Origin of the sequence: Bradyrhizobium liaoningense (assembly GCF_018130785.1) — a bacterium.
Lineage (GTDB): Bacteria > Pseudomonadota > Alphaproteobacteria > Rhizobiales > Xanthobacteraceae > Bradyrhizobium > Bradyrhizobium liaoningense_A.
In genome coordinates, this window is the sequence record NZ_JAFCJT010000037.1 from 1 (window position 1) to 55620 (window position 55620).

The 55620-nt window shown below is 60.1% G+C and carries 44 protein-coding genes and 2 pseudogenes; 33 read left to right on the top strand and 13 right to left on the bottom strand.

Translation table 11 applies throughout. The features are described from left to right. Positions 1–757: 757 nt before the first annotated feature. Together JQ627_RS36805 and JQ627_RS36810 are read right to left on the bottom strand one after the other, a co-directional pair. Positions 758–940, bottom strand: a complete 183-nt coding sequence (locus JQ627_RS36805; protein ID WP_212489228.1) for a hypothetical protein — start codon at positions 938–940, stop codon at positions 758–760. Further along, entirely contained in the window at positions 937–1287 is a 351-nt protein-coding gene (locus tag JQ627_RS36810) for a hypothetical protein (RefSeq protein ID WP_212489229.1), read from the bottom strand. The genes JQ627_RS36805 and JQ627_RS36810 overlap by 4 nt, the downstream gene beginning before the upstream one ends. 591 nt (positions 1288–1878) lie before the next feature. Between JQ627_RS36810 and JQ627_RS36815 the strand changes: the two genes are divergently transcribed. Continuing rightward, positions 1879–2097, top strand: coding sequence for a hypothetical protein (locus tag JQ627_RS36815; RefSeq protein WP_212489230.1), 219 nt, complete (start codon positions 1879–1881; stop codon positions 2095–2097). A gap of 132 nt (positions 2098–2229) precedes the next feature. Here the strand turns inward: JQ627_RS36815 and JQ627_RS36820 are convergent, their stop codons facing one another. From JQ627_RS36820 to JQ627_RS36830, 3 genes are all read right to left on the bottom strand, one after another. Next, complete coding sequence (locus tag JQ627_RS36820; protein WP_212489231.1) at positions 2230–2658, bottom strand: heme-binding protein; 429 nt, start codon at positions 2656–2658, stop codon at positions 2230–2232. After that, complete coding sequence (locus JQ627_RS36825; protein WP_212489232.1) at positions 2651–5626, bottom strand: FAD-binding and (Fe-S)-binding domain-containing protein; 2976 nt, start codon at positions 5624–5626, stop codon at positions 2651–2653. The genes JQ627_RS36820 and JQ627_RS36825 overlap by 8 nt, the downstream gene beginning before the upstream one ends. 104 nt (positions 5627–5730) lie before the next feature. Continuing rightward, positions 5731–6468 (bottom strand): GntR family transcriptional regulator, encoded by a 738-nt coding sequence (locus JQ627_RS36830; RefSeq protein ID WP_212489233.1) that lies wholly within the window; start codon positions 6466–6468, stop codon positions 5731–5733. 83 nt (positions 6469–6551) lie between these two features. Between JQ627_RS36830 and JQ627_RS36835 the strand changes: the two genes are divergently transcribed. The 7 genes and pseudogenes from JQ627_RS36835 to JQ627_RS36865 all read left to right on the top strand — a co-directional run bounded on the left by JQ627_RS36835 (position 6552) and on the right by JQ627_RS36865 (position 14801). After that, positions 6552–7805, top strand: coding sequence for an alanine--glyoxylate aminotransferase family protein (locus tag JQ627_RS36835; protein ID WP_212489234.1), 1254 nt, complete (start codon positions 6552–6554; stop codon positions 7803–7805). Between the two features lie 49 nt (positions 7806–7854). Continuing rightward, positions 7855–9134, top strand: a pseudogene (locus JQ627_RS36840) (MFS transporter). Between the two features lie 126 nt (positions 9135–9260). Continuing rightward, on the top strand, positions 9261–10460 hold the full coding sequence (locus JQ627_RS36845) for an alanine--glyoxylate aminotransferase family protein (RefSeq protein ID WP_212489235.1): 1200 nt from the start codon (positions 9261–9263) through the stop codon (positions 10458–10460). Positions 10461–10518: 58 nt separating this feature from the next. Beyond that, on the top strand, positions 10519–11316 hold the full coding sequence (locus JQ627_RS36850; RefSeq protein ID WP_212489236.1) for an enoyl-CoA hydratase/isomerase family protein: 798 nt from the start codon (positions 10519–10521) through the stop codon (positions 11314–11316). Between the two features lie 275 nt (positions 11317–11591). Continuing rightward, entirely contained in the window at positions 11592–12566 is a 975-nt protein-coding gene (locus tag JQ627_RS36855; RefSeq protein WP_212489237.1) for a tripartite tricarboxylate transporter substrate binding protein, read from the top strand. Positions 12567–12731: 165 nt separating this feature from the next. Further along, complete coding sequence (locus JQ627_RS36860; protein ID WP_212489238.1) at positions 12732–13274, top strand: tripartite tricarboxylate transporter TctB family protein; 543 nt, start codon at positions 12732–12734, stop codon at positions 13272–13274. Between the two features lie 9 nt (positions 13275–13283). Further along, on the top strand, positions 13284–14801 hold the full coding sequence (locus JQ627_RS36865; RefSeq protein WP_212489239.1) for a tripartite tricarboxylate transporter permease: 1518 nt from the start codon (positions 13284–13286) through the stop codon (positions 14799–14801). 43 nt (positions 14802–14844) lie between these two features. On the opposite strand, the gene JQ627_RS36870 is transcribed toward JQ627_RS36865, so the two are convergent. The 3 genes from JQ627_RS36870 to JQ627_RS36880 all read right to left on the bottom strand — a co-directional run bounded on the left by JQ627_RS36870 (position 14845) and on the right by JQ627_RS36880 (position 18247). After that, a complete protein-coding gene (locus JQ627_RS36870) occupies positions 14845–16659 on the bottom strand; it encodes a chloride channel protein (protein WP_212489240.1) in 1815 nt (604 codons plus the stop codon). 149 nt (positions 16660–16808) lie between these two features. Continuing rightward, positions 16809–17057 carry a hypothetical protein gene (locus JQ627_RS36875; RefSeq protein WP_212489241.1) on the bottom strand — a complete coding sequence of 83 codons (249 nt, stop codon included), beginning with the start codon at positions 17055–17057 and terminating at the stop codon, positions 16809–16811. Continuing rightward, positions 17054–18247, bottom strand: coding sequence for a CaiB/BaiF CoA-transferase family protein (locus tag JQ627_RS36880; RefSeq protein WP_212489242.1), 1194 nt, complete (start codon positions 18245–18247; stop codon positions 17054–17056). The genes JQ627_RS36875 and JQ627_RS36880 overlap by 4 nt, the downstream gene beginning before the upstream one ends. 771 nt (positions 18248–19018) lie before the next feature. On the opposite strand from JQ627_RS36880, the gene JQ627_RS39445 reads away from it, so the two are divergent. From JQ627_RS39445 to JQ627_RS36895, 5 genes are all read left to right on the top strand, one after another. After that, positions 19019–19609 carry a hypothetical protein gene (locus JQ627_RS39445; RefSeq protein WP_249143701.1) on the top strand — a complete coding sequence of 197 codons (591 nt, stop codon included), beginning with the start codon at positions 19019–19021 and terminating at the stop codon, positions 19607–19609. Between the two features lie 388 nt (positions 19610–19997). After that, positions 19998–20201, top strand: coding sequence for a polysaccharide biosynthesis protein (locus tag JQ627_RS39450; protein ID WP_249143705.1), 204 nt, complete (start codon positions 19998–20000; stop codon positions 20199–20201). Continuing rightward, positions 20140–20418 carry an SGNH hydrolase domain-containing protein gene (locus tag JQ627_RS39875; RefSeq protein WP_409363840.1) on the top strand — a complete coding sequence of 93 codons (279 nt, stop codon included), beginning with the start codon at positions 20140–20142 and terminating at the stop codon, positions 20416–20418. The genes JQ627_RS39450 and JQ627_RS39875 overlap by 62 nt, the downstream gene beginning before the upstream one ends. Positions 20419–20712: 294 nt before the next feature. Further along, positions 20713–21555, top strand: coding sequence for an NAD(P)-dependent oxidoreductase (locus tag JQ627_RS36890; protein ID WP_212489243.1), 843 nt, complete (start codon positions 20713–20715; stop codon positions 21553–21555). A 79-nt stretch (positions 21556–21634) separates the two neighbouring features. Further along, a complete protein-coding gene (locus JQ627_RS36895; RefSeq protein WP_212489244.1) occupies positions 21635–22564 on the top strand; it encodes a glycosyltransferase family 2 protein in 930 nt (309 codons plus the stop codon). A 6-nt stretch (positions 22565–22570) separates the two neighbouring features. Here JQ627_RS36895 and JQ627_RS36900 read toward each other — a convergent pair whose 3' ends face one another. Then, on the bottom strand, positions 22571–23356 hold the full coding sequence (locus JQ627_RS36900; protein WP_212489245.1) for an ABC transporter ATP-binding protein: 786 nt from the start codon (positions 23354–23356) through the stop codon (positions 22571–22573). A 5-nt stretch (positions 23357–23361) separates the two neighbouring features. Next, complete coding sequence (locus tag JQ627_RS36905; protein ID WP_249143702.1) at positions 23362–24219, bottom strand: ABC transporter permease; 858 nt, start codon at positions 24217–24219, stop codon at positions 23362–23364. Positions 24220–24630: 411 nt separating this feature from the next. Here JQ627_RS36905 and rfbC (JQ627_RS36910) point away from each other — a divergent pair, with 411 nt between their 5' ends. The 17 genes from rfbC (JQ627_RS36910) (at position 24631) to JQ627_RS36990 (ending at position 46926) form a co-directional block, all read left to right on the top strand. Further along, positions 24631–25194: a dTDP-4-dehydrorhamnose 3,5-epimerase gene (gene rfbC, locus JQ627_RS36910; RefSeq protein ID WP_212489246.1), complete on the top strand. Its 564-nt coding sequence runs from the start codon at positions 24631–24633 to the stop codon at positions 25192–25194. A gap of 12 nt (positions 25195–25206) precedes the next feature. After that, complete coding sequence (rfbB, locus tag JQ627_RS36915) at positions 25207–26256, top strand: dTDP-glucose 4,6-dehydratase (protein WP_212489247.1); 1050 nt, start codon at positions 25207–25209, stop codon at positions 26254–26256. Between the two features lie 8 nt (positions 26257–26264). After that, positions 26265–27149, top strand: a complete 885-nt coding sequence (rfbD, locus tag JQ627_RS36920) for a dTDP-4-dehydrorhamnose reductase (RefSeq protein WP_212489248.1) — start codon at positions 26265–26267, stop codon at positions 27147–27149. A 14-nt stretch (positions 27150–27163) separates the two neighbouring features. Beyond that, complete coding sequence (gene rfbA / locus JQ627_RS36925) at positions 27164–28033, top strand: glucose-1-phosphate thymidylyltransferase RfbA (protein WP_212489249.1); 870 nt, start codon at positions 27164–27166, stop codon at positions 28031–28033. Between the two features lie 69 nt (positions 28034–28102). Further along, positions 28103–29134 carry a hypothetical protein gene (locus tag JQ627_RS36930; protein WP_312015853.1) on the top strand — a complete coding sequence of 344 codons (1032 nt, stop codon included), beginning with the start codon at positions 28103–28105 and terminating at the stop codon, positions 29132–29134. Between the two features lie 415 nt (positions 29135–29549). Further along, complete coding sequence (locus JQ627_RS36935) at positions 29550–30368, top strand: ABC transporter permease (protein ID WP_212489250.1); 819 nt, start codon at positions 29550–29552, stop codon at positions 30366–30368. Then, positions 30358–31722, top strand: a complete 1365-nt coding sequence (locus JQ627_RS36940) for an ABC transporter ATP-binding protein (RefSeq protein ID WP_249143703.1) — start codon at positions 30358–30360, stop codon at positions 31720–31722. Before JQ627_RS36935 ends, JQ627_RS36940 begins: the two co-directional genes overlap by 11 nt. Beyond that, a complete protein-coding gene (locus JQ627_RS36945) occupies positions 31715–37279 on the top strand; it encodes a glycosyltransferase (RefSeq protein WP_212489251.1) in 5565 nt (1854 codons plus the stop codon). The genes JQ627_RS36940 and JQ627_RS36945 overlap by 8 nt, the downstream gene beginning before the upstream one ends. Before the next feature lie 35 nt (positions 37280–37314). Next, the gene (locus JQ627_RS36950) at positions 37315–39150 is read left to right on the top strand and encodes a hypothetical protein (protein WP_212489252.1); all 1836 of its coding nucleotides are present in this window, start codon (positions 37315–37317) and stop codon (positions 39148–39150) included. Further along, a complete protein-coding gene (locus tag JQ627_RS36955) occupies positions 39147–40094 on the top strand; it encodes a glycosyltransferase family 2 protein (protein WP_212489253.1) in 948 nt (315 codons plus the stop codon). Before JQ627_RS36950 ends, JQ627_RS36955 begins: the two co-directional genes overlap by 4 nt. A gap of 259 nt (positions 40095–40353) precedes the next feature. Further along, positions 40354–41121: a glucose-1-phosphate cytidylyltransferase gene (rfbF, locus tag JQ627_RS36960; RefSeq protein WP_212489254.1), complete on the top strand. Its 768-nt coding sequence runs from the start codon at positions 40354–40356 to the stop codon at positions 41119–41121. Then, a complete protein-coding gene (gene rfbG / locus JQ627_RS36965; RefSeq protein WP_212489267.1) occupies positions 41121–42206 on the top strand; it encodes a CDP-glucose 4,6-dehydratase in 1086 nt (361 codons plus the stop codon). The genes rfbF and rfbG overlap by 1 nt, the downstream gene beginning before the upstream one ends. Further along, entirely contained in the window at positions 42203–42754 is a 552-nt protein-coding gene (gene rfbC / locus JQ627_RS36970) for a dTDP-4-dehydrorhamnose 3,5-epimerase (protein WP_212489255.1), read from the top strand. Before rfbG ends, rfbC (JQ627_RS36970) begins: the two co-directional genes overlap by 4 nt. Continuing rightward, positions 42751–43977 carry a class I SAM-dependent methyltransferase gene (locus tag JQ627_RS36975; RefSeq protein ID WP_212489256.1) on the top strand — a complete coding sequence of 409 codons (1227 nt, stop codon included), beginning with the start codon at positions 42751–42753 and terminating at the stop codon, positions 43975–43977. Before rfbC (JQ627_RS36970) ends, JQ627_RS36975 begins: the two co-directional genes overlap by 4 nt. An 8-nt stretch (positions 43978–43985) precedes the next feature. After that, complete coding sequence (locus JQ627_RS36980) at positions 43986–44828, top strand: NAD(P)-dependent oxidoreductase (protein WP_312015855.1); 843 nt, start codon at positions 43986–43988, stop codon at positions 44826–44828. Next, positions 44825–46195 (top strand): FAD-binding oxidoreductase, encoded by a 1371-nt coding sequence (locus JQ627_RS36985; protein WP_212489258.1) that lies wholly within the window; start codon positions 44825–44827, stop codon positions 46193–46195. The genes JQ627_RS36980 and JQ627_RS36985 overlap by 4 nt, the downstream gene beginning before the upstream one ends. Then, positions 46192–46926: an SDR family oxidoreductase gene (locus tag JQ627_RS36990; RefSeq protein WP_212489259.1), complete on the top strand. Its 735-nt coding sequence runs from the start codon at positions 46192–46194 to the stop codon at positions 46924–46926. Before JQ627_RS36985 ends, JQ627_RS36990 begins: the two co-directional genes overlap by 4 nt. A gap of 241 nt (positions 46927–47167) precedes the next feature. Here JQ627_RS36990 and JQ627_RS36995 read toward each other — a convergent pair. Both JQ627_RS36995 and JQ627_RS37000 read right to left on the bottom strand, forming a co-directional pair. Further along, positions 47168–48356: pseudogene (locus tag JQ627_RS36995) on the bottom strand (IS3 family transposase). A 792-nt stretch (positions 48357–49148) separates the two neighbouring features. After that, positions 49149–49307, bottom strand: coding sequence for a hypothetical protein (locus JQ627_RS37000; protein WP_212489260.1), 159 nt, complete (start codon positions 49305–49307; stop codon positions 49149–49151). A gap of 576 nt (positions 49308–49883) precedes the next feature. On the opposite strand from JQ627_RS37000, the gene JQ627_RS37005 reads away from it, so the two are divergent. Further along, a complete protein-coding gene (locus JQ627_RS37005; protein ID WP_212489261.1) occupies positions 49884–51755 on the top strand; it encodes a hypothetical protein in 1872 nt (623 codons plus the stop codon). Positions 51756–52102: 347 nt separating this feature from the next. After that, entirely contained in the window at positions 52103–52606 is a 504-nt protein-coding gene (locus JQ627_RS37010; protein WP_312015856.1) for a GtrA family protein, read from the top strand. 561 nt (positions 52607–53167) lie between these two features. On the opposite strand, the gene JQ627_RS37015 is transcribed toward JQ627_RS37010, so the two are convergent. After that, the gene (locus tag JQ627_RS37015) at positions 53168–53464 is read right to left on the bottom strand and encodes a hypothetical protein (RefSeq protein ID WP_212489262.1); all 297 of its coding nucleotides are present in this window, start codon (positions 53462–53464) and stop codon (positions 53168–53170) included. Positions 53465–53648: 184 nt separating this feature from the next. Here JQ627_RS37015 and JQ627_RS37020 point away from each other — a divergent pair. Continuing rightward, on the top strand, positions 53649–55620 hold a 1972-nt coding region (locus JQ627_RS37020; protein WP_212489263.1), incomplete at its 3' end, for a M10 family metallopeptidase C-terminal domain-containing protein.

Consider the following 55620-nt stretch of genomic DNA (forward strand, 5'->3'; position numbering starts at 1 on the left):
CCCTTGCACCCGCTCTTGGACAAGAAGGGCGAGTTGATCTTCTCGATGTGGATGCGGCCGTTGATCTGCTCGACGCCGGCGGCCAGCTCGAGGAGCTTGCGCGCCGCGGCTTCCGGGTCAGCGTAGGGACGCGCCTCTGGCGCGCAGCGTTCAGGTCTGCCTTTGTCTGTGCAGTTGCGGCACTCGCGGGCTCTCGATTTGGGGGCGGCTCATTGAGGTCTCGGGCCCACGGTGCGCCCAGATCGGGCAACAGACTTCGACGCGGCATGTTCTGAGCTGGAGCAGGCAGAGACAAGAGAGACGACAACAAGGGACATCCCCGTCCGGCCCAACATTTGAGTGATCCTGCTCATCAGGCGATCAACTTCCAGCGTGGCCTTACTGGCGCCTGCGATCAGCTCGAGTATCGAAATAGATGACCGCTGCGAATGTGGCGCCTAGAGCCAAAACGCTGACACAGCCGGTAATCAACACCACCACCATCATAGCTGGATAAGTATTTCTACGGCGTCAGGGGTGCGCAATTCACGAATGATTAGCGCATGCAACAAGGCTGGGCCCGCCATCGTGAACCGGCGGGCCTTTACTTTTCCACATCCTCGACCCGCAGCGGCTCACGCTCGTTCCGCGGCCCAAGCGATTGATAATTTTGACTCTAGCTTGCGCCGCGTTTCGATGCGGGCATGCGGCCCCAGAAAATCACCTTCGGCGACATGCGCGGCGCTGGCGTGCGCGGCGTCCTGGTCTATTGCGCGGGCTAGGGCTGTAGCCACAGCGTAACCCTCAGCGCCGATCGCTGGCCCGATGACGTACGGCTGGCGCCGCCGCCGATGATCAGCGCGAGCAAGCCGGCAAGCGCGGCGCTCGCCCAGAACGGCGACAGCTTGACGCCGGCAAGCCCGGCCAGCCGCACGATCGCCGCGATCACAGCGCCGCTCATGTGTTTTTCCCCGTGCGGCAGTCGGCGACGCGCTTGGCCTCGATCTTGTGCGCTACGAACCAGATCAGCACGCCGAGGCCGGCGGTGATGGCGAGCACGACGACACCCGCGAGCAGCCAGGCGATCGCCGCCGGCGGAACGCCGAGCCCACGCGCAGCGTCATGCTGTACTGAAGTGGATGTCGAGCATCCCGACGGCGTCGCCGGCGATCTCTTGCTGCTCGATCGCCATGAGCTTGCCAACGCTGTGGCTCGGGTACAGACGCCCGGCGCCAATTCGGCTACCGGGCTTAAGGCATCAAGAGCCAAATCCAGCGCAGGAATAGCTTTGTCGTCACAGGGAAGCATTCGGTGTTTCCCATCTCCCCTAAATAAACCGGGCCGAGAACGACGAGTGTCCCCCGGTTGAAGACAATTGCGCGTGAGGTTCAGTCTTCGCAATCTGACATCGACCTACCGCGCAACAGGCCAACCGGAATTTGTGACTGTACTTGCAATAACTTCGGAAGAACGGTTTGTGCTGGTCTGTCAATACCGGCCCGCCATAGAGCGCTTTTCCTCGGAGTTACCCGCGGGAATATGAGGATGGATGGCTCTTGGCCATGTAGCGCACCGACTTAGTGACCTCGATCCTCTGGGCGTGCAGTATCGAGTTGGCGACGCCTCGAAGGCGGCCCTGCCGAGCACGCGGATTTGCTCTTCCCCGGCATGGAGCCGGTCGAAGTTTTCAGGCCGCATCTGAAGATTGATCGTGGAGTCGATCGAAAGGCAGAGCTACCGGTCGGGAACTTTAGCCGCTCTGGCAGCCGACAGCGACGAAAAGTTACCGTGCGGGAACATTCAGGAGCAGCTGGCGCGATTCACGACAACGTGAATCCAAAACCTGTTGAGCCTTTCAGCCCTGTCGCCGACGTTCGCTCGAACGCAAGGAAACGTGCCATGAAAGTGAGGCTGTACGACGTCGTTAAAGAGCTGGAGGAGGATGGCTTCAAGCTCTCTGTGAAGACGGAGGATCGCGACGTGCACTTGGTCGTTACGAAATCCCGTATAGATGGCGGCGAGGACCTCGTTGCGCGACTAAACCTCCACAATAACATTGTGGGCCCGCACGAGGAGTGGAATTTCTGGGAGAGGGTCGGCCTTTACTCGCGCGCATAGAAGGCGGTCGGGTCGCCCTGCAGCTGAGCGGTGACTTGCTACTCATTACGTGCTTCAAACGGAGTGACATCACCCGCCGCCGAACTTTCGGCACCGACGCTCGCTTGTGCTCCGCTTCGTCGCGGTCGAGCGCTATCCAGCGTTGGCCTTCAGTCCTGCGGTCAAGATACCGGCCACGGCACAAGCCTCGTCATTGTCGGAGGTGTCGCCGGAGACGCCGACGGCGCCGAGCAGCGTTGCGCCATCCATGATCAGCACACCACCGGGGACCGGCACCAGTGCGCCCTTGGCGATAGTGTTCACGGCGTCGATGAAATAGGCCTGCTCCTGCGCGCGCTGGAACAGCGCACGCGAGCCCATGCCCATCGCGAGCGCGCCATAGGCTTTGCCGTGAGCGATCTCGTGGCGCATCAGGCTGGTGCCGTCCTGCGCCGCGGCGATCTTGAGCACGCCGCGTGCGTCCAGGATGGTGACGACCAGCGGCTTGAGCTTGAGCTCGGTGGACTTTGCGAAAGCGGCGTCGAGGATCTTGCGGGCGGTATCTAGCGTGAGGTCAGCCATGGCTGGTTTCCTTTTTAGTGTGAGAAGTGAAATTTGCTCCGGCGCGGTCGAGGCTCATCGCCAGCACGCGCGCGACGTGAAGCGCTTCGCGCTGGGCGCCGTCGTGGATCTGATGCCGGCAGGAGGTGCCGTCGGCAACGACGAGTGTATTCGGGTCCGCGCGTCGCACGGCGGGCAGCAGCGACAGCTCGGCCATCTCGATCGAGGCGTCATAGGTCTCAGTGCCGTAACCGAAGGCGCCGGCCATGCCGCAACAGCTCGACTCGATGGTCTCGACCTTCAGTCCGGGGACGAGGCGCAACACCTGTTCGACCGGCTTGAAGGCGCCAAAGGATTTTTGGTGGCAATGGCCATGCACGACGGCCTTGTCGGCGACGGTGCCGAGCGACAGTTGCAGCCGGCCGGCCTCGGCCTCGCGCACCAGGAATTCCTCGAAAGTCAGTGCGTGGGCGCCGACGGCCTTGGCATCGTTGTCCTTGCGCAGCGAAGAAAGCTCGTCGCGGAGCGTCAGCAGGCAGCTCGGCTCGAGGCCGATGATCGGCACACCGCGCGCGGCAAAGGGCGCGAACGCGGCCACCAGTCGGTCGAGCTCGGTCCTGGCTTCGTCGACGAGACCGGCTGAGAGGAAGGTGCGGCCGCAGCAGAGCGGGCGACTGCCGCTCGCAGGCTCGGGCAGATGCACGCGATAGTCGCCCGCCGTGAGGACGCGGAGCGCGGCGTCGAGATTTTCGCGCTCGTAGATGCGATTGAAAGTGTCCGTGAACAACACGACTTCGCGGCCGGTCTCCGGCCCGACCGCTTCCGCGGGCGGCACGAACACATCGCTGCGGAAGGCGGGCAGGGCGCGCTGCGCGCTGATGCCGGCAAAACGCTCGAACAGGTTTCGCAGCAGCGGGCTGCGGTTGCGCAAATTGGCGAGTGGCGCGAGGCGCGACGCAAGGGCGGCATAGCGCGGGAGATAGCCGACCAGGCGGTCGCGCAGCGTCAGGCCGCGCGATGCGGCGCGGGCGGCGAGCACCTCGATCTTCATCTTGGCCATGTCGACACCGGTCGGGCATTCATGGCGGCAGGCCTTGCAGGAGACGCAGAGTTTCAACGTCTCCATCATCTCGTCGGACGAGAGCGCATCGGGGCCGAGTTGGCCGGAGATCGCGAGGCGGAGCGTGTTGGCACGACCTCGCGTGACGTCCTTCTCGTTCCGGGTGGCGCGATAGGACGGGCACATCACGCCGCCTTCGAGCTTGCGGCAAGCGCCGTTGTTGTTGCACATCTCGACCGCGCCCTGAAAGCCGCCGCCCGCGCCGGGATAAGCCGACCAGTCGAGCTTCGTCTTCAACTCGTTGACGCGATAGTCCGGCCGGTAGCGGAACAGCGAACGGTCGTCCATCCGGGGCGCATCGACGATCTTGCCGGGGTTGAGGACGCCGTCGGGATCGAAGCGTTGCTTCACCTCCCTGAAGTCGGCGACGAGACGCTCGCCGAACATCGTCTCGTGAAATTCGGAGCGCACCAGGCCGTCGCCATGCTCGCCGGAATGCGAGCCCTTGTACTCGCGCACCAGCGCGAAGGCCTCTTCGGCGATGGCGCGCATCGCCTTGACGTCCTTCTCCAGCTTGAGGTTCAGCACCGGGCGCACATGCAGGCAGCCTTCGGAGGCATGTGCGTACATCGTGCCGCTGGTGCCGTGCTTGGCGAAGACCTCGCCCAGCCGCGCGGTGTAGTCGGCCAGATGCGGCAGCGGCACGGCGCAGTCCTCGACGAAGGAGACCGGCTTGCCCTCCTGCTTCATCGACATCATGACGTTGAGGCCGGCGGCGCGGAAATCGGCGATGCCACTCTGGAGTGCGGGCTCGGTAATCTCGACCACGCCGCCCCATTTGCGCTTGTCGTTGTTCCAGCCGAAGCCGAGATCGCCCATCAACTCGCCGAGTTGTTTTAGGCGCAGAAGATTATCCGCCTGGTCTTCCTCGGCGAACTCGACCACCAGCACCGCGTCCGGATCGCCCTTGATGGCGGCAGAGATGATCGGCCTGAACATCGCGATGTCGCGACCGAGCGCGAGCATGGTGCGGTCGACCAGCTCGACCGCGATCGGCTTGAGCTTGACCAGGTGCTGGGCGGCGTCCATCGCCTCGTAGAAGCTACCGAAATGGCAGATGCCGAGCGCCTTGTTGCGAATGACAGGCCACAGCTTCAGCTCGACCTTGGTGGTGAAGGCGAGGGTGCCTTCGGAGCCGACCAGGAGATGCGCCATGTTGTTGCGCGCATTGCGCGGCACCAGCGCATCGAGATTGTAGCCGCCGACACGGCGCTGCACCTTGGGAAAGCGTGCGGTGATCTCGTCGGCCTCGCGGGCGCCGAGATCGAGCATGTCGCGGAACAGGGCTCGCGCGCTGTCGTTCGCATCGAGATCGGAGAGATCGCGCGACACCTCGCCGTAGCGGCCCAGCGTGCCGTCGGCGAGCGCCGCCTCCATCGACAGCGTGTTGTCGCGCATGGTGCCGTAGCGAAGCGAGCGGCCGCCGCAGGAATTGTTGCCGGCCATGCCGCCGATGGTGGCGCGGGAGGCCGTGGAGACGTCGACCGGAAACCACAAGCCGTGCTTCTTAAGCTGGCGGTTGAGGTCGTCGAGGACAATGCCGGGCTCGACCACGCAGGTACGGCCCCCGACATCGAGCGACAGGATGCGGTTCAGGTGCTTCGAGAGATCGACCACGAGCCCGTCATTGACGGTCTGGCCGCACTGCGAGGTGCCGCCGCCGCGCGGGGTGACCTTCAAGCCCTCGTCGCGGGCGATCGCCAGTGCCCGCAGCGCCTCGTCCATGGTCTTGGGAGCGACCACGCCCGCCGGCATGATCTGGTAGAACGAGGCGTCGGTGGCGTAGCGGCCGCGGCTAAAGCCGTCGAACAGGACGTCGCCGGTCATTTCCGCGCGCAGGCGCCGTTCGAGCGAGGAGGCGTTTGTCATCCCTGATCCCGGACTGATCCAACGGGGCGCACGCCCGATTTGGTATTCATTCTTATTTCCTATCGATTATATTATGAACGCAAACTGAGCAAGCCGGCCGCCCTTCAGGGCGAGGCCGGCGCGTTCTCCTGGGGTTCGGTCAGGTGCTCGATCGCGGCGACCCGCTTGTTGCGCAGGTGCTGGAACAGGATGTCGCTGAGCTCGCTGCCGGCGCGGCGGCGCAGGGCGTCGAGGATGGCCTCGTGCTCGCGCATCGCCTCCGCCCAGCGCTGCCGCTTGCGGGCGAAATTGGCGGAGTAGCGTACGCGGCGAATACGTCCGGCGAAGTTGGTGTAGGCGGTCTTCAGCGTCTCGTTGCGCGCGGCCGCGACGATGCTCTCGTGGATGCGCTGGTTGGTCTGGAAGTAACCGTGCATATCGCGGTGCAGGTAGTGCCCATACATCTCGTAATGCAGCTGCTCGATCGCGGTGATTTCCTCATCCGTAATGGCCTCGCAGGCCAAGCGCCCGGCAAGGCTCTCCAGTCCTGCCATGACATCGAACAGCTCTTCCAGATCGCGCTGGCTGAGCTGACGTACCCGCGCGCCGCGGTTGGGCAAAAGCTCGATCAGGCCCTCGGCAGCGAGCACTTTTAGCGCCTCGCGCAAGGGTGTGCGGGAGATGCCGAGCATCTCGCAGAGCTGCCGCTCGGGAACGCGCGCGCCGTCGGGAATATTGCCCTCGACCACATAGTCGCGCAGCCGCAGCAGGATCTCGCCGTGAAGCGATGACTCCTGGCGGTCGCCGCCATTGTCTGCCGGCGGGGCTAAGGGAATCCCGGTGTCGGGAATCGTGGATTTCATTTGCAGCACAATAGTTTGCCTGTTTGGTCGCGTCGATGTTCACAAATCGCATACCAAAAATCGATTGAAAGGACAAAAAATGAATGCAAAATAGGCGGCGAAGCCGGTCAGAGCTCGCCGACAGGGAGGTTTTCGTGCATCAGGGACGCCATTTCCTTCAGATTCCAGGCCCGAGCCCGGTCCCAGAGCGCGTCCTGCGCGCCATGGACATGCCCGTGATCGACCACCGGAGTGCGGAATTCGGCGAGCTCGGCCGCGCCGTGCTCGAGGGCAGCCAGAAGATTTTCCAGACCGCCGGCCCGGTCGTGATCTTCCCCTCGTCGGGGACTGGCGCCTGGGAGGCCGCGATCGTCAACACGCTGTCGCCGGGCGACAGGGTGCTAATGGTCGAGACCGGTCATTTCGCCACCCTGTGGCGCCAGATGGCCGGCCGTTTCGGCATCGAGGTCGATTTCGTGCCCGGCGACTGGCGTCGCGGCGCCGACCCGGCCGTGGTCGAAGCAAAGCTCACCGAGGACAAGGCACGCGCGATCAAGGCCGTAATGGTCGTGCATAACGAGACTTCGACGGGGGCGACCAGTCGCATCGCCGCGATCCGCGCCGCGATCGACCGCACGGGCCATTCCGCGCTGCTGATGGTGGACACCATCTCCTCGCTCGGCTCGGTCGACTACCGCCACGACGAGTGGAAGGTCGATGTCAGCGTGAGTTGCTCGCAGAAGGGTTTCATGTTGCCGCCCGGCCTCGGCTTCAACGCGATCTCGGAGAAGGCCCGCACGGCTGCGAAGACCAACAAGATGCCGCGCTCCTATTTCGATTGGGAGGAAATGCTCAAGCCCAATGCAAAGGGCTTCTTCCCCTACACGCCGGCGACCAATCTGCTCTACGGCCTGCGCGAGGCGATCGCGATGCTGCTCGAAGAGGGGCTCGACAACGTGTTCGCGCGCCATCAGCGGCTGGCCGCCGCGACGCGTGCCGCGGTCAATCACTGGGGCCTCGAGATCCTCTGCCAGGAGCCTTCTGAGTTCTCGCCGGTGCTCACCGCGGTGTTGATGCCGCCGGGCCACGACGCCGATCAGTTCCGCAAGATCCTGCTCGACAATTACAACATGTCGCTCGGCTCGGGCCTGTCGAAGGTTGCCGGAAAAGTGTTCCGCATTGGCCATCTCGGCGAATGCAACGCGCTCACCCTGCTCGGCGCGCTCACCGGCGTGGAGATGGGTCTGTCGGTTGCTGGCGTGCCGCACCGCTCCGGCGGGGTCGACGTCGCGATGAAGCTCCTGGAGCAGCGCCCGCAGGGCAATTCCTCGCCGCATCTCAAGGTGGTTGGCACCTAAATCGCGCGGGGCAGGCGGGCGACAATCATAGCAATTCCGCAGGGGGGAGATAGGAGTTCGGTTCAAGGCCACGCATGTCGTGCTGGCGAAGCTGTGCGCGATGTATTTCATCACCTATGTCGACCGGGTGAACATCGGCACCGCCGCGAGCGAGATCCAGAAGGAGCTGGGTCTGTCGAACACACAGCTTGGCCTCGTCTTCTCCGCCTTCGCCTACCCCTATCTGCTGTTCCAGGTGATCGGCGGCTGGGTCGGCGATCGTTTCGGGCCGAAGACGCTGTTCTGGTGCGGTATGATCTGGGCGGTGGCGACCATCTCGACCGGCTTCGTCAACGGTCTTGCCGCGCTGTTCGTCGCGCGCTTCGCGCTCGGCTTCGGCGAGGGCGCGACATTCCCGGCCGCAACGCGCGCAATGCAATATTGGACACCGGCGAACCGCCGCGGTTTTGCGCAGGGACTGACCCATTCCTTCGCGCGGCTCGCCAATGCCGTGACGCCGCCCGTCGTCGCGCTGTTGATCCTGTGGCTGACCTGGCGCGGCGCGTTCGTCGTTCTCGGCTTCGTCAGCCTCGTCTGGGGCGTCGTCTGGGTCTGGTACTTCCGCAACGAGCCAAAGGAGCACGTCTCGATCACGGAAGCCGAACTCGCCGCGCTGCCGCCGCGCCCGACCGGCGAGCGGCCGCGCGTGCCATGGGGCCCGCTGCTCGGCCGGATGTGGCCGGTGACGCTGACCTATTTCTGCTACGGCTGGTGCCTGTGGCTCTATCTCAACTGGCTGCCGCTGTTCTTCAAGAACAACTACAATCTCGACATCAAGAACTCGGCGCTGTTCGCCTCCTTCGTCTTCTTCGCCGGCGTGGTCGGCGACAGTGTCGGCGGCGTGCTCTCGGACAAGATCCTCGATCGCACCGGCAATGTCCGCCTGGCGCGGCTGAAGTCACCGTTGCGGGATTTACGGGGGCTCTGCTCTCGCTGTTTCCGATCCTGTTCGTCCACGACATCACGATCGTCGCGCTGTGCCTGTCGGCCGGCTTCTTCTGCGCCGAGTTGGTCATCGGCCCGAGGTGGTCGATCCCGATGGACATCGCCCCGAAATACTCCGGCACCGCCTCGGGACTCATGAACACCGGCTCGGCCTTCGCCGCCATCGTCTCCCCGCTCGTTGCCGGCTTCGTGATCGACGCGACCGGCAACTGGTACCTGCCGTTCCTGATGTCGATGGGGCTGCTGCTGCTCGGCGGCTTTTCCGCCTTCCTGATGCATCCGGAGCGCCCGTTCACCGAGGCCGAGGGGCGCCTGCCGGTCGGAAGGGTGGTGGCAGCAGAGTAGGGGAAGCGCGCCCCGGGCGAGGGCCGCTGGTTATGCATGGGAGGCGTCTTAAGGAGAGGGGACAAGCCGGTCAAATGGTGCTATTCGGCGCCCATCAAAACTAAGGCTAGACCGGGAAGGACGCCGATGACCGTGCACACTGGAAGGCATTTCTTACAGATTCCAGGACCGACCAACGTGCCCGACCGGGTGCTGCGGGCGATGGACATGCCGACGCTGGATCATCGCGGTCCGGAGTTCGCCGAGCTCGGTTTCGCGGTTCTGGCCTCGATGCAGCGCGTGTTCCGCACCCAGCAGCCCGTGATCATCTTCCCCTCGTCCGGCACCGGCGCCTGGGAAGCGGCGATGGTCAACGTGTTCGCGCCCGGCGACAAGGTCCTGATGTGCGAGACCGGCCAGTTCGCCGTGCTCTGGCGCGGCATCGCCGACAAGTTCAAGATCGACGTCGACTTCATCCCGAGCGACTGGCGCCATGGCGCCGACCTCGCCGAGATCGAGAAGCGCCTTAGCGCTGACAAGCAGCACGCAATCAAGGCAGTCTGCGTCGTCCACAACGAGACCTCGACCGGCTGCGTGACGCCGCCGCTGGAGGTGCGCAAGCTGCTCGACCGTGTCAAGCATCCGGCGCTGCTGATGGTCGACACCATCTCCGGCCTCGGCTCGATGGAATATGAGCACGACGCCTGGGGCATCGACGTCTCGGTCGCCGGCTCGCAGAAGGGCCTGATGCTGCCCCCGGGCCTCGGCTTCAACGCCGTCTCGGAGAAGGCGCTCGCGGTGGCGAAGGCGAACCCCGGCATGCGCTCCTACTGGGACTGGCAGGAGGTCATCTCCTTCAACAAGCTCGGCACCTTTCCTTATACGCCCGCGACCAATCTGCTCTACGGCCTGCGTGAAGCGGTCAAGATGCTGGAAGAGGAGGGGCTGGAGAACGGCTGGACCCGCCACAAGCGTCACAGCGCGGCGACGCGCGCCGCGGTCAAGGTCTGGGGCCTGGAGACGCAGTGCGCCGATCCTGCCGCACACTCGCCGGCGCTGACCGGCGTGCGCGTGCCTGATGGCCACGACGCCGACGCCTTCCGCAAAGTGGTGCTGGAAAACTTCGACATGTCGCTCGGCACCGGCCTGAATAAGGTCAAGGGCAAGGTGTTCCGCATCGGCCATATCGGCCATTTCAACGATTTGATGCTGATGGGCACGCTCGCCGGCGTCGAGATGGGCCTTGATCTTGCAAAGATTCCGCACCGGAGCGGCGGCGTATTGGCGGCCTTGGACGTCCTGAAGGGACGCGACGCGGTGCCGATGGCCAAGGCTCAGGTAGCCTGAAGGCCCAGGTGGCCTAAAGGCTCAAGTGGCCTGAACTAACCTAGAAAGTGAGCGCCCGATGAACGCACCGACGACGACCAACGAAGACCTGCTCTACTCCGTCCAGGACGGCATCGCGCGGATCACCTTCAACCGCCCCCAGGCGCGCAACGCAATGACCTTCGCCATGTATGACCGCATGGCGGAGATCTGCCAGGAGATCAACGCCGATCGCTCGATCAAGGCGCTGATCCTGACCGGCGCCGGCGACAAGGCCTTCGCCTCGGGCACCGACATTTCTCAATTCCGCGCCTTCAAGACCGCGCAGGACGCGCTCGACTACGAGGCCCGCATCGACCGCGTGCTCGGCACGCTCGAGCAGTGCCGCGTGCCCGTGATCGCGGCGATCGCGGGGGCCTGCACCGGCGGCGGCGCCGGCATCGCGGCCTGCTGCGACCTCCGCATCGGCACCGAGACGACGCGCATCGGCTTCCCGATCGCACGTACGCTCGGCAACTGCCTGTCGATGTCCAACATCAGCCGCGTCGTCTCGCTGGTTGGTCCCGCCCGCACCAAGGATCTGATCTTCAAGGCGCGCCTCGTCGAAGCGCGGGAAGCGCTGTCGCTCGGCCTGCTCAACGAGGTCGTGCCCGACGTCGAGACGCTTCAACGCCGTGCCGACGAGACCGCAAAGCTCGTCGCCAGCCATGCGCCGCTCACGCTGGAAGCGACCAAGGAGGCGGTGCGCCGCATCCGCCGCACGCTGTCGCGCGAAGAGGGCGAGGACCTGATCCTCAAGGCCTATATGAGCGAAGATTTCCGCGAGGGCATGGACGCCTTCCTCAACAAGCGTACGCCGAACTGGAAGGGCAAGTAGCGCATGTCGTGAAGCCGGGGGCGGTGATGAACCCGGACGACATCCTGCTGGTCTAGTCGGCCCGCGCGTTGCTTTCCGAACTGGCGCGGGCTCCCCGAGCGGCCCGCGCTTTTTCTGTGCGGCGTGCTTGCAATCGATCTCATTCCAAAGTCATAAGCGGCGCGATGCCGGCCCGGCTTGAACTGGCCGGCATTCGCCCGCACAATGCAATTTGCCTTACTTCGCGAATTGCCAATTCGAACAAGAACATAGGGAAGATGCGCGTGGGACATGGAATGAAGGCCGCGGTCGTGCTGGCGGCTACGCTTTGCAGCGCGCCGGCCTTGGCCGGCTGGGAACCGACCAAGCCGGTCGAGATCGTGGTCGCGGCAGGCGCGGGCGGCGCCTCCGACCAGATGGCGCGGATGATGCAGGCCGCGATCCAGAAGAACAATCTGATGAAGCAGCCGATGGTCGTCTCGCTCAAGGGCGGCGCCTCGGGCGCGGAAGCGCTGATGTACATGAAGTCGAGCGATGGCGATCCGAACAAGGTGCTGATCGCCTATTCGCTGATCTACATGCTGCCGCTGTCCGCGAAGATCCCGTTCAACTGGCGCGAGCTGACCCCGGTCTCGGTGATTGCGCTCGACCAGTTCGTGCTGTGGGACAACAGCGCAGGTCCGAAGACGGTGAAGGAATTCGTCGCGGCCGCGAAGGCTGCGAGCTCGCCGTTCAAGATGGGCGGCACCGGCTCCAAGCGCGAGGACCACGTGCTGACCGTCTTCCTCGAGCAGAAGACCGGCGCGAAATTCTCCTATCTGCCCTACAAGTCTGGTGGCGAGGCCGCGACCCAGCTCGTCGGCAACCACACCGAATCCAACGTCAACAACCCAAGCGAAAATCTCGAAGTCTGGCGTGCCGGCCAGGTGCGTCCGCTCTGCGTGTTCGACAAGGAGCGCATCTCCTACACCAGCAAGGTGACGGACACGCAGTCCTGGGCCGACATCCCGACTTGCAAGGAGGAGGGCGTCGACGTCCAGTATCTGATGCTGCGCGCGATGTTCCTGCCCGGCAAGGTCACGCCGGAGCAGCAGGCGTTCTATGTCGATCTGTTCCACAAGGTGACGCAGACCGCGGAATACAAGGACTACATGGAAAAGCAGGCGCTGAAGCCGATCTTCCTCACCGGCAAGGACATGGTGCAATTCCTCGAGGAGGACGACGCCACCAACAAGTCGCTGATGACGGAAGCCGGATTCGTCGCGAAGTAAGATGCTCTGCTCCCTCGCCCCGTTCTTACGGGGAGAGGGTTGGGGTGAGGGGCACTCTCCGCGAGTCAAATGCTCACCGTCCCCGCGGAGACTCCCCCCTCACCCCAACCCTCTCCCGGCAAGCGGGGCGAGGGAGAATCGACAGCACTCCGTCCCTGATAGCTCATGTCCCAAACCGATCTTGAAATCGTCGTCGACGATCCGACCGCGCCTGAAGACGACTCGCCCTCCGTCGTCTCCTCTGGCACGATCGAGATATGCGTCTGTCTGCTGTTGCTCGCGTTGGCCGCAACGCTTGGCTACGACAATTGGCGCACCGGCGCCTCCTGGGATTCGACCGGGCCGGAGCCCGGCTATTTCCCGTTCTATCTCTCAGTCATCCTCGGTGGCGGCAGCCTCTATGGACTGATTGCGGCGTTCGTGGCGCACCGCGCGGCATCCGAAAGCTTCGTCACGCGTGCGCAAGCGCGCCGTGTGATGGCGGTGTTCGCGCCAACGTTGCTGTTCTGCCTGGTGATGCAGTTCCTTGGCCTCTACGTGGCGAGCTTTCTCCTGATTGCAGGCTTCATGCGGCTGGTCGGCAGGATCGCGCTGTGGAAGTCGCTGCTCACTGCCTCCCTGTTCACGGCGATCATGTTCGTCACCTTCGACATCGCCTTCGACGTCATCATGCCGAAAGGGCCGCTCGAAGCGGCCTTCGGCTACTAGGCGCTCACGATGGAAGCTTTCGGTCTCCTCCTTCATGGCTTCGCCGTCCTGCTGACGTGGAAGACGCTCGTGCTCATGATGGTCGGGCTGGTGCTCGGCATCTTCGTCGGTGTGCTGCCCGGGCTCGGCGGCCCCAACGGCGTTGCGATCCTGCTGCCGCTCACCTTCACGATGGACCCGACCTCGGCGATCGTGATGCTGTCCTGCATCTATTGGGGCGCGCTGTTCGGCGGCGCAATCACCTCGATCCTGTTCAACATTCCCGGCGAGGCATGGTCGGTCGCAACCACGTTCGACGGTTATCCGATGGCGCAGCAGGGCAGGGCGGCGGAGGCGCTGACGGCGGCGTTCACGTCCTCCTTCATCGGCTCGCTGGTCGCGGTGCTGCTGATCACCTTCCTCGCACCGATGATCTCGTCCTTTGCGCTGAAGTTCGGCCCGCCCGAGTTCTTCGCTGTTTATCTGCTGACCTTCTGCTCCTTCGTAGGATTGGGGCGCGAGGCCAAGCACAAGACGGTGATCTCGATGTCGCTGGGGCTGCTGCTCGCGGGCGTTGGCATGGATACCGTGTCCGGCCAGTTGCGCATGACCTTCGGCTCGGCCGAGCTCTTGCGCGGCATCAACTTCCTCGTTGCCGTCATCGGCCTGTTCGGCATCAGCGAGATCCTGTTGACGATGGAGGAGCGGCTGGCGCTGCGTGGACACGCGGCGAGCATTTCGCTCCGCGTCGTGCTAAGCGTCTGGAAGGACCTGCCGAAATACTGGGTGACGCTGCTGCGTTCCTCCTTCATCGGCTGCTGGCTCGGCATCACCCCGGGCGGCGCGATCGCGGCCTCCTTCATGGGTTACAACCTCGCAAAACGCTTCGCCAAGGATCCCGAGAGCTTTGGCAAGGGCCGTATCGAGGGTGTGTTCGCGCCGGAGACGGCAGCGCATGCCTCCGGCACCTCGGCGCTGCTGCCGATGCTGGCGCTCGGCATTCCCGGTTCCGGCACCGCCGCGATCCTGCTCGGCGGGTTGATGGTGTGGGGACTCAATCCGGGCCCGCTGCTGTTCGTCGAGCACAAGGACTTCGTCTGGGGTCTGATCGCCTCGATGTATCTCGGCAATGTCGTCGGCCTCGTGCTGGTGCTGACGACGGTGCCGATCTTCGCCTCGATCCTGCGCGTGCCGTTCGCCGCGGTGGCACCGATGATCGTGGTGTCCTGCGCGATCGGCGCCTATGCGATCCAGAACGCGATGTTCGACATCTGGCTGATGCTGGGCTTCGGCGTCGTCGGCTACGTTTTCAAGAAGATCGGCATCCCGCTCGCGCCGTTCACCCTGGCGCTCGTGCTTGGCAACCGCGCCGAGGATGCCTTCCGCTTGTCGATGATCGGGTCCAGCGGCAACCTAAAGGTGTTCTGGTCGAACGGCCTGGTCGGCTCGATCACGACGCTGGCCATCCTGTTGCTTTTCTGGCCGGTGATCGACGGTCTTCTTGGGCGCGCCGGATGGATGCGGCGGGCGAAACCCGCCTCGAATTAGCAAAGAGAGTTGTATGACATCGTCGGCGAGACGCATCCGCTGTCTAAAGCCGCGCTTCGTTAAGGGCGGTCATCTGTTCTGACGGGCCGCGGCGGCCAAGGCCGAAGAAGGCCGAGCGCTGCTTCTCGACGGACCTTGCGGTGGTGCGAATGCGCAGGAGATCTTTGCGGGCAACCAGGCCGACGAGATATCCGGTCGCGCGTTCGACGATCGGCACGCGCCCGACGTCGGCCAGGACCATCCGATCCGCCAGATGTGACACCGGTTCGTCGGGATAGCCGAGTGTGAGCGAGCGGTCCGAGGCGCAGTCGAACAAGGTGTCGCGACCGTCGGCGCTTTCCGCGCGCCAGCGCAAGACGTCCGCACGGCCGACGAGACCCGAGACCTGACCGTCTGCATCGATCAGCGGATAGGACTTGTGACGCCGCTCGTCCCCGGAGAAGAACGACACCGCTTCGCCGATCGACATTATTGCCGGCAGGGTATCGACGTCCGTCACCATCACTTCGTTGACGCGCAGCAGTTCGAAGGGATCGATGCCGTATTCGCGCACCACGTGCTGGCCGCGCCGCGCGATCTTCTCCGTGAGGATCGAGCGCTTGAGCAGCAGTACGGTGAGCGCATAGGAGGCGCTCGTGGCAATCAGAAGCGATCCGAGCAGCGGAAAGTCGCCGGTCAGTTCGGTGGCGAACAGGATACCGGTCAGCGGCGAGCGCATGGTGCCGCCCATCATCGCGGCCATGCCGACGAGCGCCCAGGCCCCATGCGACCCCGGCAGCAATTGTCCTTCGAGCCAGCCGACGCAGCCGCCGAAAATGAGAAGCGGCGCGAGTACGCCCCCGGATGTGCCCGACGCCAGGGCGACGATCCAGATCGCGGACTTTACCAGCAGGATCAGCACCGCGGCCGATACCACGATGTTGTCGTTGAGCAGGTCGCCGATGATGTCGTAGCCGACACCGAGCGCCCGCGGTTCGATCAAGCCGCCGGCGCCGACGAACAGTCCGCCGATCGCCGGCCACCACATCCAGTGGATTGGAAGGTGGCTGAAGAGATCCTCGACCTTGTACAGCAGCGTGGTCAGCAATCCCGATTGCAATCCCGCGACTACGCCGACGCCGATGCAGGCAAGCGGCCCCCACCAAGGCAGATCGAGCTGGCCGGCGAACGGAAAAAGTGCGCCGCTGCCGATCAGCAAGGGGCGCAGCGACGACGAGACCACGCAGGCGGCGATCACGGGGATCAGGCTGCGTGGCTTCAACTCGAACAGGAGAAGCTCGACGGCGAGCATGACGGCGGCGATCGGTGTCCCAAAGATGGCCGTCATGCCCGCGGCGGCACCGGCCACCAGCAACGCCTTGCGTTCGGCCGCGCTGAGGTGGAAGCATTGCGCGAAGAGGGAGCCGACCGCGCCGCCGGTCATGATGATCGGACCCTCTGCGCCGAACGGCCCGCCCGTGCCGATCGAGATCGCCGACGACAGCGGCTTGAGGACGGCGACTTTTGGTTGCAAACGGCTGCCGCCGATCAGGATCGCCTCGATCGCCTCCGGAATGCCGTGGCCCCGAATTTTCTCGGAACCGAAGCGCGCCATCAGGCCGATGACGAGGCCGCCAAAGGCCGGGGCTGCGACCATCCAGGCGTCGGGTTTCAGATTGGCTGTCGAGAGGGTCTGCGTGCTCAGCGTGTGCAGCCACACGGCATTGGTGACGAGCGCGATGGCGCGCAGCAACAGCCACGCCGTACCGGCGCCGCCTGCGCCGACGAAGATCGCCATGGCGACGAGCATGAGAACGCGCCGGTCTGTCGTGAAGTCGCCGAGGCGCGGCAGGGAATTGGCGGGGATGGGGCGGGGCATCGTGGTCCGATCGGGATAACGCGATTGTGAGGGATGATGAAGTGGCGCCGGTCACATCGGCCGGCGTCGGAAATATATCGTAGAGCGATATAAATCAACGGATCATTGTTGGCAGGAAGGCCGGTTCGCAGATCAGGCGAGAAGGCAGCCTAGCGCGGCAGCTCGAAAATTCGGGTGATGCGGGTATGGGCTCGGCACCGCTTCAGATGCTCGCGCGAGCAAACCGCGAGGCAGGATTTGAGCAGCACGGCGACGATGACGCGTGGTTCTGCTCCCTGGAGCATGATATTCTTCGACCCGAAATCGCCGTGGCAGATTGCTTCGGGCGGGCCGGAGAGGATCCCCGAGCCGTGCGCATGCCCCAGCAGGCCGCGCGCGTTGGCGCTGGGCGACGTCAAACGACCTTCACTCGTCTCAGTTCGGCAATTTCGTCAGGGGCGAAGCCGAACTCGGCAAGCACTTCGCTCGTCTGCTCGCCGAATTCCGGCGGCGGCGCTACCATCTGGCTCGGCGTGCGCGACAGCGTGACGGGTTGGCCGACCAGTCGAATGTGGCGGTCCTCGTCGTTCGGAACGTCCTGCGCGATACCGAGATGTTTGACCTGCGCGTCCTCGAACATCTGGTCAATGGCGTAGATCGGTCCGCAGGGCACGCCGGCGTCGTTGAACTCGCGGACCCAGGTCTCGGTCGACTTCGCCACCGTGCGCTTCTCGATCTCGGCGTTGAGCGCGTCGCGGTTCTTGGAGCGGGCAGGCGCGGTCACATAATCAGGGTGGCTGTAGAGCTCCGGCGCGCCGATCGCCTGCGCGCAACGCTCCCAGATCCGCCCGCCGGTCGTGGCGATGTTGATGTAGCCGTCCGAGGTCTTGAACACGCCGGTCGGGATGCTGGTCGGATGGTTGTTGCCGGCCTGCTTGGCGACCTCCTTCTCCATCAGCCAGCGCGCGGCCTGGAAGTCGAGCATGAAGATCTGCGCCTGGAGCAGCGAGGTCTGCACCCACTGGCCCTTGCCGGACACCTCGCGCTCGAGCAGCGCGGTGAGGATACCCATGGCGCAGAACAGACCCGCTGTGAGGTCGGCGACGGGAATGCCGACCCGCATCGGGCCGTCACCCGGCGCCCCGGTGATCGACATCAGTCCGCCCATGCCCTGCGCGATCTGATCGAAGCCGGGGCGCTTGTGGTAGGGGCCGTCCTGGCCGAAGCCGGAGATGCTGCCATAGACGATGCGCGGGTTGATCTCACGCAGGCTCTCATAGTCGATGCCGAGCTTATTCTTCACGTCGGGACGGAAATTCTCGACCACGACATCGGCTTTGGCGGTGAGGCGCTTGAACACGGCGAGCCCGCGCTCGTCCTTCAGATTCAGCGTCATCGCCCGCTTGTTGCGGTGCAAATTCTGGAAGTCGGACCCGCGTCGCGGCCCACCCGGTTGCTCGCCGCCGGATTCCTCGGTCAGCGCGTCGATCTTGATCACGGTGGCGCCCCAGTCCGCGAGCTGCCGCACGCAGGTGGGCCCGGAGCGGACGCGGGTCAGATCGAGCACGGTAAAGCGCGACAGGGCTTCTGAGGCATGCGGGAAGGGCATCTTGAATGGCTCCGAGTGAATCTCGCTACCTTAGTGGTCGAACCCACCGCTGGGAAGCTTGTGAGGAAACCGGAGTGCGTCGTTCACGCTAGAAGGCGCTCTACAGCCGCGAAAAAATGCTCGTCGCTCTGGGCGCAATCTGGTCTACCTTCGCTGGCAGAGCTTCTAGATTTGATCATCCCAAGGCCGATGATGGGACGACGAAACCGCAGTCTCGCTTGGTTGAAATCCACCATGCTGCAAGGTGGAGGTCCGCTGCACAGTTGACTCGCGGCCCACCTGAACGCTATGAGGTAGGTTTGTGAATCTGATTGCGGGGAGCCATGTCGGTTCTCGTGGTTTTTGCTGTACTGATAGTAGTGCTCGGTGCCTACGGCCTTCTTTATTGATGGCTTATAAGTTCCGAGATACGGGGTCTCGATTAGCCCTTGTAAATGAGAGCCGAGGGCATGGGCTGATTGCGCAAAGATGGTCCTTGAGGGCAACCGCGACGTATGTCCTTCTTAGAGTTCCTCATTTTCGCGGGAACGCGCAGCGCTTGCTTGTTTGGGCAGTTCTCGGCCGACGTCGTCTTAACGTCGAGCCAACACCTGGTTGCGGGCCGGTGGTTTCATTTCTGATGCTCGCGTCACACTTGGGAGCTCGCGCTCTGAGCTGCCGGCAAACAGGGCCGATTCCGTTTCTTGCGTCCATCAGTTAGCAAGATCGACCTGTTCTAGGCCACACAGGACCAAAGAATGTGTCGCCCACATTCTGAGGAGCCTTGGTCGAATGACGCCTCTGTTGAGTCTCACCTTTCGTAATTTTCTCTGCCCTGCACGATGCGCTTGTTACGGCCATAGCTGTGCTCGCGAGCTTTTATCTACGCGCGACTCCTTGCTCGAGCGCTTACCTGTCCTTTTTCGCATCCTGCCGTTCTTCATCGTCCTGAGCGTAGTCGTTTGTTATTTGTTCAATCTGACGACAACGAAATGGCGCTTCTTTTCGCTTCCCGATGCACTCAGCGTCCTTCGTGCGGCTACGGTTCTCACCGTTTCTCTCGTCGCGCTGGACTACGCTTTCTTGGCGCGCAACGTCTATGAAGCGTTCTTCTTGGGCAAGATGACGATCATTCTGTACTGGTTCCTTCAGGTATTCTTGCTTAGCTCATCGCGGTTCGCGTGTCGCTATTTCCGCTACACGCGTAAGTTACATCATGCCCGCCAAAGCAGAGCGGCTCCAGCATTGACGGTCGGCCAGGCCGCCGATCTTGAGATTCTTCTCCGCGCGATTGAAAATGGCTCGGTAAAGGCTATTTGGCCGGTAGGCCCATTGTCCCTATCGCGTGCCGATAGGGGCAACTGGTGCGCAATATCCCGATGAGAAGATCTGCCGGATGTGGTTCGGGACTTTGCAGATCGCAAATGATCGATTGCACGGCTCGTAATGGGCGGCGCTTCCGCATTCGAAGCCGATGCATATCCAGAGAAAATTCCGTTTCAGGCTCGGAAGCTCGGGCTCGTCGTAAGCCGCTTGCCATCCTTAGACGGCGAGGGGAGTGCCTCAGTTAAGGCCGATCGCGATTGAAGATCTATTGCTCCGAGCCACGCAAACGATTGACCATGGTCGTATCGAGCAGCTGGTCAAAGAGAAAGCGATCCTCGTTACGGGGGGCAGGATCAATCGGCTCTGAGATATGCGAGCGTGTCATTCTCCATCGAGCAAGCCGAGTTCTCGTGATCGATAACTCCGAGCCTGAGTGATGGAGGCGATGTCGGCGCGCACTCATGCGAAAATAGAGGGCAGAATAGTTGACGTGCGGGATCGGAATCGTGTTTTCCAGCTATTGCACGAGTTTAAGCCTGACATCGTTTTCCACGCTGCCGCACTGAAGCACGTTGATCCTGACACACATGCGCTTACCAGAGAAGTCCTTAGACAGATCGAATCCAGCAACGCAGGTGTTTTTCTTTGATGCATGGCATGCCATTTGCCATGGCAATTCTTGTCCGCTAAGCGACCGCGCGCAGACCTTTTACAAAGATCAGCATCATCTGACCCTCTACAAGGCTTTGAGGCTACAGCATCTCGCCTTTGCGGACCTTTCGCGTTTTCTTGTGGGGCCGTACAAACGCCAGTTCTGCCGCATGTCGAGTGTCAAAAAGGTCAAGCCGGTGAGCAGATCCCCTTAATGCTGATGCTGGGCATCACTAGTCGTCCAATTATCCCAAAAGAGAAAAGCCCGGCGCTGTTACACGCCGCTTCCGACTAGCTTAATACCCAGTGCCAACCTAATCACAGGTTGTGAGTTTTTCATGTATGAGGTGCCTTCCGCGGCTCACCTAGGCCAGGCTGAGGCTTGAATTCGGGCGAGCTTAACCGTAACCAGCGGAGGCGATTGGGCGTAAGGCAGATTGACCGATATAGGACATCCCGATTGTGTTGTTCGCTGAAGGACGCTGCGCCGCCGCAGTGAGTTGATGGAGATGCAGAGTTTGGTTGTGGGCGCCACCGGGATCGTCGGAGGCTACATCGTCGAGCATCTGGTCAGTTCCGGTGAAGCGCCGCTGGCGTTGTCCCGGGCGCGGCATCGCAATTGCGGAGTAGTGTGGCTCCAGGGTGATCTCGCCGCGCCCGAAACCTTGAAGCCGCCTTCGTTCGAGACCTTGTATTGCACCGCCGAGGTTGGTCTGTTGGCGAATGCGTTGCCGCATATGTATACGCCGACGCTGAGGCGTGTTGTCGCCTTCACTTCCACCAGCATCGTCACGAAAATAGAATCCGAAGTCGCAGCAGAGCGCGAACTGCTGCAGCGGCTTGCTGAGGGGGAGAAGCGGCTGATCGCTACATGCGAGCGATATAACGTTGGTTGGACAATCTTGCGCCCGACCATCATCTATGCAGAGGGCCGTGACGGCAACGTTTCGCGGCTGGCGCGGCTTATTCGACGGTTCGGTATGCTACCTTTGATGGGCAGCGGCGCCGGGCTGCGGCAGCCCGTGCATGCGGAAGACCTTGCGATCGGCGCCATTGCCGCGGCCGCAAGCGACGCAGCAATCGGCAAAACCTATGCGCTGCCAGGCGGTGAGACGATCAGCTATCGTGAGATGGTCGGCCGGATTTTCGACGCGCTCGGTAAGCCACGCCGGATCATATCCGCGCCGCCGTTTGTCTGGCGGCTGGGATTTGCGCTGACGGAGCCGTTCTTTCCGAATGCAAATGCTGCTATGGGCGCCCGGATGGCAAAGGACATGGTGTTCGATCCCGCGCCGGCGGTCCGCGATTTTGGCTGGAATCCGCGGGGTTTTTATCCGCGATTTGAAGAATAAGATGGTCTAAAAGACGCCGTGTCTATTTCCAGCGCGGCCGCGACGTGGCTGCGAGAGGCTCAATCAGGAACTATCTCAGTTGCCGCTAGCAAGCACTAAAGTCGTCATTCTGCTCGCGACCAGAAACGGCGCGGCATTTATTCAGGAGCAAATCGACTCCTATCGGGCGCAAACCTATCGCAATTGGGAATTGCTGGTGTCCGATGACGGCTCGACGGACGATACGATCAAGATCATCGAAGAGTTTATCAAGCAGGTTCCCCAGCGGGTGGTGGTGCGGCGAGGGCCGCAGATCGGTTTCTGGCAGAACTTTGTATCGTTAGTCCGATCTGACGATATCGATGGTGACCTGTACGCCTACAGCGACCAGGACGACGTATGGTTTCCGGAGAAACTTGCGAACGCCGTGAGCTGGTTCGAAGCGCGTCCGACCGATCAGCCGGCTCTGTATTTTACGCGAACCGAGTTGATCGAAGAGGGCGGCGCGCCGATTGGCTTCTCGCCGCTGTTCGTGCGCGCGCCGACCTTTCAAAATGCTCTGGTGCAGAACATCGGTGGCGGCAACACCATGGTGTTCAATCGGGCGGCGAAGTTGGCGCTTCAGGCCACGCCGACCGACGTTGCTCTGGTATCGCACGATTGGTGGACGTATCAGGTCGTGACAGGGATCGGCGGCACCGCGCATTACGACCCCTGGCCCAGCCTACGATACAGACAACACGTGAAGAATCTTGTCGGAGCGAATGTCGGTCTGCGCGCGAGGCTTATTCGTTCGTCCGCATTCTTGGGCGGCCGCTTCGCAACGTGGAATGATGTCAACCTGAACATGCTAGGCAGCATGCGAAGCCTGCTAACGCCGTACAACGCACTCGTGCTCGCCCGGTTCACCCAAGCGCGTTTGGTCGCATGGCCGAAGCGGCTGTGGCTCCTTTGGAAATCCGGTGTTTACCGGCAAAGCTTTCTCGAGAATCTCGCGCTTTTCGTTGGGGCACTCTTTGGCCGCCTCTGAGCGAGCTCACGCCACATCGACGGTGCCTCTTTGCGTCTCCGCGTACATTTCGAGGATCTCCTCGAGGGAACCTGCAGCTTTGATCATGCCCCGATCCATCCAGAGGGCCTTGTTGCAGAACTGGCGGCAGGTCTCCGCACTGTGGGAAGCGAGCACCAGGATGCTTGCCTTCGCGACGAAATTGTCGATGCGATGCCTGGCTTTGGTGATGAATCTGTCGTCGCCAGCCATGATCCACTCGTCCATCAACAGGATTTCGGGGGCAAAGCTGGTCGCCACCGCAAAGGTCAATCGCGTCATCATACCCGAGGAATAGGTGCGCACCGGGATGTCCAAATATTCGCCAAGCTCCGTGAAGTCGGAAATGTCCTGCATCTTGCCGGCGATTTCGTCGGGCGTCATGCCGAGGATTAGGCCGCGCATGCGGACATTCTCATAGCCGCTGATGTCCGGATCGATGCCAAGGCCGATGTCAAGCATCGGAGAGATCGTTCCGCGAGTGCGGACCGTGCCGACGACCGGCTCATAGATGCCGGCCATCACGCGCAGCAAGGTGGTTTTGCCGGCGCCGTTTGATCCGATCAACGCGACCCTATCGCCGGCGGCGATATGCGTCGAGACGTTTCGCAGCGCTTCGACGACGATGCGGTGGTTCGCGTCGGCTGCCAGATGGCCACCAGAGCTACGGAACAGCAGGCTCTTCTTCAACGACCGCGACCCGCCATGATAGATGGGAAACGACACGCTGACATTTTCCATCGTCATTTCTGACTGAATTTTGTCGGTATTCATCGTCTTCAGATCCAGTAGGCGATACGCGAGCGAAAGCGCGTGAAGACCAGTCCGGCAAGTCCGAGATTGATCGCCGTGATTAACAGTGCGGCAAGGTAGTTCTTGAGGTCGGGTACATTTCCCAACAGCGGCGTTCGCACGATCTCGATCAGATGGAAAAACGGATTGATATCGGCGATGTACACCCGGCGATGGAGCAATTCCGGCTTCCACATGATGGGTGTAACAAAAAATATTAGCTGCACGACCGAATTGATGAGCGGCGGAATGTCGCGGAATCGGGCTGACAGAATGCCAATATAGATCGTCGCCAGCGTACCGTTCAACACCAGGAGGATCAGTCCGGGAATTGCCAGTAGGGCTGTGGCGCCGGGCCAGATCCCAAAATAGGTCACGACCCCAAAATAGATCACGAAGTTATGGGCGAAGATGATGATCTTGCTCCAGCTCGACCGATAAACGTAGATCGAGTAGGGCAGCCGGACCTGCTTGATATAGGACTCGGCCGCTGTGAAGATGATGCCGCCTTCGCTGAGGAAGGTCGCCAGAAGATTCCAGACCAGCAGACCGGTGCAGAGGAAGGGTAAGAAATTGCGAATCGGAGTTTTGAACAATTCAGCGTAGAGGAATCCTAGCGCAACCACCATGATTGCCGTGCTGGCAGTGAGCCAGAACGGTCCAAGCAGGGAGCGGCGATAGCGCTGAAGGATGTCGTTCCATCCCATTCGGCCCCACAGACGCCAAGCGGCGAACCCGTCCCGAAGGTCGGCAATCGCCATTTCGCTGGCCCTTTGTCCTTCGCCCCAAGTGACGGTCCCCGCCGGATGTCCATCGCCGCTTCGTGTTTCGACAGTCGCTAACATCGATTGATTTCCACTTCGCAGGTCGGATCTTGTCCCGGAAAAGCGAAACCCACTATAATACCATCAAGGTGCTGGCACCCCCTGCGATCCGCCAAACAACTGATATTGGAACGCAGCCCTTCGTCCCGCTCAACAAGACGGGGCGCATGGCAATCCAGATCCCATTAGGCATGCTTGAGGTTCCGGGAATGATGCCTTAAGCCATAGAACGTCAGATGCGTCTAGCGCGAAGATGCTTGAATAACTATAGGCATCGGGCGGGTCGGTGTGAGGGAACATCCGTCGTTGCAAGCGGTCCCTAACGGGGCATTGCGACACGGAAGCCTGGCGCGAGGCAGAATTCCGTTGATCATCCTCGGCCAATCGGGGCAGAGGCAAGCGAGCACAGGGGACCAACGTCCGAAAATGGCTATGAAGATAGAGCGCCTTGAGATTCCGGACGTTCTGCTGGTGACTCCAGCGAGGCATAACGACCCCCGAGGATTTTTTTCGGAGACGTTTCGTGCGGACGTGCTGCTTGCGAAGGGCATCGCAGCAGCGTTCGTGCAGGACAATCACGTGTTGTCGACCCAAAAAGGCGTGCTGCGTGGATTGCATTACCAGCTTCCGCCGCATGCGCAGGGCAAGTTGGTGCGCTGCTCGCGCGGAGTAATTCTCGACGTTGCCGTCGACATCAGGGCAGGCTCGCCGACCTTTGGCCGCCACGTGGCCGTCGAGTTGTCGGCGGCGAACTGGCGTCAATTGTGGGTGCCGCCCGGCTTAGCTCACGGTTACGTCACACTGACCGATGATTGCGAGGTCATCTACAAGGTGACCGATTATTACGCGCCAGACTGCGATCGTGGTATCGCATGGGACGATCCCGACCTCGCCATTGATTGGCGGATTTCGGGGGGTGACTTGGTCTTATCGGACAAGGATCGGAAGCTGCCGCGCTTGAAAGATGTCCCTCCGAGCTTCCAATTCGGCGGTTGAGGAGCTGGCGCAATGCGGGTGATCGTGACTGGAGGAGCCGGTTTTATCGGATCGGCGGTATGTCGACATTTCATCGCCGATCTCGGCCATGACGTCGTCGTGGTCGATAAATTGACGTATGCCGGCAATTTGGCGTCGCTGACGCTGGTTGCGAACAGTCCGCATTATGCTTTCGAAAAGCACGATATCTGCGACGGCGCCGCGATGGCTGCGATCTTCGAGAAATACCAGCCGGACGCAATAGTTCATCTCGCCGCCGAGAGCCACGTCGATCGTTCGATATCCGGCTCCGACCTGTTCTTGAAAACCAATGTCGTCGGTACATTCACGCTGCTCGAGACGACCCGCCGCTACATTGCGTCGGCCGGGAAAAAGGCGCATGATTTCCGGTTCGTGCACGTCTCCACGGACGAGGTTTACGGGTCACTGGGAGAGGACGGGCTGTTCACCGAAACCACGGCCTACGATCCTAGTTCTCCCTATTCGGCCACCAAGGCTGCTTCCGACCATCTGGCGAAAGCCTGGCACCGAACCTACGAAGTACCCGTTATCGTCTCCAATTGTTCCAACAATTACGGGCCCTATCATTTTCCCGAAAAGCTGATTCCGCTGGTTATCCTCAACGCACTGGATCGCAAGTCGCTTCCGGTCTATGGCGACGGCTCCAACGTCCGTGATTGGTTGTTTGTCGACGACCACGCCCGGGCGCTTGGCGTCATTCTCGCAAAAGGCAGGCCCGGCGAAACCTACAATATCGGCGGAGGCAACGAGCGGACCAACATCGAAGTCGTCCGGCAGATCTGTTCGTGGATGGATCGACTGCGCCCGAACGACGCCTCGCATCACGAGCTGATTTCGTTCGTTGCCGATCGCCCGGGGCACGACCAGCGTTACGCGATTGATGCCAGCAAGCTCGAAACCGAGCTGGGATGGCGAGCGCGGGAAACGTTCGAAACCGGGATCGAAAAAACAGTGCAGTGGTATATTGCGCGCGAAGATTGGTGGCAGCCGTTGCGGAACAAAGTCTATGGCGGCGAACGTCTCGGTCTGGTGGGGTCGTGAATCCACAGATGCGGATCTATGTGATTGGCAGCGGGGGGCAGGTCGCTCGGTCGCTCCGTGAGGCTGCGGCCGCCGACAAGGAGATTGAGTTCGGCTTTGGCCGACGACCGGACGTCGATTTGCTGGACGCAGTTTCGATCGAGCGAGCCATTGCCGCGTTCCGTCCCGACGTGGTGGTCAATCCCGCGGCCTACACGGCGGTGGACAAGGCTGAATCGGAACCCGATCTCGCATTTGCGCTCAATCGCGATGGCGCAGGCCTTGTAGCAGCGGCGGCCGCGGATCAAGGCATTCCGGTCATCCATCTGTCGACCGACTACGTCTTTGACGGGATGAAGACCGGCGCCTATGTCGAGAGCGATCCGGTCAACCCGCAAAGCGTCTATGGCCGCTCCAAGTTGGCGGGCGAGCTAGCTGTCGCCGACGCGAACCCAAGGCACGTTATCTTGCGCACGTCCTGGGTCTACGCGCCGTTTGGAGGCAATTTCGTGCGCACGATTCTTCGCCTTGCATCGGAACGCGACCGGCTGCGGGTAGTGAATGATCAGGTAGGTTGCCCCACATATGCGCCGGACATCGCCGACGCGATCCGCGCCATAGCCAGACGGGTGGCGGGGGGCTGGCAGCCGCATTATGCGGGTGTCACGCATCTTGCCGGACCCGACCCGATGACTTGGTACGCCTTCGCGAAACGGATCACCGATCTCGCCGCGTCCCGCGGCGGGCGGTCCGTATTGCTTGACCCGATCTCGACTTCCGATTATCCGACAGCTGCCGTCCGACCAGCAAATTCGCAGCTTTCGAGCGCGAAATTAGCGACGGTGTTCGACGTCGGGCTGCCTCCGCTGAAGCAGTCTCTGAAGGATTGCCTAGATCGTCTTCTTGGGATTTGAACGGGAGATCTGCTTTGAAGGGCATTATTCTTGCTGGCGGGAGCGGCACTCGCCTCTATCCCATGACGCTCGTGACCTCCAAGCAGTTGCTGCCTGTCTACGACAAGCCGATGATCTACTATCCGCTGACCACGCTGATGCTGGCCGGCATCCGCAGCATCCTGATTATTTCGACGCCGCAGGACTTGCCGTTGTTCGAGGCGTTGTTGGGAGATGGCAATCAGTGGGGGTTGTCGCTGTCTTACGCGGTGCAACCTAAACCTGAAGGTCTGGCGCAGGCGTTCGTGATCGGCGCCGATTTCATCGGCGGCGACGCCTCTGCGCTCATTCTCGGGGACAACATCTTCTTTGGCCATGGCCTGCCAAATTTGCTGGCGAGCGCCACGTCGCGGACCACCGGCGCCACGGTGTTTGCTTATCGCGTCGCCGATCCGGAACGCTACGGGGTTGTCGCGTTCGACGAGCAGCTCAATGCGACGTCGATCGAGGAGAAGCCACTACAGCCGAAGTCGAACTTCGCCGTTACGGGGCTCTACTTTTATGACAACCGTGTCGTCGATATTGCGGCCAACATCAAACCGTCAGCGCGCGGTGAACTGGAAATCACCGATGTGAACCAGACCTATCTCGAGCGCGGAGAGCTTGCGGTTGAATTAATGGGGCGCGGTTTCGCTTGGCTGGACACCGGTACGCCAGACAGCCTCTTGGAAGCCGCCGACTTCGTGGCCACGCTCGAGCGGCGGCAAGGATTTCGAATCGCCTGTCCTGAGGAGGTGGCTTTTGGCCAAGGATACATTGATCGCGATCAGCTGGCACGCCTAGGCGCCGCACTGGGTAAGAGTGCCTATGCGCGCTACGTTAGCGACCTCGCCGCAAGCCGGTGAGCCCGGACTCTCCGAGCATCGCCGCAGGTCATCTCGATGCTTCGGTGAGGCAGCAACAAGGACAATAACGTGTCTGGCCAGGCCTTAACCTTCACCAGCGATCTCGCTGTTGTTTATCTGGCACGTCATGCCGAAGGAAAAGGACCGGTCTCGAAATTCATCGAATCCTTCGAGCGTTATCCGCCGGGGATTGCACATGATTGCGTGGTCATTAAGAAAGGCTTCCCGCCGGGGAAGTCCGCACTCGACAAGGTCCTGAAGCGCGCGTTCCCTCATTCCATTTCAATATCGGATGACGGCTTCGACATTAACGCCTATGCCAAGGCTGCTGCGCAGCTTCCGCACAGGCATGTGGTCTTCCTGAACACGTTCTCCGAAATCACGTCTGACAACTGGCTTCGCAAACTGCACTCGGCATTTGCCGATCCGGCGGTCGGAATTGCTGGGGCCACCGGTTCCTATGAAAGCCCGCTCAGCAGCATGAAGAACGTCCAAAAGGGATGGTGGCTGTTTCAGAATGAGAGGATTCCAATACCGGACGGCTTCCAACGGTTGTTCCGAGCAATCAGGACGGGGTTGCCGAAGCAGCTGGCGACTAAAGTGGTGGCCACCGCGATATCCCATTTCGCCGCGCGCTCGTCACGCCACGACTGCACACTGGACGACAAGTTTGAAACGTATTGGGCCAACGAGATCGGGCCCGGCGGCGCGCTGGCGCGCCTGAACGATATGCCGGCTTTTCCGAATCCGCACGTCAGAACGAATGCCTTCATGATCGAGCGGCAGGTCTTTCTCGATACGCTGCCCGAATCGATCGAAACTAAGAACGATTCATACCTGTTCGAGAGCGGATCGGATGGGCTCACGCGGCGTATTCTTCGGCGCGGCCTGAGAGTGGTCGTGGTCGGTGCGGACGGCCGCGCGTATGCGATGGATGAATGGGCCGAAAGCGGAACATTTCGCCTCGGAGACCAGCGCAACCTTCTCGTTAAGGACAACCAGACCCGGGCATTCCAGAACATGAACGCGGCCGAGCAGCGTGCCTTTACGACGATGACCTGGGGCGATGATCAAAGCTCCCGCCGGCCGGCCGGCTCCTGAACAGGCGAATCCAGCGGAACCCTGATCGCCGCGATACTGAAGGATTAACACCGCGGAGGGCGTCGATGGATTTGTGTTGCTTGGCGCAGGTTGGTAAATAGGGCCGCCCAATGGGCGGATTTGCCTCGGTGGGCTAAACGGGCCATTCGACGGACTTTAAATCGACCTTGAACTGAGATTCACAATTTCTTGGGAGAAAAATGCGCATTTTCGCGAAGGTTTGCCTCGCGCAATTGCCTTCCTCGCGTCGGCTTTACGTGCAGGTTGGGACGGCGATGGGACCGGGGTGCGAGCGAGGTGGCGTGGCAGGAAACGGGTGGCCCGGAGGTCCGCCGCCGCTCTGCGGCTGCCGGTTAGTGCTGTTCAATGAAAAACCATGGAAGCCGCGATCCGAAGCTGCAGCGGTTCTTGATTGATGCAGGATTTTTCGATCTCTCCGCTGAAAATGTTGCCAAATCTGTGGTGCAACCGCAGCCTGATACGTGCCTTGGTGCATCGGGAGGTTGTCGGGCGCTATCGCGGATCCGCGCTCGGACTCTTCTGGTCGTTTTTCAACCCGATCCTGATGCTGCTCATCTACACCTTCGTCTTCAGCGTGGTTTTCAAAATGCGCTGGAATGTTGGAAGCGACTCGAAAACTGAGTTTGCCATGGTGCTATTTCCCGGACTGATCGTATTCACGCTTTTCGCCGAATGCCTGAACCGTGCGCCCAGCCTAATCCTGACCAACGTGAACTACGTCAAAAAGGTGATCTTTCCGCTGGAGATACTTCCTTGCGTGGCGCTCGGCTCGGCGATCTTCCATGGCGCGGTGAGCCTGTGCGTATGGTTGATCGCGTATCTGTTCTTGTTTGGGATGCCGCACCTGACCATCGTGCTAATCCCCCTGGTCTTGCTGCCGCTGCTGCTTTTCATCCTTGGAGTGAGTTGGTTCCTGGCCTCACTCGGTGTCTATTTGCGCGACGTGGCGCAATTCATGGGCATGATCACTACGGTCCTGATGTTTTTGTCGCCGATCTTCTATCCTGTGAATGCGTTTCCGCAGAAGTATCGCAGTCTGCTGTTCCTCAATCCGATCACGCCCGCGATCGAGCAGGCGCGAGATGTGTTGTTCTGGGGAAAGGTGCCAGATTTATCGATGTTTCTGGTCTATCTTCTGGGCGGGGCCTTTGTCGCGTGGTGTGGTTTTGTCTGGTTTCAGAGGACGCGCCGGGGGTTCGCCGATGTCCTCTAGGGAAACTGCGATCAAGGTTGAGAACCTCAGCAAATGCTACCAGATCTACAACAAGCCGTACGATCGTTTAAAGCAGTCCTTGTTTCCACGGCTCGGAGCGTTGATCGGCAAGACGCCGCAGCAGTATTTTCGTGAATTCTGGGCGCTCAGAGACGTTTCCTTTGAGGTAAAGAAGGGCGAAACCGTTGGCATTATCGGGCGCAACGGCAGTGGAAAATCGACGCTGTTGCAGATGATCTGCGGAACCCTTAATCCGAGCGGTGGCACGATCAAAGTCAAGGGTCGAGTGGCGGCGCTGCTTGAGCTCGGGGCGGGCTTCAATCCGGAATTCACTGGGCGCGAGAATGTCTATATGGCCGCCACGCTCTATGGGCTGACCCAGGCGCAGATCGGCAGCCGTTTCGAGCAGATCGCTGCGTTTGCCGATATTGGCGAATTCATCGAGCAGCCGGTGAAGACCTATTCGAGCGGCATGTATGTCCGGCTGGCGTTTGCGGTGATTGCGCATGTCGACGCCGATATTCTTGTGGTCGACGAAGCGCTCGCAGTCGGGGATGCGGTATTCACCCAAAAATGTATGCGCTTCATACGAGCGTTTCAAAAGCACGGCACCTTGCTATTCGTCAGCCATGATACCGCAGCGGTGCAAAATCTGTGCGAATCCGCGATCTGGCTGTCCCACGGCCAGGTCCGGATGACCGGCACGTCGAGAGAGGTCTCCGAGACCTATCTTCAGTTCACGCTGCAGGAAATCTACGGCGAGGAAGCCAAGCTGATTTCGGTCGCGTCGGACCAGGCGGCTGGCGGGCTTGCGTCTGCGTCGCCGGTCGATCCGGATGCGGCGCCAGCCGTGGATTACGGCGCGGTGGCCAGCGTGCGCGACAACGCCGCCGCCGCCACCGGCTGGAAGACCGGCCACGCCGAGATTCAATCCGTTTCTTTAACGAAATTGTCAGCCAATCCGGAAGGAATTTACGAAGGCGGCGAGCGCGTTCGCATGACCGTGCGCGCCAAGGCACATGGTCCACTCGACAAGCCGATCCTGGGATTTCTGATTCGCGATCGGTTGGGGCAGGATCTGTTTGGAGAGAATACGCTTCCGTTCACCGATCGCATGCCGATTCGCATCGGGCCGGGCATGACATTCGAGGGCGTGTTCGAGTTCCGTCTGCCGATGCTTCCGAACGGGCAATATGCGGTCATGGCGTCGGTCGCAGACGGCGATCGCTACGACAACATTCAGCATCATTGGATGCATGATGCGTTGATCGTCAACGTTGCCTCAAGCAAGATTCGTTACGGGCTCGTCGGCATTCCGTTCGAGCGGGTAGAGTTGCAGGTTACGAATGATTAAACGAACGCTCCACGAGCTCTACGCCAACCACACCGGAAAGATGTCCGACAAGTGGTCGCTCTATGTCGACGAATATGAACGCCTGTTCGCATCGATGTGGGATCATCCCGTCCGGCTGCTGGAGATCGGTGTCCAGAACGGCGGCTCACTCGAGATCTGGTCACAGTTTTTTCCGAAGGCGCAAGCCATTGTCGGCTGTGACATCAATCCGGATTGCGAGCGCCTGACATATGGTGACCCGCGCATCGGCGTCATCGTCGGCGACGCGAATGATCCGCAGACCCAGCAGCGCATCCTGCAGAGGTCCGGACAGTTTGATATCGTGATCGATGACGGGTCTCATCTGTCCAGCGACATCGTCAAAACTTTCGCGCTGTATTTTCCACATCTTGCAGAGGGCGGAATCTTCGTTGCCGAGGATCTGCATTGCAGCTATTGGGACAAGTTCGAGGGTGGACTTTACTATCCCTATTCCTCGATGACGTTTTTCAAGCGCCTTGCAGATGTCATCAACCATGAGCATTGGGGGATGCCCAAGGCCCGCGGCGAAATTCTGCGCGGCATCTTCGGCAAATACGGCTGCGAGCTGGCCGAAGAAACTCTGGCACTAGTTCATTCGATCGAGTTCATCAATTCGATGTGCGTGGTGAGGAAATCGCCCGCCGGCAGGAACGGCCTAGGTCTGCGCGTTATTTCCGGTGGCTTGGAGCTGGTGGTTCCGGCCAACAAGGAATGGAGTGGTACTCCGTACAAACTGGATCCGATCTTCGACGAAACCAATAATGTTTGGTCCAATCTCTCAACGGCTCCTGAAGAGATGTATGTTGAGACGGTGCGCGACCTTGGTCGGTCGACCGAACTCATTTTAGATCTGAAGGACAGAAACGAACAGCTAAGTCGTGAGCTCGATGAAATTCGCGGATCGACCAGTTGGCGAATGATGGCAGTCCCGCGGCTTTTGGCAACGTACATGCGGACCCTGGCATCCAATGCGCCTGGCACGGGCAGTCTGCTTCCGAAATTTAGCGCAGGGGTGAGGTCGCTGCGGCGCTCCTTTTCGAGGAGTAATTCGACGACCGCCGACCGCCTTCGTAAGTTCGTCTTGCGACACGGGTTCAATTTTTATCAAAGGCGCATGAAGCACACACAGTTGGGCCGGGCCATCGCACAATATGTGCGCGATCGCGGACTGATCAGTTCGTTCGACCTTCATTCGAGCTCGTTCCCGCAAGGCAGCCTGGAGATCGTCGCGTCCGGGCCCGCGCACGCCTTGGACGCCGAAGTCCATTCGCAGGTACCCGGCTATCACCTGAGCCTCCCGCTAAATTTCGAGCTGGCGGATGACCTCGCCGTTCGCCCCTGCGTCAACGTGCTGTTGCCGAGTCTCCGGCTCAAGAACATGTCCGGCGGACCCAATACCGCGCTACTGCTCGCGTGCATGATGGCGGAGCGCGGCGAGCGTATCCGACTAATCGCCTGCGATGCGCCGTTGGAGGGTGAAGACGCCGCGTTACTCCCCTATATGGAGCGGCTATTGAACCGGCCGGTCGCCAGGGACCGCTTTGAGATCGTCGATGGCTTCGACCGCACCAGGCCGATCCCGATCGGTATCCGCGATGTATTTTTCGCGACGGCCTGGTGGACCGCCCAGATTGCGAACTACGCCGTTGGCAAGACCGTGAATAAGGCTTTCATTTACCTGATCCAGGATTTCGAACCGATTTTACACGAGGGTTCCACCTTTCAGGCCCGTGCGTTCGAAACCTACGGTCTGCCGCATATCCCGGTGATCAATACTCAACTCCTACTCGATCATTTGATTCAGGAAGGTGCGGGACACTTTGCGGATCCTGGATTTGTGGCCGATGCGCTATGGTTCAATCCGGCCCTCGACCGTACCCATTATTTTCCCGTCGCTTCTGCACAACCTGGCAAGAAAGTACTGTTGTTCTATGCGCGCCCAAGCATCGCCCGTCGCAATCTGTTCGAACTTGGTCTAGTCGCGCTGCGTCGGGCCGTCGCGTCCGGCGCGATCGACAAAGACAACTGGGAAGTGTGGGCGATGGGCGAAAAGATCCCGCCGATTGCACTCGGCGAAGGCGTCATGCTCAATCCGCTGCCATGGATGAGCTTTGACGAATATGCCCGACGCGTGCGTACCGCAGATCTCATGCTGTCACTAATGCTGTCGCCGCATCCGAGCTATCCGCCATTGGAAATGGCTGCCTCCGGCAAGCTGGTCGTCACCAACAGCTTCGCGGTGAAGACGGCGGAACGCCTGCGGGCATTCTCCCCCAACATCATCGTTGCGGAGGCGACTGCTGAAAGCGTCGGCCAGGCCGTCGTAAACGCGGCGGGACGGATTAATTGCGGATTGCCAAGTTACGATCCCTCTGGCGCGATGGAATTACCAACTGACTGGGATCAGAGCCTTATCGGGATAGCTTCGAAATTGATTGCGCGACTGGAGGCCATCCGCGAGTCCGCGCAGGAAATGACGCAACTGGCTGCGCCAGGCCTGCCGTACCTGCCGAAGAGCGACTACGAAGTATATCGCAAGACGAGCCTCACCCGTCGTCGCTCGGATGGAATGTACCACCAGACGCCCGGCCTGCTTTCGTTTGTAACCACGGCCTACAACACCGAGCCTCGGTTTCTCGAAGAACTTGGCGTTAGTGTTTTTCTTCAGGACGGCGGGGTGCATTTCGAATGGCTGATCCTTGACAACGGCTCCACAGAGGAGGGGACCCGTCAAGCCCTCGCACGGCTCGCGCGCCATCCCGGCGTGCGGCTCGAACGCGTGGAGAACAATCTCGGCATCATTGGTGGAATGCGGTACTGCCTTGAGCGGGCGTCCGGCCGTTACATTCTGCCGCTCGATTCCGACGATTTGATTGAGCCCGATTGCGCCCACGTTCTCACTCGCTTTATTGAAGATAACAATTATCCTGCGCTGCTCTTCACCGACGAAGATAAGCTGGATTCGGGGCGATTTCATTCGGCGTATTTCAAGCCGGATTGGGATCCCGTGCTGTTCGTCCACTCATGTTACATCGCACATCTTTGCGCCATCGACCGGGAGTTGGGAATCCAGCTTAGCTTATACAGCGACACCTCTGCCGAAGGTTGTCACGACTGGGACAGCTTCATCCGTTTTATGCTCGCCGGCAAAGAGCCGAAGCATGTTCCGGAAGTGCTTTACAGTTGGCGGATACATACTGCATCGACATCAGGAAACATCGAATCGAAATCTTACATTACCGAGTCGCACCGTCGGACGCTGCAGAGGTTTCTGGATCGCTCCGGCGCAATGAACGTCGACCTCGTGAACAGTCCGCTGTTCCAATACAATGTAGACTGGTGGTTCCGGCGAAAGCGATCGGATGCGCAATCGATTCAGACGATTCTTATTGGCGTAGCGACTGACGCCGCGGAAGCGGTAGCGGACCCAACAGCGGTTGTGCTGCGGTGCGGAAACCTTGCCGATCTCGCCGATGCCATCGATGGGATCGGCAGCGATCTGGTCCATTTGCTCTGGACCGGGGTCTTGCCACTCGACGACGAGTGGCGTTGGGACGCCATGGCGCTTCTTGAATTGTTCAACGATGCGGTGATGGTTGGCGGCAGGCTACATGACGGCTCCGTAATCGTCGATGGCCCACGCGTTTTCGGCTTCGGCGATGGCTGCGATTGTCCGGAGCGGGGACGCGCGCTAACCGACCCCGGCGAAGGCGCGCGCATGTGGAAGGCGCATTCGGTTTCGGCCGTCTCGACGGCGCATTGCGTTGTCAGGACATCGTTTCTGAAGCAGTGCCTGGTTGAGCTGCGGCGCGAAGTCGTCGGGATAGAAATGCTCGGCCCATGGCTCGGGGCGTTGGCGGCGGAGGCGGGTAAGCGAGTGGTCTATTCGCCATTCATGCTTGGCCGCCTAGAGGGAACTGACGTCGCGGTTGCTTCCGAGAATGAGACCGCGCGCTGGTTGTCGCGCTTTTGGTCACAGCTCCCTGAGACGCGATTCTACTCGCGACGACTCGGTTTGACCCACGACACGGCCTATGTCGCCGTTTCGGAACTGGCGCGTCTTAATCACCTGCGAGTCCTGCAGCAGCGCACGCTTCGGTATGAAGATTGGCTGACGTACGATTTAAGGTTTCGCCGCGCGCGCTACCCGACGCCGGCTAACCCAGCGACGATCTCAATCGTGACGCCGGTTTACAATGGCAGCGACCTTGATCTGCTCGATGAGCTAGCGCGGTCGATCGGCCGACAGACTCTGAAGCCTTCGCAATGGCTACTGATCGTGAATGGAGCGATGCCCGGGGCTGCGCTTGCGAGGATTCGCCAGCGTGCCGAAAGCGATTGGGGGGCGCGAGTAATCGTCGAACCCAAAACAGTCGGGATTGTTGCGGCGCTGCGTAGCGGACTTGAAGCATCTACTAGTGGCTACGTCGTTCCAGTCGATGCTGACGACCTAATCACTGATGATGCTATTCAGATCCTGGCGCACCAGATCGATGCGAAGCGTCATCCCGATTTCCTGTTTTCGGATGAGGACGCGCTCATCTCGGGCCGGCCGGCTGCGCCCTATCTACGGGGAGCCTATGATCCGTTGCTATCGTTGGACAATTCTACCATCTGGCATCTCTGCGCCATGAAGCGCGAAGCTGCTATTGCAGCCGAGGTCTATTGCGACGTGGGGGCGAACTGGTGTCAGGACTGGGACAGCGTATCCCGCATCGCCGACAGGGGCGGGCGCATCGAACATGTTCCTGAGATTTTGTATCATTGGCGGCAACACAGCGGTTCGACCACCAACAATTCCGGAGGTGACGCGCGCCAGCTGGAATCGATCAGATATATTCTAGAAAGACAGATAACACGCTGCACCAAGCCGCAGAATTTTGAGATTGCCGATTGGCCCGAAAGCCGCGGTGCGCGCGAGCTCTATATCGCGCGGCGGCCACGCGATCTGCCCGAGTTTATCTGGTATGGCGACGCACTCGCGGACGGCCAGTTGTCTTGTGGTCAGGATGCGATCATGGTGTTCGCCGGTGACGGTGTGTCCATCGATAGCAGAAGTGTCTTCATTGAAGCGACTCGCCTGTTCGAGCTGCACCCGCGCGTGGGCGTGCTTGGCGGCAACGTCGTGAATGCAGATAACGTCATCGTCGACGGATGCTATATGAGAAACACGAACGGAGAACTAGAGACGCCCTGGACAGGCCGCGCCGCCACCGACGGCGGGCCATATTCATTGGCGTTGAAGACTCAGGGGGTCGACCTGCCCGGCGCCGCGCTGGCGTTCTTCCGTGTTTCGGCCCTTAAACAGGTAGGATTGTGGCCGTTGCCACCGGGAACAAATCAGGCGTCGATCGTGTGGCAGATAAGTGCGGGACTTGCAGCGGCCGGCTGGACTGCCGGCTTCTCGCCGTTGATTCGTGGTCGTGCGCTAGCAGCATTGAAACTGGATCACGCGGCGAGACCGCCGGCAGCCCAAAACTCTGCCGCTTCTCGCGCCCTTGTCCGCTATGGCAGGTCTCGCAATTTCGTTCTTTGAAAGGCCATGCGCCGTTCACCTGGAAGCGTTGACTGATGACCGGACGATCAAGATATTTGGTATCTCCCAAAGTAGGGTATTGGCTGCTCATATTTCTCGGCGCCATCCCGGCGGTTTATCTGGTGTTAGCAATCCAGTATTCCGCGATTACTGTACCATTTTGGGATCATACCGAGCTCATCCATTGGATTGCCGACTGGCGAGAGGGCAATTTTCATCTCTCAAGTCTTTGGGCACCTCACAATCACACCAGACCGCTCGTCTATCGTCTAGTGATGCTAATGAACGCCGTCGGGACGGACTGGGATGTCAGGTCGGAGTACATCTATCTCTATCTGTCAATATATGGGACGTTTGCCTGTTTCGTCTGGTTAGCGCGCCATCTGATCGGTGAAGCGAAGGCAGTGTTTCCGGTCACGCTGCTGTTGGTTTCGCTCATACTGTTTTCGCCGGTCGGCCACAATAATCACTGGTGGTCGATGATGTTCCAGCTCGATGTCACCAACTTCTTCATCGCGCTTAGCTTCTTGCTAGTGTTTACACGGCCAGAGATCTGGAGCAGCCATATTGTTGCGGCGGTCAGTTGCTGGTTGGCCGCCTTTACGTTGACCAACGGCTTCTTTGCCTTCGTCGCTATCATCGTCACATTCCAGCTGTCAGCGGCGAAGCGATTGCGACCGGACCGTTTCGCTGTGTTCTGGGTGATCAATCTGCTGGTTGCATCGGCTTGTTATCTGCCGGGAATGCAAATGGACAGCAGTTCGAGGCACCCAAACATGTTGGAGCTGCTGGAATTCTCTCTGACATATCTTGGTGCCCCACTCGGCGGACTGCTTTGGTTTCCATATCACAGCATGTTCCACCTGCCGCTGTCGATCGCGACCAACGTAATCTGCGGCTCCGTCCTGCTCGCGACCTGTGCGGCGCTAAGTTTGGATGCGGTCCCGCGGCTGCGCGAGCGCAATCAGGCAGCGATGGTTCTGGTTGGCTTTGCTGGTTTTGCGATGCTGTCGGCAGTTGCGACGGGCTGGGCGCGAGCCACTTTTGACGAGTACGGCGTGGCCAACGGAAATGCCAGCCGCTACACCATCTTCGGCTCCTATCTGTTGCTCGGTCAGGTTTACTATGTTGGCGTCGCTCTGGCGCAACGATGGTGGGACGAACGGGCTCACTCGATATTTGCGCGCCGTGTCGTCTTTGTGCTGGCGGGAGTTTTTGCTTGCGCGGCCTTTGTCAGCTACGGCCGGGCATGGCGAGTCTATGTTGATGTGCACGAGTTCAACCGTAGACTGGCGCAGGCCTATGTCTGGGGACTCGATCCGGTTCCTGAGGATCGCTTCATACATCCTAGACCGGAAGCAGTAGCCTATCTGAAGCGCCAACTTCAGTTGCTCGAACTGGGGCCTTACGGCAATCGGGCCTATGTCGAGGCACAATCTCCAATAGGGAGATTCAGCAAGCCTGTGTATTTGTCGGCCGTACGGACGGTCAAACAGCGTTTCCTCGCCACCGGCGATGGCCTCAAGCGGTTATCTTTCAAATTTGTCACGCCAAATGGCGAGGCGACTAGGGGCATCGTGACATGGCAACTGTCGGAAGTCGGAAGCCACGAGCCGCTCGCGCGAGGCGATGTCGACGCTGCCGGGGCGCGGGATTGGGCAATAGTGACTCTCAAGATTCCCTATGTCGTGGCTAGCAAGGGGCGGACCTACGAGTTGACTTTCTCGGGCACCGGGGAGGACCCCGTCGCCCTTGGGTTGCCGCTCTATGAGCTTGTCGAGGGCAGCGATGAGCCTGTATTGCTGTCAGACGATGACCATGCGCAGCAGAGGCGTTTCGTCATGGAATTGACGACGGAGTATGCGAAATGAACGACGGTCGGCCGCCGCCACGCATCACTATTGCCTGCCCCGTATATAACGAGGAAACTGTCGTTCCGTTGTTCTTCGCCCGGACGCTGCCTGTCATCGAGCAGCTATCGGCACATTATCGCGTCGAACTGCTGTTTCTCAACAATGCCTCAACAGATGGGACCTATACCGAAATTTGCAAGCTGCGCGCTCAATATGATTTCGTCTATGTGATCACGCTGAGCGCTAATGTCGGCTACCAACGTTCGCTGGAATGCGGATTACGCAATGCGCAGGGCGATGTAGTCGCTTTTATCGACGTCGATTGCGAAGATCCCCCCGAAATGCTGTTGGATTTCGTTGCTTATTATGAAAAGGGCTTCGACATCGTCTATGGCGCGCGAGTCGACCGCGAGGAAGCGCGACCGGTCAAGACGCTACGCAAGTTCTTCTACCACGTCGTGCGGTTGCTGGCAGACGAGGATATTATCCTGTACATGGCCGAGTTCTCGTTGCTTACTTCCGAAGTTCGCGACGCCATTGTAAATGACCACAACTCGTTCCCGTTCATCCGTGCGTCGATCTCGCGGGTCGGCTACAGGCGGATCGGCCTGCCCTACAAGCGGCAACGCCGCATCGCCGGGAAGACAAACTATAATCTCGTTGGAATGACAATCTTTGCGATCGCCGGCATCCTGTCATCGACCACATTGCCTTTGCGCCTGCCAATCTACGCGCTCCCGTTATGGCTCTTCCTTACGGCTATATTGGGGTCCGCGTACATCTTGACCCAAAGCCCGTGGCTGCTGCTGCTGAACTGGTTGTGCGGCTGCACGTATTTCGGATTCACCGCGGCGTTCACGGCACTCTACGTGGCGCGATCCTACAAGAATGGCCTCGGGCGGCCAAACTATGTGGTGAACCGCCAATACACGCACGCCCAGCGTTCCGTCGCACCGTCGTGAACGAGACAGCGTCCCCCGGGGGGGGGGGACTCTCGTTAGTACCCGACGTCGCGATTTCGCGACGCGCGGGCCTCTCCTGCTGGGCGAGGGTCTATCGAGTATGGCCCAGATTTCCTTGATTTCGGCCGGGCGTGCCGATATGGATTTTTCAACATTTGCTCGACGAAGGGGCTTGCTTGGTCCATGCATCTGGATGCAGCGCCTTTATGCTGCTGACCCATTAGCGGTAGTTCCGTTCTCGAATTGACTGGGAGACAAGATGAAAGCGATCATTCTCGCCGGTGGTTTGGGCACCCGCATCAGCGAAGAGTCCCATCTCAAGCCAAAGCCAATGATTGAAATCGGCGGTAAGCCAATTCTCTGGCACATCATGAAGATGTATTCGCATTACGGGATCGATGATTTCGTGATCTGTCTTGGCTACAAAGGCTACGTTATCAAGGAGTATTTCTCCAATTACTTCCTGCACATGTCCGATGTTACGTTTAGCATGCGCGAAAACAGCATGGAGATTCATCAAAAGTTCGCCGAGCCTTGGCGCGTGACGTTGGTTGATACCGGCGAACTCACCATGACCGGTGGTCGACTGAAGCGCGTCGCGCCTTATCTCGGCAATGAATCATTCTGCTTTACCTATGGCGATGGTGTGGCGGATATAAATATTTCGGCGCTTATCGCCAAGCATCGTGAGGCTGGGCGGCTGGCGACGGTGACTGCAATCCAGCCCCCCGGCCGCTACGGCGCGCTGCACATCGAAAACGAAACAGTTCACCATTTCCAGGAAAAGCCTGCTGGCGACGGCGCCTGGATCAACGGCGGGTTTTTCGTGCTCGAGCCCGGCGTCCTTTCCTATCTCGACGGTGACAACACTGTATGGGAACAACAGCCCTTGCAACGGCTGGCTGCCGAGGGCCAATTGTCCTCCTATCGACACAGCGGCTTCTGGCAGGCAATGGACACGCTTCGCGACAAAAATCATCTCGAGGAACTGTGGTCATCAGGAAGGGCACCCTGGAAGAGTTGGTGATGATGTTTGGCGATATCTATAAGGGCCGCCACGTGCTGGTGACCGGACACACCGGCTTCAAGGGAAGCTGGCTGGCCCTGTGGCTCAAGGTGCTGGGCGCAAGGGTCACGGGAATTGCACTTCCGCCAGAGACAGATCCCCACCACTTTGGCCAACTAAATCTCGACATCGAGTCGCACTTCATCGATATTCGCGACCAGAAGCCGTTGCGCGATCAGATCCGCGACTCTGATCCGGAGGTCGTGTTCCACATGGCCGCTCAGCCACTGGTGCGCCGCTCCTATCGCGCGCCCCTTGAGACTTGGGCCACCAACGTCATGGGGACGGCAAATGTGCTCGACGCATGCCGCGAGGCAAAGCGCCTTACCGCGATCATCGTCGTGACTACCGACAAGTGTTATGAGAACAACGAGTGGGTATGGGGCTATCGAGAGACCGATCGCCTAGGAGGGCATGATCCATACAGCGCGTCCAAGGCTGGGTGCGAGTTGGTTGCAGCAAGCTACCGGAAATCATTCTTCAGCTCGCCTGATGCGCCACTGCTGGCCACGGCGCGCGCTGGCAATGTGATCGGCGGTGGCGACTGGTCCGAAGATCGTCTGATTCCGGATCTGGTGCGCGCGATCCAACACGGTAGGCCAGTGGAGATCAGATCGCCAACGGCAACGCGACCCTGGCAGCATGTGCTCGAATGCCTCTCGGGTTATCTCATGCTCGGACAGAAATTAATCGAACGCAATTCCATATTTGCCGAGGCCTGGAATTTCGGGCCCGATCGGGAAGGCAACCGTCAAGTTCGGCAGGTCCTTGACGCGATCAAGCGGCAATGGCCGGCTGCGGAATGGTACGACGCCGGTCAGGCTCAAGCCCACGAAGCGCATCTACTTCAGGTCGATAGCGACAAGGCCCGTCAGCGAATGCAATGGCAGCCAGTATGGACCTTCGATGAAGGTGTAACGGCCACTGCCGAATGGTTTCAAGCCTGGCTTGAACGAGGCGACGTCATTAGCCGAGCGCAGCTCGCCCGCTATGCGGCACGCGCTAGCGCCAGGAAGCTGGCGTGGGCCGAAAGGGGCTCTTCATGAAGCTCGAGCAGACTGACATCGCAGGTATCTGGGTTGCCGAGGGCACAGCCAACCAAGACCAGCGAGGGGCGTTTTCTAGACTGTTCTGCTCGCGCGAGCAACAGGACATCATCGGATCGCGATCGATCGTCCAGATCAATCATTCCGTCACCCGCCGCGTCGGCGCGCTCAGGGGGCTGCATTATCAATTCCCCCCACATGCCGAAACGAAGATTGTCCGCTGCCTTAGAGGGCGCGTGTTCGACGTGGCCGTCGATTTGCGTAAGGGGTCGGCCACATTCCGGAAATGGACGTCGCTGGAACTTACGCCGGAAAATCGTCGCGCCTTGGTCATCCCCGAAGGATGTGCCCACGGGTTCCAGGTGCTTGAGCCGAATTCCGAACTACTCTATCTGCATACCGCGTTCTACGCCCCCGAAGCAGAAGGCGCCGTTCGTTTCGATGATCCGATGATTGGCGTGGATTGGCCGCTGACGCCGACCGACCTATCCGAGAGAGACCTCCATCATCCGTTTCTCGACAAGAATTTCGAAGGAATCGTGGTATGAAATGTCGTCATTGCCATCATGAACTCGAACACGTCTTTCTCGATCTCGGTCACGCCCCTCCATCGAACGCCTATCTCTCGGCGAGCCAGTTGCGAGCGCCGGAGACGACGTTCCCGCTGCGGCTCTACGTATGCGACAGATGCTGGTTGGTCCAGACCGAGGACTACGCGGCGGCGGACGAATTGTTTTCGCGCGACTATGCGTATTTTTCCTCAACCTCGCGCAGTTGGTTGCAGCACGCGGCGCGTTACGTGGAGAAGATCACTGAAATCCTAAGGCTGAACCGCGACAGTTTCGTAATCGAGGTCGCCTCCAATGACGGCTACCTGCTGAAGAATTTCGTCGCGGCCGGCATCCCATGCCTCGGTGTTGAGCCCACCAGCAGCACCGCCGACGCAGCGGAAAAACTTGGCGTTCCGGTGCTGCGCAAGTTCTTTGGCGTCGAGACCGCGACAGAGCTGGCGGAAGCGAGCAAACGTGCCGACCTGATATGCGGTAATAACGTCTACGCGCACGTGCCTGACATCAACGACTTCACGGATGGCCTTCGGATCGCACTTAAGCAGGGCGGCACCATCAACCTCGAGTTCCCGCATCTGATGAACCTGATCAGGTTCAATCAATTTGATACGGTCTATCATGAGCATTTTTCTTATCTTTCCCTGACTGCCGTCGTTGGCATATTTGCAAAGGCAGGACTGCGTATTTTTGATCTAGAAGAACTGCCGACCCACGGCGGTAGCCTGCGCATTTCCGGATGCCACGAAAGCGACTCGCGGAAGACGCGGTCCGTTGTGATGGATGCACTCGAAAAAGAGAGTGCCTATGGCTTGCGTGACCTTGCTGTTTATAAAGAATTTCAGCGGAAGGCGGACAAGGTCAAAGACGATTTTGTTGACTTCTTGATTACCCAAAAGCGCGCAGGTAAATCGGTCGCCGCGTATGGTGCCGCTGCAAAGGGGAATACGCTGATGAACTATGCGGGGGTCAAGCACGATCTTGTGAGTTTCGTCTGCGATGCCGCGGTCTCAAAACAAGGCAACTACATGCCGGGCAATCATCTCGCCATTTTGCCGCCGTCCGAACTTACAAAAGTGAAGCCCGACTGGGTTGTCATCTTCCCGTGGAATATCGCCGAAGAGGTGATCCAGCAGCAACAACAGCTCTTGGTGTCGGGCAGCAAATTCGTCATCGCCGTTCCGGAACTCAAGGTTCTGCCGTGAGGGTCTTGGTGACAGGCGCGACGGGATTTGTCGGGCGCCATGTTGTCAGTGCGTTGCTCGCCAAAGGTCATTCCGTCACGGCCGTCGCCCGCGATGCTGATAAGGCGCGGTCGCTGCCGTGGTTTACGCAGGTCCAGTTTATCTCTTGCGACCTTCACCGCGACTTCCGACCAGCACTTTCTGGTGACTTTGGGCCCGCTGCGCTGATCCATCTGGCCTGGCCTGGCCTGCCGAATTATCGCGACTTCTTTCATCTCGGCCGCAATCTTCCTGCTGACTTGGCGTTTCTGGATGCGGCCGTGGATGCGGGCGTGTCGCAAATTATGGTAGCGGGTACCTGTCTTGAATATGGCATGCAGTACGGGCCGCTGACAGAACTAGCCGCAACTGCACCGATCACGGCCTATGGCTTTGCCAAGGACTCTCTGCGGAAATCTCTGCAGTTCTTGCAGCAGCAAAAGCCGTTCGCCCTGCAATGGATGCGACTCTTCTATATGTATGGCGAGGGACAAAACCCAAACAGCCTACTTGCACAGCTCGATCGCGCTATTGACGAAAGCGCACCGTTTTTCAACATGTCCAAAGGCGATCAGCTCCGCGATTATCTGCCAATCAACGCTGTGGCCACGAATTTCGCGTTGGCTCTCGAGATGCCATCGGCTTGCGATGGTGTTATTAACTGCTGCAGCGGAGTACCGGTATCTGTGGTGGACCTAGTTTCGCAACATCTGCGGTTGCGATCCAGCGAAATTGAACTCCGCCGCGGTCATTTTCCCTATCCCGATTACGAGCCGATGGCGTTCTGGGGCGTGCCGTCCAAGCTCGACTCGCTGAAGGCGCGATCGCCGTGACTGTTCCGGGTGGCTATGTGCCGTCGTCCAGGGTATCCGGCGCTCCGCGGGCAAGCAAAGCTTTTGTCAGTTTTGATGGTCGCATCCGTGCCCGGGGACAGCTGCAGCAGCCCGATCGCTATCGCTATTGGCGGAGCGATTCGATGGAAACACCACGCATCTCGCGAGGCTCCGGCCTTTCTTATGCGGCAGCAAGCTTCCTGCAAGATGGTTTGTCGATCTCACACCAATCTTTCGATCGCGTGACGGATTTCGATTCCGTACGCCATGTCGTTGAGGTCGAAGCAGGCATCTCGCTCTTCGCGCTGCACCGATTCCTGTCCACGCACGGACTCTATCTGCCGATTCAGCCAGGGCACGGCCGAATCTCGGTGGGAGGATGTATTGCCGCCGATGTCCATGGCAAGAGCCAGAGTCGCGATGGCACGTTTATCAACCAGCTCGAGTCGATTACCTTGTTGCATCCGTCTCACGGGATGCTGGAGCTATCTCCACTGAAAGATCCGGACCTTTTTCGGCTGACCTGCGGTGGTTACGGGCTTACAGGACATATCATCCGGGCACGGCTTCGCGCCTCACCGGCACCGTCGACGTGGGTCCACATGCGCGCTGTGTCGTTCGCCCATGCCGCAGAGGGATTCGATCGCCTTCGGCTCGCCGCGCGCGACGCCGATTTCGCCTATACGTGGCACGATATGGCATCTAAGGCTAGTTTCGGAAGCGGCTATTTGTTCGAGGGCGGGTTCGTCGACAAGGGCGCATTGACCGTGCCGGATGACGAACCGCCAGTGCTGTCGGCCGAAAGCCGTGGTCGCTGGCCAGTTTCGTTGATGAGTACGATCGCAGCCCGTGGCCTTAACCGGGAGTTTCGACGGCGGCAAAAGCGTACTTTGCAGGGACAGGCGATCTCCTTGCAGGATGCGCTTTTTCCAGCTCACAAGACGCAGCTATATTTTCAGCTGTTCGGCGCCGGGGGCTTTTGTGAATATCAGGCAATCCTCCCTGACGACGCGATTGAGGACTATGTCGAATCAGTTCGAACCTACGTCCGTGGCCAGCCTCTGCCAATCACATTGTCATCCGCGAAGGCATTCGCAGGAACACGCGAGTTGCTCCGCTTTACCGGAACAGGCGTTTGCCTGGCCTTGGATGTACCAGCTAGTGCCGCCGCCGATCGGTTGATGGCTTTTCTCGACGAGCGAGTGATGGCGCTTGGCGGCCTGCCCAATATCATCAAGGATTCGCGTCTGCCCCGCACGGTGATAGACGCCTGCTATCCCGAAGCCGATCGATTCCGCAACACGCTCCATTCCTTCGATCCTAAGCGTCTATTTCGCTCTGTCCTGTCCGAAAGGTTGGGTCTGTGAGGGCGCTGATAGTTGGAGCATCCGCGGGTGTAGGACGGGCGCTCTGCGACACACTTGCGGTGCGCGGTACAGGACTGCTTTTGGTAGCAACCGATCCGCAGGATCTCGATGCGCTCGCCGCCCATCTTCGATTGGTCCACGGAGTAGAGGTGCAAACGGTCGCCACCGATGCCAGCGCTCCGCCGGATTGTGTGGATCAGATTGCGGCGGCCGCTTCGCAGTTCGGCGAGATCGATGAGCTTTACTTTCCGATTGGAGCATCTCAGCGAGACGACGTCGGTCTCTTGAATGCGGAGGATACTCTGAGGATTGTGAATTCCAACCTGACCGTCGTGATGGCGGTTACGGCGCACTTTTTGCCGCGGCTTTTGCAACGGAAGCACGCGCGCATTGTTGGCTTCGGTTCGATCGCCGCCATTCGCGGGAGGAAGGTCAACGTGGTTTATTCTTCCGCGAAGCGGGGGTTGGAGAGCTACTTTGAAAGTCTACGCCATATCGCCGTCGGCAGTGGCCTGCTAGTCCAGTTTGTTCGACTTGGCTACGTCGAAACTCAACAATCGTTTGGCCAGCATCTGCTGTTCCCAACTGTTTCGCCCGCACGAGTCGCAAGCTATGTAATGGCGAACGCCGATAACGACATTGGAGCGCGTTTTTTTCCAAGGTTTTGGGTGGGAGTCGCTTTCGCCATTTCCCGTCTCCCCTGGCTTATTTTCAAAAGATTGAATTTCTGACGGATTCGTTGCTACAGTTGCCGGAAAAGCGGCAAATCTAATTTGTTTTACAATTGAGCTTAACTCTCGTTTGTTAACCGGCGGAGCTTCCTGCAAGCCCGAATGGTGTTTCCATGAGCGACAGTTTCCTCCAGCGGCTCGCTCGCCGCGACAAATACCTATGCGGAAGAGAGCGGCTACTCGATGGACGCTTGGCGCCTGTTCGAAGCCGAGGCGGACGCTGTGACCTTGCCCCCAAGTTTTATCCAATCCTGAGTTCGCTCCGGCTGTTGGGTTTGCCCGGTTGGGCGGTGGTAGCGACGGGAGCTGGCGCGGAGCCCTCGGCATAGCGCAGCGCCAGATCCCGGCGCGGATGGCAGGTGAAGGCGAACTCGGACGGCGTCTTCCATCCGAGTCGCGAGTGTGGCCGTGCATCGTTGTAATCGGCCTGCCAGCATCGGAGCGTGATGCGGGCCTGGGCCAGCGACGTGAACAGCGTCTCGTTCAACAGTTCATCCCGCAGCCGGCCGTTGAAGCTCTCGATGAAGGCATTCTGCATGGGCTTGCCCGGCGCGATGTAGTGCCATGCGACGCGGCTCTGGTCGGCCCAGGTCAGGATGGCGTTGCTGGTGAATTCGCTACCGTTTCGCTGACCACCATCTTCGGCCTGCCGCGTTCCATCACCAGCCGGTCCAGCTCCCGCGCTACGCGGGTGCCGGAGAGCGAGGTGTCGGCTACCAGCGCCAGGCACTCGCGGGTGCAATCATCGACGACGGTGAGGATACGGAAGCGGCGACCATCGGTGAGCTGATCCGACACGAAGTCGAGCGACCAGCGGTCGTTCGGCGCCATCGGCACCATCATCGGTGCCCGGGTCCCGATCGCCCGCTTGCGCCCGCCACGGCGGCGCACCGCAAGCCTCTCTTCCCGGTAGAGCCGGAACAGCTTCTTGTCGTTGATCAGATAGCCTTCCCGCTTGAGCAGAACATGGAGGCGCCGATAGCCGAAGCGGCGGCGCTCCAGGGCGATCGCCCGCATGCGCTGGCGAACGCCGGCTTCGTCCGCCCGGGTCGTCCGATACCTCACGGTCATGCGGCAGTAGCCGATGGCTTTACACGCCCGCCGTTCGCTCATCCCGTGGGCATCCACGAGATGCGCGACAGCTTTCCGCTCGGCCCCGGGCGTCACCAGTTCTTTCCCAAGAGGTCCTTCAACGCCGCATTGTCCAGCATGGAGTCGGCCAGCAGCCGTTTCAGCCGAGTGTTCTCGTCTTCCAGCGCCTTCAGCCGCTTGGCCTCCGACACCTCCAGCCCACCGAACTTGGCCTTCCATTTGTAGATGCTGGCGTCACTGACGCCATGCTTGCGGCAAAGATCGGCGACCGACACGCCGGCCTCATGCTCCTTCAAAACCCCGATGATCTGCTCTTCCGAAAAGCGGCTGCGCTTCATGCTCTGGTCCTTGTCGTGGCCCAGAACGAACTTCAAACTGGATTAAGCCCGAGGGGCAAGGTCACTCTCAAAGAACAGAAGTGGCGTCAGCAACCCCATCATTGCGCAGAATGCCAACGACGGAGCAACGGAAGAGCTTGCTTTGGCTGGATTGTTCATAAAGTAAATTGATAAGCACCCGAACAATCCGCTCAGGATCGCAAGAGGCAGCGACGCCGCCCGGAGAATGAGGATGAGGGCAACACCAAGCACGATGATCGTAGACGTAAAGCCCTGCGGCCTAGTGCCCTCCGGAAACAGCGTCAGCAGCGCTCCAGTTCCGGGAGGATATTGAAGAACCCAAACGCCCGTCTTTGAAGGTGCGCATGAGCGCGGCGGGAGCGTCGGGGTCACTCCAGGCTATGTGCCGGATCTCTCCCGCTGCAACCGAAAAAAGTGGTCATCGTCCAATCTGATGTCCGTGTTCAAGCCGGCGATGCCAAAGCGGTTGAACAGGTGAGCTTGACGCAAATAGCCGATGTCATCAAAGACACCGCGCCTCTTACTCCAGTGCGTCGCTGACCAAACAACGCCCCCCCCCCGGCCAGCAGTAGGCAAAACGCCCCAAACACACCCGCAAAGCTGGCGAAAAGAGCCTCTGCGAACAGCCCAGGGAGCCGCGCTGTCATCCCGGTTATCCCCAGCTCACTGTTGGGCAAAGCACAACCAGAACGGACGCGCAAGGCCCGTCAAAGGGAGATTCGCGGGACCGAAGCTCCCATGCGGGCGGCCGCGCACCGCGCCGCGGAGAGGTCAACCGCCGAGGGCGAGCAAAACCGACCAAAGCTTCGCAAGGAGCCAGAACATCAACCCGAAGCAGGTCCAGATGCCCATCAACGTCAAGACTCGCTGGACTTGCCGCGGTGTCATGCCTTCGATATTTGCGGTTTTCTTATCGACTTCTGGGCTCATCTTCAGGTCTTCGCGATTGGCATGTTGGCTACTGGCGCTGTGGATCTGATCACTGCCCCCCGGCGGCACCGACGCAAGATGCCAGCACCGCGGGGATTGTGGAAAACTACCGCTTCAGCCCGCGGGCGTGTCGCACCAGTCGTTGGCGGTTGCGCCTCCTATGCGAATCTGCGCCGACGGTTCATTTGCCGAGCTCCTCGACTATCCTTCGGACAACCTCGCGTTCGGACACCAAGACGCGCAAGCCTGTCCTTGAGACGTTCCGGCGTCACTGCCGCCGCCTAGCCACGACGCGCGTCCATCATGGCTCGGAGGTTTTTCGGGGTGCCGCAGAGCATCCAATCGAAGTTGATCCGTGAGCCGAGCGGTAGTCGCAAAGCTCTTTTGTGGGCGTCCGGTAGACCTTCGGTGGCGCCGGCAGCAGCCATTCTCGTGCGAGCCATAGCAGGCGTCGGGTGACGCGTAGCGACCAACGTCGTGCCTAACAACAATGCTGGTGTTGAGTCGCTGCCGCTAGTTGAAGTCCATGGCGCTCAAGCCTATTGTGCTCAAACGAGATATCGGGCGGGAGTGTTCGTGAGGTTATGGTCGTGGCCGTTGGTGGCTGGCTCGATAGCGGTCGCAGCTTTGTATCTCCTTGGATTCCAGCATTGGGCGCCCTTCGACCAGATGCTGCGAAACCTCGGCGATATATCGGACGACCTCGCGTTCAGCTTGGCCCAGCCGGCCTTGTTCCAGCAAGGCGCCCAATGGGGGCCGGAGGTTGTGTTCACTTATGGCCCGCTGGGCTTCCTGGCGTCGTGGCCGATCTTTCCAGCTCTGATCAAGCCGGCCATGGTCTACTGTGCCGTGTTCGCCCTGGTTGCCTCTGCATTGCTCCTTTCTGTTGTCTGGCGCTATGTCGGGCAGCCGAGGTCGAGAGCTCTCGCGGTGCTGCTTCTGCTCGCCAACGTCTATGTCTGGTCGATCGGCTGGGATGAGGCGATGTGGGTTGCGCCGGCGCTCTGCGTCGGGCTGCTTGCGATCACCTCGGACGGGAAGGGAGGCCGATGGCTGCTCGCGCTGCTGTATGTGTCGACGGCCGTCCTCGGCGCCGCGGCGCTGGTCAAGTTCAGCTTGACCATCCTCTATGTCGGCATCTATGGCTTGATTGGCCTGCGCGATCTCTTGCGTCGGCGGCTGCCTAGCTTGAGCCTCGCATTTGCTGCTGCCTTCGTGATGGCGTGGCTTGCCGCAGGGCAGGCGATCGAGAATCTTCCGGTGTGGCTCGCCGCATGCGCGGACCTGTCGGTCGGCTACAGCGATGCGATGGCGAAGGGGTTTTGGTACCCCTATCGTCCGTTGACAGTTGCGCTCGCCTATGGGGCAGCGATCGCGCTCGTCATCGTACCGCTCTGCGCGCGTGAGCGATGGACCGAACGATTGTTTCTCGCGGTGCTGGCGGCGGGCGTTGCGATGGTCAACATTAAGCACGCCTTCGGCGGCAACCAGATCGAGCAGTCCGTGATCATGATTGCGATCGCAGCACTGCTGTTCGGCTTCTGTGGGGCGGCCTGGTCTAGACGGGTCTCGGCCGCGTCGATCGGCGCATGCATCGCGGTGTTGTCGCTGACCAACTTTCACCCGAGGCACGTGCTGAGAGATCACGCCATCTCGATGGCGGGTGCCCTCGCGGGGGACTACGACTTTCGTGCTGAGGGGACCGAGCATTTCTTCAAGCAGGTTCGGCAGATGGCCGCGCTGCCGGACTGGATGAGTGGCACGGCTGATATCTATCCGCGCAAGACCGGTGTTGTGCTTGCGTACCCCGCTTTGGTCTACGATCCGCGGCCGGCCTACCTATCGCTGAACGCGCACACGCAGAGGCTGGCCGAGCAGAATGCAGCCTTCCTGAGATCGGACAGGGCGCCGCGATGGATCCTGTTCGAGATCAAGCCGGAGGAAAGCGTCAATCATCGCTACCTCGCGACGGATGACGGCCCGTCGTGGCCGGAGATCTGGTCGCGGTACGATCTGAAATCAGTTGGGCCGTTTTTAGTCTATGAGCGTCGGAGCGCGCCGCTGCCGTTCGAGTTTCGGCCCTTTCGTAGTGACGCGATACGGTTTGGCCAGATGATCGAGCTTGATCCATCTGCGTATATCTGGATGTGGGTTGATGTCCGTCCGACGGTTCTTGGTCGGCTGGTCGGAGCGATCTACAAGGCGCCCCAGGTGCTGATGAATATCATTTATGAGGACGGTGTGCCGGCCACTTATCAGATCGTTCCGGAGCTCGGGCGCGCGGGATTCTTGTTGTCGCCTTCGACTACATCGGCGGCCGAGTTTGCATCGATGTCCGGGCGTAAGGTCAGGACCATACGCATGTCTGTCGAGGGTGACATCGACTGGTTCTATCGGCCGGATATGAGCTTGACCCTCTCTACCCTTGAGATCCTCTATCCGCGCTGAGTTCCGGTACATGACCGACGTCGTGCCCTACCGCGACCCACTTCTGTTGCCGCCCGTTCGATGTGTTCGATGAATCGAAGCCAAGCGGCAACGGCCACCGCCGCAGTGTCCGCAACAATCGTTCCCATAACGTACTCTCTGGCGCAGACGATGGCGCCTCGGCGGTACCTGTCCTGCAGACTATCCTTCAGGCATTAGGTGTAAGGCCTGAAATTGGTTGCGATCAAGGACAGGGCGTTCACACCTTAAAACAGATCGTGCGTCTTAGCCTTAGCGCGGGAGTGCGCTGGGATTCTGCGGGGAACGTTGCTGAGAGGCAACAGCGCAGAATTCTTGCTTCGCACTGAGTGGCCATTCCGGCGCGCATTTGGTATATTCCGAGTCAGGATCAGGCATTTCGAGCAGTGGAACGTCTTCTAACCAACATAGCTGACGCTTGGTATCGCCGGACGGTTCTGGCGAAGCTCTTTAGCTTCGCATCGATCGGGGTGGTGAACGTTGTCGTCGATGTGACCACGTTTGCGGTTGCGTTTCAGCTTGCCCAACTGCCACTGATCTTGTCGAATGTGATTGCGTGGCTGGTCGCGGTTTCGGGCTCTTACGCGATGAACACGAAAATCACTTTTGGGCGAGAGACAGGCGGTGTGTACAGTCTTGGGCGATACTTGAGTTTTGCTGCCGCTGGAATTATTGGGCTCGTGGTGGCAACAACTCTATTGGTTGTGCTCTCGCGCTATGTGAATGTTCCTGTCGCTAAACTGGGATCGATCGTCGCCGCGTTCGGCGTGAATTTTTCTATGTCTCATTCTTTTGTTTTCCGAATGCCTAAAGAGGACATAGCGCCCATCTAGTGGTGCAGTTGCCGCGGTAGGATCCCTCGCGATCGTTGATTCGCGTGTTGGGTTCTGTGCGGCGGACTGAGAGATGCCCGGCCGATCCGCGCTCAAAGGAATTGATAGTTCGTTGTCAAAACGGCGGTTCCCTTAAGCACTGAAGCGGTTCCGAGTGGACACCCTTGCGCGCCCGCGATAACTTAAGCAAAAATGTCCTAATAGCCCTTAAGGCTATTTTTCTGGCCTGCATGACCGCATTTGTCTTGTCGTTTTCACGGGGGGCGTGTTGGAAGGCGAGGTTACCTTCCGGCAGTCATCTTGTCATTTGTCGCGACATAGCGACGTGATCCAGAGCCGCTGTGCTGTTCTGTTTGTTATCGCGCTGGGTTGACGGCTCGAAGTCGTTTTGGTCTGAAGTTGAGAAGCTTAAGATCGTCCTAAATAGCACGCAAGCGCCGCGCCAGGTCGCGGCCAAGAGCGACAGGTCCAGCCCATCATGCCAAGGCTCTTGATCAGCTTTCCGCTTTCATCCCGGAAACCGCAGAGGTCGCCGCCGTGCGAGCTAAGGCGGCGACGGGATCAGCGGGAGAGCCGTTGCAAATCAGCGCGAGCCTTTTCTGCAAGGGGATCGTCACCGTGACGCGCGATGAACAACTCGAGCGCCTCCGCCGTACCCTTGCGACGAGCCAGTTCGTACTCCTCGACGACTGCTACGGACGGGTTGCGCGGCGGCGGCAGGGAGGGGGCTCGCTCTGCCTTGTCGATCTCATCTGCTGTGGCTTCCCCGCCCATGACGGGTTGTTTCTCTAGGAATCGCAGATCCAGGCTGGGCGGCAATATGAGAACGCCCAGGACGCCCAAGGCAAGGCAAAGCATGACGATCCTCTTTTGTCGCTTGCAGCCAAATTCTGTCCTCCGCTACAAGCACGAATCGCTGATTAACAAGTCGTTATCGGCGGTGAGAGTGCAAGCCGCCATATTAAACCAAACGTATCGATCTAACGCTAGACTGACTGTTGCGGCCGAGTTGGGCCTGCGCAGATAACTCTGGGGTCGTGCCTTGGCAACCGCCGTTTCCGTAAGTGCTACCAACAATCAGGACATCGATGGCCTGCTGGCCGGTGTCAAATGGTCCGGCACGATCACCTATAGCTTTCCGGATTCGTCGAGCGATTATGTGTCCGGTTACGGCAGCGGCGAGCCGACCGCATCGAGCTTCAGTCAGGCGCCCGCCCAGATGCAGGCGGCGATCAACTACGCAATTGGACTGATCCTCAGCTATACCGGCGCCGGGATTCAGTACGCCGGAACCAACGGTGCGGACATCATGATAGCGCAGTCGTCCGCTGCCAACCCGACCTCCTACGCCTACTATCCGGGAAACTATGCCGAGGGCGGCGACGTCTGGTTCGGGACTGCGTACAATTATTCACTGGCGTCGCTGGGCAACTACTATTTCACGACGGCGCTTCACGAACTCGGTCACGCTCTCGGCCTCAAGCACAGCCAGGAGACGGGCGGCGTTGCCAACGTCGCGGTGCCTACCGCGCATGACGACCTCGAATATTCGGTGATGAGCTATCGCAGCTACGTCGGCGCCTCGACGACATCAGGCTATAAGAATGAAGCCTACGGATATCCGCAGACCTATATGGCGAACGATATCCTCGCGCTGCAGACGCTCTACGGTGCCAACTACACGACGCATAGCGAGAATACCGCCTATACATGGAGCCCGACGACTGGGCAGGAGTTCATCAACGGCGTTGCGCAGCTTGCGTCGGGCGGTGGCGCCGGCGGTTCTGCCAACCGCATCTTCGAGACAATTTGGGATGGCGGCGGCGTCGATACCTATGATCTTTCGAACTACACCACGAACCTGTCGATCAATCTAAATCCAGGCGCAGCGTCGGTGTTCTCGTCTGCGCAACTGGCCTATCTCGGAAACGGCAACTATGCCGCCGGCAACGTCTATAACGCGTACTTGTCCAGCAACGACGCGCGCTCCTATGTCGACAACGCGATCGGCGGATCGGGCAATGACACGCTGATCGGCAACGCGATCGCAAACGTACTGAATGGCGGCGCCGGCAACGACACGATCACCGGCGGTGGCGGCAACGATATCATCATCGGCGGCTCGGGCTCCGACACTGCGGTGTATTCGGGTAGCGAGGCAAACTATCTCATCTCCTACAATGCGAGCACACAGACCTTCACTATCACGGATCAGCGCTCGGGCTCGCCAGATGGTACCGACACCGTCACGGGCGCGGAGAATTTCCAGTTCGCTGATGGCAAGATCGCAAGTTCAGTACTGATGAGCCAGCCTGTTGTTATTGAGGCACTTGGCGCGACCAGCCTGGTACAGGTAGGGACCAACTATTATCTTGAGCCGGTTGGGAGCAACAGCGGATCGGTGCTGAAGTTTGGTGGGACGGCGGTTGCCGCTGGTCAATTTGGCAGCTATTGGACCATCCTCGGTGCAGAGGCCGTCAGCGGCGGCTACGATATTGCGTGGAAGAACACTGCCACCGGTCTTTACAACATTTGGAGCACCGACGGCAGCGGCAACTATGTCACCGATCTCCTCTCAAGCGCCTCGCCAAATAGCGGGTCGCTGGAGTCATTCGAGACGATCTTCCATCAGGACCTCAACGGCGATGGGACGATCGGCCTTGTCGGGACAACAATCGAGGCACTTGGCGCGACCAGCCTGGTACAGGTAGGGACCAACTATTATCTTGAGCCGGTTGGGAGCAACGGCGGATCGGTGCTGAAGTTTGGTGGGACGGCGGTTGCCGCTGGTCAATTTGGCAGCTATTGGACCATCCTCGGTGCAGAGGCCGTCAGCGGCGGCTACGATATTGCGTGGAAGAACACTGCCACCGGTCTTTACAACATTTGGAGCACCGACGGCAGCGGCAACTATGTCACCGATCTCCTCTCAAGCGCCTCGCCAAATAGCGGGTCGCTGGAGTCATTCGAGACGATCTTCCATCAGGACCTCAACGGCGATGGGACGATCGGCC

Excerpts from the sequence above, each read along its gene's own strand:
- JQ627_RS36805 (WP_212489228.1), bottom strand. The coding sequence starts at position 940 with ATGAGCGGCGCTGTGATCGCGGCGATCGTGCGGCTGGCCGGGCTTGCC.
- JQ627_RS36955 (WP_212489253.1), top strand. The coding sequence starts at position 39,147 with ATGAACGACGGTCGGCCGCCGCCACGCATCACTATTGCCTGCCCCGTA.
- rfbC (WP_212489255.1), top strand. The coding sequence starts at position 42,203 with ATGAAGCTCGAGCAGACTGACATCGCAGGTATCTGGGTTGCCGAGGGC.
- rfbD (WP_212489248.1), top strand. The coding sequence starts at position 26,265 with ATGCGGATCTATGTGATTGGCAGCGGGGGGCAGGTCGCTCGGTCGCTC.
- JQ627_RS36870 (WP_212489240.1), bottom strand. The coding sequence starts at position 16,659 with ATGCCCCGCCCCATCCCCGCCAATTCCCTGCCGCGCCTCGGCGACTTC.
- JQ627_RS36950 (WP_212489252.1), top strand. The coding sequence starts at position 37,315 with ATGACCGGACGATCAAGATATTTGGTATCTCCCAAAGTAGGGTATTGG.
- JQ627_RS37015 (WP_212489262.1), bottom strand. The coding sequence starts at position 53,464 with ATGCTTTGCCTTGCCTTGGGCGTCCTGGGCGTTCTCATATTGCCGCCC.
- JQ627_RS36820 (WP_212489231.1), bottom strand. The coding sequence starts at position 2,658 with ATGGCTGACCTCACGCTAGATACCGCCCGCAAGATCCTCGACGCCGCT.
- JQ627_RS39450 (WP_249143705.1), top strand. The coding sequence starts at position 19,998 with ATGTCGGCGCGCACTCATGCGAAAATAGAGGGCAGAATAGTTGACGTG.
- JQ627_RS36890 (WP_212489243.1), top strand. The coding sequence starts at position 20,713 with ATGCAGAGTTTGGTTGTGGGCGCCACCGGGATCGTCGGAGGCTACATC.
- JQ627_RS36905 (WP_249143702.1), bottom strand. The coding sequence starts at position 24,219 with ATGTTAGCGACTGTCGAAACACGAAGCGGCGATGGACATCCGGCGGGG.
- JQ627_RS36830 (WP_212489233.1), bottom strand. The coding sequence starts at position 6,468 with ATGAAATCCACGATTCCCGACACCGGGATTCCCTTAGCCCCGCCGGCA.
- JQ627_RS36940 (WP_249143703.1), top strand. The coding sequence starts at position 30,358 with ATGTCCTCTAGGGAAACTGCGATCAAGGTTGAGAACCTCAGCAAATGC.
- JQ627_RS36975 (WP_212489256.1), top strand. The coding sequence starts at position 42,751 with ATGAAATGTCGTCATTGCCATCATGAACTCGAACACGTCTTTCTCGAT.
- JQ627_RS36845 (WP_212489235.1), top strand. The coding sequence starts at position 9,261 with ATGACCGTGCACACTGGAAGGCATTTCTTACAGATTCCAGGACCGACC.
- JQ627_RS36825 (WP_212489232.1), bottom strand. The coding sequence starts at position 5,626 with ATGACAAACGCCTCCTCGCTCGAACGGCGCCTGCGCGCGGAAATGACC.
- JQ627_RS36855 (WP_212489237.1), top strand. The coding sequence starts at position 11,592 with ATGAAGGCCGCGGTCGTGCTGGCGGCTACGCTTTGCAGCGCGCCGGCC.
- rfbG (WP_212489267.1), top strand. The coding sequence starts at position 41,121 with ATGATGTTTGGCGATATCTATAAGGGCCGCCACGTGCTGGTGACCGGA.
- JQ627_RS36945 (WP_212489251.1), top strand. The coding sequence starts at position 31,715 with ATGATTAAACGAACGCTCCACGAGCTCTACGCCAACCACACCGGAAAG.
- JQ627_RS36860 (WP_212489238.1), top strand. The coding sequence starts at position 12,732 with ATGTCCCAAACCGATCTTGAAATCGTCGTCGACGATCCGACCGCGCCT.
- rfbC (WP_212489246.1), top strand. The coding sequence starts at position 24,631 with ATGAAGATAGAGCGCCTTGAGATTCCGGACGTTCTGCTGGTGACTCCA.
- JQ627_RS39445 (WP_249143701.1), top strand. The coding sequence starts at position 19,019 with ATGACGCCTCTGTTGAGTCTCACCTTTCGTAATTTTCTCTGCCCTGCA.
- JQ627_RS36835 (WP_212489234.1), top strand. The coding sequence starts at position 6,552 with ATGCAAAATAGGCGGCGAAGCCGGTCAGAGCTCGCCGACAGGGAGGTT.
- JQ627_RS36865 (WP_212489239.1), top strand. The coding sequence starts at position 13,284 with ATGGAAGCTTTCGGTCTCCTCCTTCATGGCTTCGCCGTCCTGCTGACG.
- JQ627_RS36815 (WP_212489230.1), top strand. The coding sequence starts at position 1,879 with ATGAAAGTGAGGCTGTACGACGTCGTTAAAGAGCTGGAGGAGGATGGC.
- rfbF (WP_212489254.1), top strand. The coding sequence starts at position 40,354 with ATGAAAGCGATCATTCTCGCCGGTGGTTTGGGCACCCGCATCAGCGAA.
- JQ627_RS36880 (WP_212489242.1), bottom strand. The coding sequence starts at position 18,247 with ATGCCCTTCCCGCATGCCTCAGAAGCCCTGTCGCGCTTTACCGTGCTC.
- JQ627_RS39875 (WP_409363840.1), top strand. The coding sequence starts at position 20,140 with ATGCGCTTACCAGAGAAGTCCTTAGACAGATCGAATCCAGCAACGCAG.
- rfbB (WP_212489247.1), top strand. The coding sequence starts at position 25,207 with ATGCGGGTGATCGTGACTGGAGGAGCCGGTTTTATCGGATCGGCGGTA.
- JQ627_RS36935 (WP_212489250.1), top strand. The coding sequence starts at position 29,550 with ATGCAGGATTTTTCGATCTCTCCGCTGAAAATGTTGCCAAATCTGTGG.
- JQ627_RS36900 (WP_212489245.1), bottom strand. The coding sequence starts at position 23,356 with ATGAATACCGACAAAATTCAGTCAGAAATGACGATGGAAAATGTCAGC.
- JQ627_RS36810 (WP_212489229.1), bottom strand. The coding sequence starts at position 1,287 with ATGCTTCCCTGTGACGACAAAGCTATTCCTGCGCTGGATTTGGCTCTT.
- JQ627_RS37000 (WP_212489260.1), bottom strand. The coding sequence starts at position 49,307 with ATGAGCCCAGAAGTCGATAAGAAAACCGCAAATATCGAAGGCATGACA.
- JQ627_RS36850 (WP_212489236.1), top strand. The coding sequence starts at position 10,519 with ATGAACGCACCGACGACGACCAACGAAGACCTGCTCTACTCCGTCCAG.